This is a genomic window from Stenomitos rutilans, assembly GCF_059505485.1.
On sequence record NZ_JCACKR010000063.1, the window covers coordinates 1 to 56008 of the forward strand.

General features: G+C 51.4%; 58 protein-coding genes and 1 pseudogene (1 of these 59 cut by a window edge). 29 read left to right on the top strand and 30 right to left on the bottom strand.

Annotation, left to right across the window (positions count from 1 at the left end; all coding sequences use genetic code 11):
* Window positions 1-50: 50 nt before the first annotated feature.
* On the bottom strand, window positions 51-215 hold the full coding sequence (locus AC5JLP_RS11165) for a transposase (RefSeq protein WP_496068011.1): 165 nt from the start codon (window positions 213-215) through the stop codon (window positions 51-53).
* 288 nt (window positions 216-503) lie between these two features.
* On the opposite strand from AC5JLP_RS11165, the gene AC5JLP_RS11170 reads away from it, so the two are divergent.
* Entirely contained in the window at window positions 504-1457 is a 954-nt protein-coding gene (locus AC5JLP_RS11170) for an asparaginase (protein ID WP_496068012.1), read from the top strand.
* Here the strand turns inward: AC5JLP_RS11170 and AC5JLP_RS11175 are convergent.
* Complete coding sequence (locus tag AC5JLP_RS11175; protein ID WP_496068013.1) at window positions 1452-2105, bottom strand: Uma2 family endonuclease; 654 nt, start codon at window positions 2103-2105, stop codon at window positions 1452-1454. The two genes, AC5JLP_RS11170 and AC5JLP_RS11175, sit on opposite strands and share 6 nt — an antisense overlap.
* Before the next feature lie 297 nt (window positions 2106-2402).
* On the opposite strand from AC5JLP_RS11175, the gene AC5JLP_RS11180 reads away from it, so the two are divergent.
* The 8 genes from AC5JLP_RS11180 to AC5JLP_RS11215 all read left to right on the top strand — a co-directional run bounded on the left by AC5JLP_RS11180 (window position 2403) and on the right by AC5JLP_RS11215 (window position 7118).
* Entirely contained in the window at window positions 2403-4322 is a 1920-nt protein-coding gene (locus AC5JLP_RS11180) for an ABC transporter ATP-binding protein (protein WP_496068014.1), read from the top strand.
* Between the two features lie 45 nt (window positions 4323-4367).
* Entirely contained in the window at window positions 4368-4643 is a 276-nt protein-coding gene (locus AC5JLP_RS11185) for a BrnT family toxin (protein ID WP_496068015.1), read from the top strand.
* A complete protein-coding gene (locus tag AC5JLP_RS11190; protein ID WP_496068016.1) occupies window positions 4627-4869 on the top strand; it encodes a hypothetical protein in 243 nt (80 codons plus the stop codon). The genes AC5JLP_RS11185 and AC5JLP_RS11190 overlap by 17 nt, the downstream gene beginning before the upstream one ends.
* 51 nt (window positions 4870-4920) lie before the next feature.
* A complete protein-coding gene (locus AC5JLP_RS11195) occupies window positions 4921-5379 on the top strand; it encodes a hypothetical protein (protein ID WP_496068017.1) in 459 nt (152 codons plus the stop codon).
* Window positions 5380-5514: 135 nt separating this feature from the next.
* A complete protein-coding gene (locus AC5JLP_RS11200; RefSeq protein WP_496068018.1) occupies window positions 5515-5721 on the top strand; it encodes a hypothetical protein in 207 nt (68 codons plus the stop codon).
* 243 nt (window positions 5722-5964) lie between these two features.
* Entirely contained in the window at window positions 5965-6174 is a 210-nt protein-coding gene (locus tag AC5JLP_RS11205; RefSeq protein ID WP_496068019.1) for a hypothetical protein, read from the top strand.
* The gene (locus tag AC5JLP_RS11210) at window positions 6164-6553 is read left to right on the top strand and encodes a type II toxin-antitoxin system VapC family toxin (protein ID WP_496068020.1); all 390 of its coding nucleotides are present in this window, start codon (window positions 6164-6166) and stop codon (window positions 6551-6553) included. Before AC5JLP_RS11205 ends, AC5JLP_RS11210 begins: the two co-directional genes overlap by 11 nt.
* A 193-nt stretch (window positions 6554-6746) precedes the next feature.
* On the top strand, window positions 6747-7118 hold the full coding sequence (locus AC5JLP_RS11215) for a TSUP family transporter (RefSeq protein ID WP_496068021.1): 372 nt from the start codon (window positions 6747-6749) through the stop codon (window positions 7116-7118).
* A gap of 4 nt (window positions 7119-7122) precedes the next feature.
* Here the strand turns inward: AC5JLP_RS11215 and AC5JLP_RS11220 are convergent, their stop codons facing one another.
* From AC5JLP_RS11220 to def, 3 genes are all read right to left on the bottom strand, one after another.
* Window positions 7123-7293 carry a hypothetical protein gene (locus AC5JLP_RS11220; RefSeq protein ID WP_496068022.1) on the bottom strand — a complete coding sequence of 57 codons (171 nt, stop codon included), beginning with the start codon at window positions 7291-7293 and terminating at the stop codon, window positions 7123-7125.
* Window positions 7294-7371: 78 nt separating this feature from the next.
* Window positions 7372-7563 carry a hypothetical protein gene (locus AC5JLP_RS11225; protein WP_496068023.1) on the bottom strand — a complete coding sequence of 64 codons (192 nt, stop codon included), beginning with the start codon at window positions 7561-7563 and terminating at the stop codon, window positions 7372-7374.
* A gap of 20 nt (window positions 7564-7583) precedes the next feature.
* Window positions 7584-8201, bottom strand: a complete 618-nt coding sequence (gene def, locus AC5JLP_RS11230; protein ID WP_496068024.1) for a peptide deformylase — start codon at window positions 8199-8201, stop codon at window positions 7584-7586.
* 631 nt (window positions 8202-8832) lie between these two features.
* Between def and AC5JLP_RS11235 the strand changes: the two are divergent.
* Window positions 8833-8937 (top strand): annotated as a pseudogene (locus AC5JLP_RS11235) (transposase); the annotation flags it as partial.
* Window positions 8938-9017: 80 nt separating this feature from the next.
* Window positions 9018-9968 (top strand): branched-chain amino acid ABC transporter permease, encoded by a 951-nt coding sequence (locus AC5JLP_RS11240; RefSeq protein WP_496068025.1) that lies wholly within the window; start codon window positions 9018-9020, stop codon window positions 9966-9968.
* A 309-nt stretch (window positions 9969-10277) separates the two neighbouring features.
* On the opposite strand, the gene AC5JLP_RS11245 is transcribed toward AC5JLP_RS11240, so the two are convergent.
* A complete protein-coding gene (locus AC5JLP_RS11245; RefSeq protein ID WP_496068026.1) occupies window positions 10278-10754 on the bottom strand; it encodes a hypothetical protein in 477 nt (158 codons plus the stop codon).
* A 189-nt stretch (window positions 10755-10943) separates the two neighbouring features.
* Between AC5JLP_RS11245 and AC5JLP_RS11250 the strand changes: the two genes are divergently transcribed.
* Entirely contained in the window at window positions 10944-13775 is a 2832-nt protein-coding gene (locus tag AC5JLP_RS11250) for a COR domain-containing protein (protein ID WP_496068027.1), read from the top strand.
* Window positions 13744-13893 carry a hypothetical protein gene (locus AC5JLP_RS11255; RefSeq protein WP_496068028.1) on the top strand — a complete coding sequence of 50 codons (150 nt, stop codon included), beginning with the start codon at window positions 13744-13746 and terminating at the stop codon, window positions 13891-13893. Before AC5JLP_RS11250 ends, AC5JLP_RS11255 begins: the two co-directional genes overlap by 32 nt.
* A gap of 21 nt (window positions 13894-13914) precedes the next feature.
* Here AC5JLP_RS11255 and AC5JLP_RS11260 read toward each other — a convergent pair whose 3' ends face one another.
* Window positions 13915-14133, bottom strand: coding sequence for a type II toxin-antitoxin system HicB family antitoxin (locus AC5JLP_RS11260; protein WP_496068029.1), 219 nt, complete (start codon window positions 14131-14133; stop codon window positions 13915-13917).
* Window positions 14134-14555: 422 nt separating this feature from the next.
* Between AC5JLP_RS11260 and serS the strand changes: the two genes are divergently transcribed.
* Window positions 14556-15836: a serine--tRNA ligase gene (serS, locus tag AC5JLP_RS11265; RefSeq protein ID WP_496068030.1), complete on the top strand. Its 1281-nt coding sequence runs from the start codon at window positions 14556-14558 to the stop codon at window positions 15834-15836.
* Between the two features lie 425 nt (window positions 15837-16261).
* On the opposite strand, the gene AC5JLP_RS11270 is transcribed toward serS, so the two are convergent.
* On the bottom strand, window positions 16262-17731 hold the full coding sequence (locus AC5JLP_RS11270; RefSeq protein ID WP_496068031.1) for a serine hydrolase: 1470 nt from the start codon (window positions 17729-17731) through the stop codon (window positions 16262-16264).
* Window positions 17732-18062: 331 nt separating this feature from the next.
* On the opposite strand from AC5JLP_RS11270, the gene rseP reads away from it, so the two are divergent.
* The 3 genes from rseP (at window position 18063) to rpsN (ending at window position 20502) form a co-directional block, all read left to right on the top strand.
* Entirely contained in the window at window positions 18063-19148 is a 1086-nt protein-coding gene (gene rseP / locus AC5JLP_RS11275) for an RIP metalloprotease RseP (RefSeq protein ID WP_496068032.1), read from the top strand.
* A gap of 230 nt (window positions 19149-19378) precedes the next feature.
* Complete coding sequence (gene nth / locus AC5JLP_RS11280; protein ID WP_496068033.1) at window positions 19379-20137, top strand: endonuclease III; 759 nt, start codon at window positions 19379-19381, stop codon at window positions 20135-20137.
* A gap of 62 nt (window positions 20138-20199) precedes the next feature.
* Window positions 20200-20502: a 30S ribosomal protein S14 gene (rpsN, locus tag AC5JLP_RS11285; protein ID WP_496068034.1), complete on the top strand. Its 303-nt coding sequence runs from the start codon at window positions 20200-20202 to the stop codon at window positions 20500-20502.
* A 209-nt stretch (window positions 20503-20711) separates the two neighbouring features.
* Here rpsN and AC5JLP_RS11290 read toward each other — a convergent pair whose 3' ends face one another.
* The 6 genes from AC5JLP_RS11290 to purM form a co-directional block, all read right to left on the bottom strand.
* The gene (locus tag AC5JLP_RS11290) at window positions 20712-21113 is read right to left on the bottom strand and encodes a DUF8822 family protein (protein WP_496068035.1); all 402 of its coding nucleotides are present in this window, start codon (window positions 21111-21113) and stop codon (window positions 20712-20714) included.
* Window positions 21114-21189: 76 nt separating this feature from the next.
* Complete coding sequence (ada, locus tag AC5JLP_RS11295; protein ID WP_496068036.1) at window positions 21190-22305, bottom strand: bifunctional DNA-binding transcriptional regulator/O6-methylguanine-DNA methyltransferase Ada; 1116 nt, start codon at window positions 22303-22305, stop codon at window positions 21190-21192.
* 242 nt (window positions 22306-22547) lie between these two features.
* Window positions 22548-22892 carry a DUF3082 domain-containing protein gene (locus tag AC5JLP_RS11300; protein ID WP_496068037.1) on the bottom strand — a complete coding sequence of 115 codons (345 nt, stop codon included), beginning with the start codon at window positions 22890-22892 and terminating at the stop codon, window positions 22548-22550.
* A 75-nt stretch (window positions 22893-22967) separates the two neighbouring features.
* Complete coding sequence (gene ispE, locus AC5JLP_RS11305) at window positions 22968-23936, bottom strand: 4-(cytidine 5'-diphospho)-2-C-methyl-D-erythritol kinase (protein ID WP_496068038.1); 969 nt, start codon at window positions 23934-23936, stop codon at window positions 22968-22970.
* Between the two features lie 460 nt (window positions 23937-24396).
* Window positions 24397-25215 (bottom strand): 16S rRNA (adenine(1518)-N(6)/adenine(1519)-N(6))-dimethyltransferase RsmA, encoded by an 819-nt coding sequence (gene rsmA / locus AC5JLP_RS11310; protein ID WP_496068039.1) that lies wholly within the window; start codon window positions 25213-25215, stop codon window positions 24397-24399.
* A gap of 4 nt (window positions 25216-25219) precedes the next feature.
* Window positions 25220-26248 (bottom strand): phosphoribosylformylglycinamidine cyclo-ligase, encoded by a 1029-nt coding sequence (gene purM / locus AC5JLP_RS11315; RefSeq protein ID WP_496068040.1) that lies wholly within the window; start codon window positions 26246-26248, stop codon window positions 25220-25222.
* 246 nt (window positions 26249-26494) lie between these two features.
* Between purM and AC5JLP_RS11320 the strand changes: the two genes are divergently transcribed.
* A complete protein-coding gene (locus AC5JLP_RS11320; protein ID WP_496068041.1) occupies window positions 26495-28012 on the top strand; it encodes a glycosyltransferase family protein in 1518 nt (505 codons plus the stop codon).
* A gap of 139 nt (window positions 28013-28151) precedes the next feature.
* Here AC5JLP_RS11320 and csaB read toward each other — a convergent pair whose 3' ends face one another.
* Window positions 28152-29198, bottom strand: a complete 1047-nt coding sequence (gene csaB / locus AC5JLP_RS11325; RefSeq protein WP_496068042.1) for a polysaccharide pyruvyl transferase CsaB — start codon at window positions 29196-29198, stop codon at window positions 28152-28154.
* Between the two features lie 297 nt (window positions 29199-29495).
* On the opposite strand from csaB, the gene AC5JLP_RS11330 reads away from it, so the two are divergent.
* Window positions 29496-30437 carry a hypothetical protein gene (locus AC5JLP_RS11330; RefSeq protein ID WP_496068043.1) on the top strand — a complete coding sequence of 314 codons (942 nt, stop codon included), beginning with the start codon at window positions 29496-29498 and terminating at the stop codon, window positions 30435-30437.
* A 100-nt stretch (window positions 30438-30537) separates the two neighbouring features.
* On the opposite strand, the gene AC5JLP_RS11335 is transcribed toward AC5JLP_RS11330, so the two are convergent.
* The 3 genes from AC5JLP_RS11335 to AC5JLP_RS11345 form a co-directional block, all read right to left on the bottom strand.
* A complete protein-coding gene (locus AC5JLP_RS11335; protein WP_496068044.1) occupies window positions 30538-31887 on the bottom strand; it encodes an ABC transporter substrate-binding protein in 1350 nt (449 codons plus the stop codon).
* 220 nt (window positions 31888-32107) lie between these two features.
* Window positions 32108-33883, bottom strand: a complete 1776-nt coding sequence (locus AC5JLP_RS11340; protein ID WP_496068045.1) for an MBL fold metallo-hydrolase — start codon at window positions 33881-33883, stop codon at window positions 32108-32110.
* Window positions 33884-34240: 357 nt separating this feature from the next.
* Window positions 34241-34363 carry a DUF8629 family protein gene (locus tag AC5JLP_RS11345; protein WP_496068046.1) on the bottom strand — a complete coding sequence of 41 codons (123 nt, stop codon included), beginning with the start codon at window positions 34361-34363 and terminating at the stop codon, window positions 34241-34243.
* Window positions 34364-34424: 61 nt separating this feature from the next.
* Here AC5JLP_RS11345 and AC5JLP_RS11350 point away from each other — a divergent pair, with 61 nt between their 5' ends.
* The gene (locus AC5JLP_RS11350) at window positions 34425-35099 is read left to right on the top strand and encodes a DNA-3-methyladenine glycosylase (RefSeq protein ID WP_496068047.1); all 675 of its coding nucleotides are present in this window, start codon (window positions 34425-34427) and stop codon (window positions 35097-35099) included.
* 179 nt (window positions 35100-35278) lie between these two features.
* On the opposite strand, the gene AC5JLP_RS11355 is transcribed toward AC5JLP_RS11350, so the two are convergent.
* On the bottom strand, window positions 35279-35863 hold the full coding sequence (locus AC5JLP_RS11355; protein ID WP_496068048.1) for a hypothetical protein: 585 nt from the start codon (window positions 35861-35863) through the stop codon (window positions 35279-35281).
* Between the two features lie 221 nt (window positions 35864-36084).
* Between AC5JLP_RS11355 and mgtE the strand changes: the two genes are divergently transcribed.
* Window positions 36085-37434: a magnesium transporter gene (gene mgtE, locus AC5JLP_RS11360; protein WP_496068049.1), complete on the top strand. Its 1350-nt coding sequence runs from the start codon at window positions 36085-36087 to the stop codon at window positions 37432-37434.
* A gap of 10 nt (window positions 37435-37444) precedes the next feature.
* Here the strand turns inward: mgtE and AC5JLP_RS11365 are convergent, their stop codons facing one another.
* Window positions 37445-37999, bottom strand: coding sequence for an isochorismate lyase (locus AC5JLP_RS11365; protein WP_496068050.1), 555 nt, complete (start codon window positions 37997-37999; stop codon window positions 37445-37447).
* Here AC5JLP_RS11365 and AC5JLP_RS11370 point away from each other — a divergent pair.
* A complete protein-coding gene (locus tag AC5JLP_RS11370) occupies window positions 37998-39080 on the top strand; it encodes an aspartate carbamoyltransferase catalytic subunit (protein ID WP_496068051.1) in 1083 nt (360 codons plus the stop codon). The two genes, AC5JLP_RS11365 and AC5JLP_RS11370, sit on opposite strands and share 2 nt — an antisense overlap.
* Window positions 39081-39236: 156 nt before the next feature.
* Here AC5JLP_RS11370 and AC5JLP_RS11375 read toward each other — a convergent pair whose 3' ends face one another.
* From AC5JLP_RS11375 to AC5JLP_RS11390, 4 genes are all read right to left on the bottom strand, one after another.
* Window positions 39237-39446: a HepT-like ribonuclease domain-containing protein gene (locus AC5JLP_RS11375; protein ID WP_496068052.1), complete on the bottom strand. Its 210-nt coding sequence runs from the start codon at window positions 39444-39446 to the stop codon at window positions 39237-39239.
* A 120-nt stretch (window positions 39447-39566) separates the two neighbouring features.
* Entirely contained in the window at window positions 39567-39866 is a 300-nt protein-coding gene (locus AC5JLP_RS11380) for a nucleotidyltransferase family protein (RefSeq protein WP_496068093.1), read from the bottom strand.
* A gap of 80 nt (window positions 39867-39946) precedes the next feature.
* Complete coding sequence (locus AC5JLP_RS11385) at window positions 39947-40786, bottom strand: YdcF family protein (RefSeq protein WP_496068053.1); 840 nt, start codon at window positions 40784-40786, stop codon at window positions 39947-39949.
* Between the two features lie 308 nt (window positions 40787-41094).
* Window positions 41095-41862: a YdcF family protein gene (locus tag AC5JLP_RS11390; protein WP_496068054.1), complete on the bottom strand. Its 768-nt coding sequence runs from the start codon at window positions 41860-41862 to the stop codon at window positions 41095-41097.
* A 41-nt stretch (window positions 41863-41903) separates the two neighbouring features.
* Between AC5JLP_RS11390 and AC5JLP_RS11395 the strand changes: the two genes are divergently transcribed.
* Both AC5JLP_RS11395 and AC5JLP_RS11400 read left to right on the top strand, forming a co-directional pair.
* Window positions 41904-42062, top strand: a complete 159-nt coding sequence (locus AC5JLP_RS11395; protein ID WP_496068055.1) for a hypothetical protein — start codon at window positions 41904-41906, stop codon at window positions 42060-42062.
* Between the two features lie 340 nt (window positions 42063-42402).
* Window positions 42403-42891, top strand: coding sequence for a molybdenum cofactor biosynthesis protein MoaE (locus AC5JLP_RS11400; RefSeq protein ID WP_496068056.1), 489 nt, complete (start codon window positions 42403-42405; stop codon window positions 42889-42891).
* Window positions 42892-42957: 66 nt separating this feature from the next.
* Here the strand turns inward: AC5JLP_RS11400 and AC5JLP_RS11405 are convergent, their stop codons facing one another.
* Window positions 42958-44445: an ATP-binding protein gene (locus tag AC5JLP_RS11405; RefSeq protein ID WP_496068057.1), complete on the bottom strand. Its 1488-nt coding sequence runs from the start codon at window positions 44443-44445 to the stop codon at window positions 42958-42960.
* Entirely contained in the window at window positions 44442-45122 is a 681-nt protein-coding gene (locus tag AC5JLP_RS11410; RefSeq protein ID WP_496068058.1) for a response regulator transcription factor, read from the bottom strand. The genes AC5JLP_RS11405 and AC5JLP_RS11410 overlap by 4 nt, the downstream gene beginning before the upstream one ends.
* A 248-nt stretch (window positions 45123-45370) precedes the next feature.
* Here AC5JLP_RS11410 and AC5JLP_RS11415 point away from each other — a divergent pair, with 248 nt between their 5' ends.
* The 5 genes from AC5JLP_RS11415 to AC5JLP_RS11435 all read left to right on the top strand — a co-directional run bounded on the left by AC5JLP_RS11415 (window position 45371) and on the right by AC5JLP_RS11435 (window position 51616).
* A complete protein-coding gene (locus tag AC5JLP_RS11415) occupies window positions 45371-46003 on the top strand; it encodes a hypothetical protein (protein WP_496068059.1) in 633 nt (210 codons plus the stop codon).
* Window positions 46004-46112: 109 nt separating this feature from the next.
* On the top strand, window positions 46113-46454 hold the full coding sequence (locus tag AC5JLP_RS11420; RefSeq protein ID WP_496068060.1) for a hypothetical protein: 342 nt from the start codon (window positions 46113-46115) through the stop codon (window positions 46452-46454).
* A 640-nt stretch (window positions 46455-47094) separates the two neighbouring features.
* Entirely contained in the window at window positions 47095-48495 is a 1401-nt protein-coding gene (locus tag AC5JLP_RS11425) for an efflux RND transporter periplasmic adaptor subunit (RefSeq protein WP_496068061.1), read from the top strand.
* A 449-nt stretch (window positions 48496-48944) separates the two neighbouring features.
* Complete coding sequence (locus AC5JLP_RS11430; protein WP_496068062.1) at window positions 48945-50249, top strand: ABC transporter permease; 1305 nt, start codon at window positions 48945-48947, stop codon at window positions 50247-50249.
* 677 nt (window positions 50250-50926) lie between these two features.
* Window positions 50927-51616 carry an ABC transporter ATP-binding protein gene (locus AC5JLP_RS11435; protein ID WP_496068063.1) on the top strand — a complete coding sequence of 230 codons (690 nt, stop codon included), beginning with the start codon at window positions 50927-50929 and terminating at the stop codon, window positions 51614-51616.
* A gap of 48 nt (window positions 51617-51664) precedes the next feature.
* On the opposite strand, the gene AC5JLP_RS11440 is transcribed toward AC5JLP_RS11435, so the two are convergent.
* The 4 genes from AC5JLP_RS11440 to AC5JLP_RS11455 all read right to left on the bottom strand — a co-directional run.
* A complete protein-coding gene (locus tag AC5JLP_RS11440; RefSeq protein WP_496068064.1) occupies window positions 51665-52069 on the bottom strand; it encodes an NIL domain-containing protein in 405 nt (134 codons plus the stop codon).
* Window positions 52070-52319: 250 nt separating this feature from the next.
* Complete coding sequence (locus tag AC5JLP_RS11445; protein ID WP_496068065.1) at window positions 52320-53870, bottom strand: carotenoid oxygenase family protein; 1551 nt, start codon at window positions 53868-53870, stop codon at window positions 52320-52322.
* Between the two features lie 134 nt (window positions 53871-54004).
* Window positions 54005-55462 (bottom strand): folate/biopterin family MFS transporter, encoded by a 1458-nt coding sequence (locus AC5JLP_RS11450; RefSeq protein ID WP_496068066.1) that lies wholly within the window; start codon window positions 55460-55462, stop codon window positions 54005-54007.
* A gap of 275 nt (window positions 55463-55737) precedes the next feature.
* A protein-coding gene (locus AC5JLP_RS11455; protein WP_496068067.1) for a nucleotidyltransferase family protein crosses the window boundary here: on the bottom strand, window positions 55738-56008 show its 3' portion. Its footprint extends 293 nt past the window's final position; 271 of the gene's 564 nt are visible here — the last part of the coding sequence; the start codon falls outside the window, past its right edge — the gene reads right to left on this strand; it ends in the stop codon at window positions 55738-55740.

Below are 56008 nucleotides of genomic sequence, written 5' to 3' on the forward strand. Positions count from 1 at the left end.
AGAACTTGAAAGGTCATGTTGGCTAACTTCGTTCTTATTTCCCGACAGCTCTATTGATACCGTTGACGCTCACGTTGAGTTTCATCCTTGCCCCGCTTGATTACACTAGGGCTGGTACACTTGGGGCAGTAAACACCCGCTCTCCAGCGCATCTGGCGCACTGTTTCGTAGCATTTAGCATCGTCTATCAGATGGGTTAAGTTCAAGTTGAGCATGAGCGTAGATGAGTCGTTTCCCTGCTGATAGGATACCAATCTGTGCCTCTCGCTTCACCTCCCCGTAACACCTATTGAGCCAGGCAAAAGGTAAAAGTGAGAGTGGGGAGTAGGGAAAAGGCTAAAGGCTAAAGGCTAAGAAGCTGATTGCTGATAGCTGTCTTAACTCAAAACTCTCACCTGCCTCCCCCTCTCCCCCTGCTTCCCCTGCTGCCTCCCCCTTCCTCCTTTCTCAAAATCTCAAAACTTTTCCTCCCCTCGTCCCCTTCCAATGCTAGAGTCTTACGCATGACAAGGGGAAGACGCACACAAGCCGCAGAACTGGAAGTCCGGTTACTGCGCGAAGGTATTATCGAATCCAAACATTATGTCCAGGCGGTTATTTGCGATACCCGTGGGCGTAATTTGTTGGTGGCTGGCAGTGCAGAGACGGCAACGTTCGTGCGTTCTGCATTGAAGCCGTTTCAAGCCCTGGCCGTGACAACGACAGGGACGTTAGAGCGCTATGGCTTGAGCGATCGCGATCTAGCGATTATCTGTAGCTCCCATCGAGGCACGATCGAGCAGGTGCGTCAGGCATTCAACATTCTTTGGCGGGCAGATGTTGACCCTACAGTGCTTCAATGTCCGGTGCCATTCGGTAGGCGGAGTCGGTTGGAATACAACTGCTCTGGCAAACATGCGGGGATGCTTGCTGTCTGCCAGCAACGTAATTTCCCCCTCAGCAGCTACCTCCAACGTAGCCATCCTGTGCAGCAATTGATTTTGCAAAAGGTTGCCGAACTGCTTCGCATGCCTGCCGAAGAGTTCATTAGCGCGCGGGATGACTGCGGTGCGCCCACATATTTTATGCAGCTAGGGCAAATTGCGTCACTCTATGCCCGTCTAGCCTCTGGCGACAGTTTAGATATGGAACGGATCGTCCGGGCGATGACCCATCATCCCACGATGGTGGCGGGTGAGGGCGAGTTTGATACTGAACTGATGCGCTTAACGGAAGGTGAGTTGGTCAGCAAAGCAGGTGCAGAAGGCATTCAGTGCGTTGGGCGACTGGGTGAAGGGATGGGCTTAGCCATCAAAGTGATGGATGGGGCAAAACGGGCCAAATATGCTGTCGCGATTCACCTTCTCAAACAAATGGGTTGGATTAGCCCCTCAGTGTCTGAAACGCTGTCAGAAAGCTTTATGACGATGAGCAATGTCACGCGGCTCGAAGTTGCAGGTGAACTGTCCATGCTATGAGCCTTGTGCTTGAAAGGCGGATAGCAACCAGGCAACGACCTGGCTATCGTCTTGCTCTCTTCGCATAGTCATCGCTTCACACAAGACGGCTAGGTCGAGTCCCGGCAAAACCTGAGAGTGGTCAATGCGTCTGCTGCCATTGTTGTTCGCAATCTGAAACGCTATAATTTGCGCCTTTTCAACGTCCACCACCCAGTATTCAGCGATCGCCATGTCTTCGTAAAGCAACCGTTTTTTGCCCAAATCCGCATCCAGCGATGAATCCGCTACTTCGATCGCCAAATCAGGAGCAGGCGTGTCATCCAGGTTTGTAATGCTGCTTCCTTGGGGGGCAAGTGTGGTGCGATCGCCCACGTAGTAGGACACATCTGGCTGCGCTTCACGAACCTCCGTTTTGCGATAGCTACAGTTAATGAATCCTTTAATTGGAACGCCTTTGAGAGCGCAGAACAGCGTAATGGCGATATGAACGATGCTGTTATCGCTAGCGTGATCCGGCCCTACTCCCATTGTTTCAATCCTCATTCGTCCATTGAAGTAGTACCCTTTTGCTTTGGCGTAAGCAGGATCGTCAATGAGCCGCAGGTACTCATCCCAGGTGGCCGTAACCCAAGTATCAGTGAGCAATTTAGGCTGGAGTTGAACCATAATCGTGTGCGATCGCGACTGTCTCAACAATAGCGGCTTCCAACGCTGGTTGCTCAGTGATCAATCAGAAGTAACTGTCTGTTTGTCTATAACGAACCTATTTGATTTGTGAAGATGATTCTGGTTTAGCAATCAGCTTTCAGCGGTCAGCGATTAGCTTTTACTTTTACCCTAACCCCCACTCCCCCTTTTACCCTCTACCGATCGCATCGAAACAATGTGAGCTGAGACACGATCCAACCAGGGAGGCTGTTAAGATTCAGTACATAAGATTCAGAAAAGCTCTCCCGGTATCCCATGAACGACACAGTCCTGCAAGTCAACAACCTTGAAGTTCAGTTTCAACCGGATGGGCGGCTGATCAAAGCAGTGGATGGCATCTCGTTTGAAGTGAAACGGGGGCAAACGCTGGGCATTGTGGGCGAATCGGGTTCAGGCAAATCGGTGACATCGCTAGCAGTGATGGGGTTGGTGCCGTCTCCGGGCAAGGTGACGAATGGCGAAATTCTCTTTTGGGGGGCTGAAAAGGGAGCACAGGCGATCGACCTCACAAAAATTCCCAAACGTCAGCTTGAAGACTATCGGGGCGGCGAGATTTCGATGATCTTTCAGGAGCCGATGAGTTCGCTCAATCCGGTTTATACGATCGGCTTTCAGTTGGTAGAAGCGATCCGTCTGCACAAGCGAGTGACGCAAAAAGAAGCGGGACGAGAGGCGATCGCTCGTCTTCAAGAAGTGCGCTTACTGCCAGATGATGAGACGATCAAACGACGCTATCTAGAGGATCTTCAACGCAGCAGTCCTGATGGCCCGTTGCCACCCGCTTCAGAGCTAGAACACCAGGTGTTTCGGCAGAAGATAGCCTTTCTCAATCGGTATCCGCATGAATTGTCCGGCGGACAGATGCAACGTGTGATGATTGCAATGGCGATCGCCTGTGACCCTGCTCTCTTGATAGCAGACGAACCGACAACAGCGCTAGATGTCACCGTTCAAGCAACCATTCTGGATCTCCTGCGAGACTTGCGCGATCGCCGGGGCATGTCCATGATGTTCATCACCCATGACTTGGGCTTGATTGCTGAAATTGCCGACACCGTTGCCGTCATGTATCAAGGCAAAATTGTCGAAGCAGGTCCCGTGCTGGACATTTACGCCAATCCCCAACATCCCTATACCAAAGGGCTGTTGACCTGCCGACCCCGACCCGATCGTCGCCTGCATCTACTGCCCACCGTATCGGACTTTATGCAGGTCAGCACCTCTCCATCGGGCGAACTGCTGATTGAAGAACGCGAAACCAATGTTGATCGTACCCTCGAACTTGCCCGCGAAGTCAGCCCAGAAGAACTGGAGCAGCGCTTGGCAACCCTGCATCAGGCAGCGCCCTTACTCTCCGTGCAAAACCTGCGTGTCACCTTTCCCGTTCGCGGCATGTTTGGACAAACCAAACGCTACTTTATGGCAGTCAACGATGTATCGTTCGAGGTCTATCCGGGTGAAACGCTGGGACTGGTAGGCGAGTCTGGCTGTGGCAAATCCACGTTGGCACGCACCATTTTGCAACTGATCAAACCCGCCAGTGGTTCTGTACGCTTCGAAAATCAAGAAGTCACCACGCTCTTACCCAACGAGATGCGACGGTTGCGGCGCGAGATGCAAATCATTTTCCAAAATCCCTTTGGCTCGCTGGATTCGCGCATGACGGTGGGCAAAGCCGTGATGGAACCCATGCAAATCCACGCCAAGCCCAGAGAACGGCAGGAACAGCGGCAACGCGCCGTCTACTTATTAGAACGAGTGGGCTTGAGTGCCGATGCCATGAACCGCTATCCTCACGAGTTTTCCGGCGGACAACGCCAGCGGATCTGCATTGCCCGATCGCTCGCCCTCAACCCCAAATTTATCATCTGCGACGAATCCGTTTCAGCACTGGATGTCTCGGTGCAAGCGCAAGTCCTCAACCTGCTCAAAGAACTCCAAAGCGAATTTAACCTCACCTACATCTTCATCTCCCACGATCTGAGCGTCGTGAAGTTCATGAGCGATCGCATTATGGTGATGAACAAAGGCGCGATCGAAGAAATCGGTCCCTCCGAAAGCATCTACCGCGCACCGCAAACAGCATACACGCGCCAACTCATTTCAGCCATTCCTGTCAGCAGTTTGGAGAGAATTCGCGATCGTCAAGCCGATCGTGGTCTCTCAGTCGGATAAGTAATCCTTCGCACTCAAGGCATTTGATGTAATCAGTGCTTTCCTATGAAATTCGAGTGGAACCCATATAAAGCAGAATCAAACGCTAAAAAGCATGGGGTTAAATTTGAAGAAGCATCTACGGTATTCAACGATTCGTTATCTGTCACCTTTCCCGATCCAGATCATTCAGTGGGAGAGAATCGCTACGTTATCATCGGTGTATCAAGGTTCGGACAGCTTCTAATCGTTGCCCATACCGATCGAGGCGAAAAAGTACGAATCACTAGCGCTCGCAAAGCCAATCGTCAGGAGAGAAGGTTTTATGAACGGAGAAATTAATGCCGAAATGGACGATGAATTGCGTCCTGAATATGACTTTTCTCAGATGGAAGGCGGAGTCAGAGGCAAGTACGTTGAGCGTTACCGGGCAGGTACAAACCTGGTGCTTCTCGATCATGATGTTGCTCAAGCGTTTCCAACTGAGGACGCTGTAAACGAAGCATTGCGGTTGCTAATGCAAATTGCCCAACGGCAGACAGCCAATAATCCGGTTGGAGTGGAATGAAGAAAGTCTATCTATTTCATTGTCTCTTGCTGCTTGAGGGCAGTAACCCTAATGAAAAATAAGGATAAATTAGAACAAGACTTTTTAGAATTAAGTGTCGATGGAGCAGATATTGCAATTGACCTGTTGACTGAAAGTGAGCTTCTTAGAGATATACCAGTTGCAGGCTTAATTTATAAGCTTGGCAAAACTTTAAGCTCAATCCCAGATGTGATTTTCTTGCATAAAGTTGGGGAATTCATCAAAACAATTAATGAGAAAACAACAGAGAATCAGAGAGTCGCTTTTACTGAAGAACTTAAAAAAGATAAGGAAAAAAGAGATAAGCTCTATAATACTATCTTCCTAAAAATTGACAAATTTGATGACCTGTATAAATCTAATTTGTTTGCAAAAATATTTTCCTGCTTCATCACAAACAAAATAAGAAAAGAAGAATTCAGCGCTCTTTCATCTGCTCTTAACTCGGCACCTATTGAAGAGCTGAAGACCTTCTCTACGTCCTACTGAAAGGACAGAAATCGTTTCATTAGAAATACATACGGATCATCCAATAAAAATTATGGAAGCCTTTTATCAACTTGCTTGGTTGCCATTGATCTTAATAGTAGGAATCAAAGCCTGAATCGAGGCCTGAGAAGCCTGATGCTTTATGATTTAGATTTTATGATTACAGAATTAGGCTGTTTGTATGCTTATGTTGCGGAAGATTTTGAAGCTTACTTCTCTCTTGTAAAAGAACTAGAAGGAGTTGATCAAAGAAACAAGAATAAAATGTATGTGTTTGAAAAGCCTTCTTCTTGCGAAAAGCTTAGGTTAGAGGTTCAGCAAAAATTTCCGCCAAACAAATAGCTGTATACTGCACGCTCTAAATAATTCTTTAAAGCGAACTACTTAAAGTCACTGCTGGAGGGACAAAAGTTATTGACAATCGTTAGCTAGGAACATTAGTACGATCGCTCCTCTTCAAAATCCAATCAAGCACCACGAAACTCGACAGAGGCTCTGAAATGAGCGACTGTCCTTCAGCTAAAATCAAAGGATGAAATCATAACGAGTTCAAGCAAACGGACGTTGCTAGAGGATAAGAGGCACATGGAAAATCGTGAGCAACTAATTCAAGAAATCGAACAGGCTCCTGATGATTTAGTACAACCAGTGCTGGATTTTTTACATCGGCTGAAAGCTGTACGCCAAAATCATCCGCTTGCAAAGTTTGCAGGCATTTTGAGTGACGCAGAGGCGGAAGAGCTACAGCGAACCATTGCAACCGACTGCCGACAGGTCGATGTGAATGAGTGGTGAAATTGCACTGGATACGTCTGCCGCCGTTCGTTTCTTGAATGGAGATATAGCTATCGCCGCAAGAGTTCTGGCTTTGCCGGAAATAATACTACCGATAGTCGTTGTCGGAGAATTGCTGTTTGGAGCCGAAAACTCGACACGTCCGCTGCAGAATTTGCCACGCTATCTAGAGTTTTTAGAAGCTTGTGTTGCAGTGCCTTTAGGGAAGGAAACAGCAGTCGCTTATGCTCAAACTCGGTTGATGTTGAAGCGCAAAGGGCGACCCATCCCAATGAACGATGTATGGATTGCTGCTCAGTGCCTAGAACATCGCTGGGTGCTGGTCACAGATGATACAGACTTTGATTATGTGGATGGACTGGTTTTGGAGCACTGGTAGCACGATCGCCCCTCTCCCAAATTTTCTAGAGCATCGCAAAACCCAACACATGCTCTGAAGTGGGCGATCGACCACCGTATCTCTTGTTGCCCTAATCAATAGCCTTCGTACACGCCGTGACGAAATTAGTCGTAAAGTGCTGCTATAAGTAGGGTCATTGCATACTTAACAGCGTCGATCGAAATTAAGCTCTATGTCTACCTTGATGGTTCAACTGTTGCTCATTGGTTTGGCTGCTGGCATTGCTGGTGGCATGTTTGGCATCGGGGGTGGCGCGATTATGGTGCCTGCAATGGTGCTGCTGTTGGGAATGGATCAGAAGTTTGCGACCGGAACCTCGATCGCGGCTCAAATTCTGCCGATCGGTCTTCTCGGTGCTGTTGTGTACTACAAAGAAGGCAACCTCAGCATTCGAGATGCCCTTTTCATTGCCGCAGGTCTGTTTGTCGGCTTTTTGTTTGGCGCGATCTTTGCCAATCAACCGTTTATCACCAGCACTTTAATGAAAAAGCTCTACGGCATTTTTCTGTTCGTCATTGGCGCGCGGTATCTCTTTTTTCGATAAGAAATCAGTCCAAAATGGATGTAACTTGGTGCCCAAACGCTTCTATGAGTGCTTGCATACATCCTGTGCCGCCGTAAGGTGAACTGTAGGAGCTAAACTCCAAACGTGCTATCTGGTGCGAAAGGCGGCGGCGACCCAGTAACTCGTACTCGCCATTCTCAAACGCCTCAATCATAGAACCAAAATCCCACGGCGTTTTAAGCGCTAAATCGTTCCATCGTTGCTCAACAGGTGTCGCAAACCATCGTTGCGCTCAATCCTGCTGTTCCGCTTCAGTTGGGTGCCAGAAATGAGATTGTGCTTCTGCGTCAAAGAATGCCAGCCAGTAATCATCAGGCGGAAACGTATTTGTACGCTTTGCTTCACATAAGGCTAAAATCACTGCTTCGAGCTGTCTAAACTGCGCCTCGTTCCCGATCGCAAATTCAACAAAAAAGCTGTTCATTGCTTTTAGACGTTGAAGAACTAGCCTGTGACAATCCGCTGGTATTCGCGTTCGGTGATCATGTCCTGGGTGCTTTCCAGGCGATCGACGAAGACGATGCCATTCAGATGGTCGAGTTCATGCTGGAAAATACGCGCTACAAAGTCAGTCAGTTCTTGTTTGTGCCGTCTGCCGTTGCGGTCTGTGTATGCAACTTCGATCGCCTGGTAACGAGGGACGTGGCCCCGAATGCCCGGAATGCTGAGGCACCCTTCCCAGCCTTTGACAGTTTCATCAGAGTGAGCCAGAATGCTTGGATTAATCATCGCAGTCGGCTCCATCGTTGGCGCGTTGGGATAGCGTAAATTAGGACGCGATGCCACGATAAAGAGGCGATCGGACTGGGCCACTTGCGGTGCGGCAATGCCAACCCCATTTGCCTCTTTAACCGTTACCAGTAAATTGTCAATCAGGGTTTGAATGCGATCGGACTGCACATCCTCTACGAACTGCGCCGTCTGGCGCAAGATGAGATTCCCTAACTCAATCACTTCAAGCAATTCAGGCATATAAGGACACGCTAAATAGACATCTTTAATATAGGCGTGCAACAGGCGGTAGAGCAATTTTTCCCCGCCTGTCCCTACCTGTACTGGCACGAGAGGTTGTTCCCCTCAATTGGTTAAGGTGGAGAGGCGCAAGCCTCCCGTAAGGCCATAAAATTGCGCGTTAACGCCGCTCTAACGGTTAGGCAGCGCCGAGAAATTCAAAGCCGCTACAATCAAGACCACACCCCAAGGCTCAGCTAGACCGAGAGATTCATCCCAGTTGCCAAACGATTCGCAACTGGGTGCATCGTGAGCGCGCGCGTGATCGGATCAGTGCGCCTCAGCCCCCATCGGGTAGTCAGTGCTACCTCTAAGCCAGCCGTCGTGCATTACCACCAGCGGCCTCCCGACCAGAACCCGCTGTGGATGGCTTCTGCACTCAAGCCCCAGTCTTCTCAAGCCAACCGAGACATGGTGCTCCGGCTGCTCCAATACGCAAAGTTGACGAGTGCGTCCACAACGAGTGGCAGAAGACAAAGCCTATACAGGGCGACGGATTCGCCGCTACTTGCAGCGACGAGGCATTGGAGCCGTCATTCCCCGTTTGATACCGATTTAAAGAATGACGGCTACAGATCAATCGGTGGGTAGGGGCAAGGCATTGCCTTGCCCCTACAGGATGTGTCGCATTTTCAATTCAAATCGATATGAGCAATGAACCGCGTCGAGGTACACGCGCTTTGACAGTCAAGCTTATCAGCAGCGCAACCGCATTGAACGCACCTTCAATTGGTTGAAGCAGTTTCGTCGCATTGCCACTCGCGATGAGAAACGAGGCGAGAATTAGCTTGCCATGCTCACCCTTGCTGCCATACTTCTTTGGCTTTAGGTTTTAAAGCACACCCTAACCCCTAACCCCTTCTCCCCATGTCCTTCACTCTTTTCCTTCAAAACATCCTCAACGGCCTGTCGATCGGCAGTGTCTACGCCATCTTCGCCCTGGGCTACACGCTCGTCTTCTCCATCCTGGGGATTATCAACTTTGCTCATGGGGCCATCTTTACGCTGGGTGCCTATTTCACCTACGTGTTGATCGGCGGCGCGTTTGGGTTTAATGGCTTGCTAGCTAATGCGATGTTGCCGATGAAGATGCCGTTTTGGGCAGCGATCGTCCTTAGTGGTATCCTCTCCGGCCTTGTCAGCGTACTGGTGGAACGGCTGGCCTTTCGACCGTTGCGACAGAGAAGAGCCGATCCATTGCTAACTGTGGTATCTAGCCTGGGGGTGGCATTTGTGATTGTCAACCTGATTCAGTATCTCGTCGGTGCCGAAAGCTATACCTTTCCCGCTGATACCTATGGCACCTTACCGCCTGCGATTAACTTCGGTACCGCAGACAACCCGATTCCCATTCGCAGTGTGCAGATTGTGATCTTTGCCGTCTCAGCCGTCATTTTGACGCTTCTCACGTACCTGATTAATGCCACTAAGTACGGCAAGGCGATGCGAGCTGTGGCAGAAGACGCGACTACTGCGAGCCTGTTGGGGATTGATACCGATCGCTTCATCGTCCTGACCTTCTTTGTCAGCGGCTTTCTGGGCAGTCTGGCAGGCACCCTCGTTGGCTCCAGCGTCAGCATTGCTGGCCCTTACTTTGGCATTGGCTTTGGGTTAAAAGGGTTGGCAGTGATCGTGCTGGGTGGGCTGGGCAGCATTCCCGGTGCAGTGGTGGGAGGGCTGGTCATTGGACTCATCGAAGCGTTTGTGCCAGGAGAATTTTCTGCTTATAAAGATGCCGTTGCCTTTGGGCTGTTGTTCATCATGCTCATGGTGCGCCCACAGGGCTTACTGGGACGATCGTTCGTGCAAAAGGTTTAGGATGTGCAGAGCATTGAGGTTGCGTCTCTGAAACTTGCTGAAGAGCGATCGAGACTCGTCAGTGAGAAGCCAAGACTCGTCCGAGAGTCGTCAACACTTGTGGGTGAGTATCAAAGACTCGTCCGAGAGTGATCAACACTTGTGAGTGAGTAGTAAAGACTCGTGGGAGAGCGATCAACACTCGTTAGCGAGTAGTAAAGACTCGTCGGAGAGCAGTAAAGACTCGTCAGTGAGTATCGAAGACTCAAGCCGATCGTGGTTTTGATTGCGGCTGCAACGCGATCGCTCACCAGCGAAACTTAATACACCTCAAGCAGCAGTTGTTTCCTTTGGCGCTTTTGTCCGCATCGCTTTGAAGCGTTCACCCAACTGCTCTGCGATCACTTTCAGTCCGGGAGTCTTTTTTGCTGCCGTCTTCACGTAGTCATACACCGTCAGGCTGCTGCTCATTGCCTCACTGCTGACAGCGATCAGCGTATCGTCTACCTTTTCAGTCAACTGCTGCAACCCCAAATGGATATCGCTCAGGGTCGCCGCAAGCTGATAGTCACTCGCAAACTCATCCACATCAAAACTGGCAGGCAGAATGCCACGATTAGACTGAGCAGCGGTGAGGCTATTGCTGACGAAGGCAAGACTTTTGTTGCCCATCTTGAACAGTTTGCGACGCTCTTCGACGGTGAGGTTCACTAGAAAAGGGAGCTTGGCTTCAATGGTGGCAAGGGCATCTTTGATGTCCTGCACATCAGTTTCAGTGAGCTTCGCAGAAATGTTTTGGTACGGCATAGGGTCGATACTCCTGTCGTTAAGTAAGGGTCATTGCTCTAGAAGAAGAATTCCCTTGAATGGGGGCGATCGCGCATCTCTCTTATCTTTTCATTGATTTAGTCTTCTTGGCATCAACTCCTCTAGCATTTCCGTGCTATATCTCTTTCCCTTCGGCTACAGTATGAAACAACCTACTAGATGCCAGCGATGACAGACGAAGAACTGCTTCAATTAATCAAACAAACTGCAGAGCAAGGGGTTGCTAATTTTGATCTCTCCTTCAAAAGGCTAACATCACTGCCGATGGAGATTGGCTGTTTACAGAATCTAGCTAAGCTGTCGATCAACCGCAACAAATTGAGTGCGTTACCGCCAGAAATCGGTCAATTGCGAAATCTAGCTACACTTGATCTTCAAGTCAACCTACTCAATGTCCTAATACCAGAAATTGGTGAATTACAAAATCTAACTACGCTTCGCCTTAATAACAATCTACTAAACGAATTGCCGTCAGAAATTAGACAGTTGAGAAATTTGATATTTTTTGATCTTAGTCGTAACTCACTAAACACTCTACCACCAGCTATTGGGCAGTTAGAGAGTCTCACTATACTTGATCTACATAACAATCAATTAAACAAACTACCTTTTCAAATTGGACAGTTAAAGAACCTGGCAACGTTTGATCTTAGTCGCAATTTACTAAATACGCTGCCATCAACGATTGGACAGTTAGAGAATCTCACGTCACTTGACCTCAGTAATAATCAAATAAGCTTCCTTCCAGCAGAAATTGGGCAGTTGAAGAATCTCACGTCACTTGACCTCAGTAATAATCAAATAAGCTTCCTTCCAGCAGAAATTGGGCAGTTGAAGAACTTGGTAACACTCAATCTTACCAATAATTTGTTGAATATTCTTCCACCAGAGATCGAGCGTCTACAGAACCTGCAAAGCCTTAGCATTAGCTACAACCAATTGCATGCACTGCCACCAGAAATCGGACAGTTGCGTAATCTGACTACATTGAATTTTAATGAAAACCCTTTAGAATCACCTCCACCAGAAATTTTAAAGAAAGATATTCGAGCGATTAAAAGATATCTTAAGCAACTGAAGGTAGAAGGAAAAGATTTTCTCTACGAAGCTAAAATGCTCATACTTGGTGAACCAGGTGCTGGAAAGACTTCTTTAGCTAAGAAAATTGAACATCCAGATTATTTGTTACAGGAAAATGAACGTTCCACCGAAGGTATCGAAGTTATTCAGTGGTGTTTTCTTCTGATGAATGGCAAAGAGTTTCGGGTTAATATATGGGACTTTGGTGGTCAAGAGATCTACCATGCAACTCACCAATTTTTTCTCACTAAGCGCTCTCTCTATACCTTAGTAGCTGATACTCGAAAAGAAGATACTGATTTTTACTACTGGCTTAATATAGTGGAATTATTGAGTGATAATAGTCCATTATTGATCATTAAAAATGAGAAGCAGGATCGTAAACGAGAGATCAATGAGCGTCAACTACGTCAGTTCACAAACTTGAAAGAAACCCTAGCAACTAATCTCAAGACAAATCGTGGAATACCTGAAATTCTCAACAAAATTCAGCATCACATTAGTACATTGCCGCATGTTGGTGCAGAGCTACCCAAAACGTGGGTCAAAGTACGAAAAACTTTGGAGCGCAAACGTCGCAACTACATCTCTTTAAAGGAGTATCTCGCAATTTGTCGTAAAAATAGTTTCATAGCAGAGGATGCTCTCCAACTTTGCGGATACCTACACGATTTAGGCGTTTGCCTCCATTTCCAAGCAGACGAACTGTTAAGACGAATCGTAATTCTCAAACCAGCTTGGGGTACTGCTGCTGCCTACAAGGTACTAGACAATCCCCAGGTAGTTCAAAACCTGGGCAGATTTACCCGTACCGACTTAGCCCATATCTGGCACGAAGACCAGTATGCCGACATGCGAGCAGAGTTGTTGAAGCTCATGATGAACTTCAAGCTGTGCTACGAAATTCCTGGCGCTCCCGGCACCTACATTGCGCCTCAACTCCTCACCGAGAACCAGCCCGACTATACCTGGGATGCCTCCAACAACCTGATGTTGCGCTATGAATACGAGTTCATGCCCAAAGGGATTCTCACTCGCTTCATTGTGGAGACCCATTCGCTCATTGATTCCCAGTCCTATGTTTGGCGCAGCGGTGTCGTGCTCAAACAAGACCAGGCAAGAGCAGAAGTCATTGAACACTATCGCTATCACAAAGGCGAAATCTGGGTGCGGGTATCGGGCAAACGCAAGAAAGAGTTAATGGCTATTGTCCGGCACGAACTGAAGCAAATTCATGCTTCCTACGGCGATCGTCTTAGAAAAAGCGAACTTGTACCCTGCAATTGCTCCACCTGCAAAGATAGCCAAACGCCTCACTTCTACCGCCTTGAAGATCTCAACCGTCGCCTCGATAACAAGCGATACCAGGTTGAATGCGAGCAAAGCTACAAGTCTGTTGAAGTCCGCAGTCTAATTGATGAAGTGATTACCAGAAATTCTGACGACAACAAACCACTGTCCATGCCACAACCCACTGTCCGCGATCAAGTTTTCATTAGCTATAGCCATAAAGATCAACAATGGCTGGAAGCACTACAGATTCACCTCAGGCCCATGATCCGCAATCAAACGCTCAAACCCTGGGATGATACCCAAATCAAGCCCGGTGCCGAATGGCGCAAAGAAATTACCGCTGCACTCGCCGCTGCCAAAGTTGCAGTCTTGCTCGTCAGCCCTGACTTTCTCGCATCCGATTTCATTGACAAGAATGAACTACCACCCCTGCTTGATGCGGCAGAAAATGAAGGGCTAACAATTATCTGGATACCTATCAGAGCCAGCGCTTATAAAGTTACCGCGATCGAAAAGTACCAGTCTGCTCATCCTCCCAACCAGCCTTTAGCAAGATTGAACAATGACGATCGTGATCAAGCCTGGGTAGACATTTGTGAGAAAATTCAAGCTGCTGCTAACTCCTAACAATGGAACGATCGCCCTTGAGCCAATCATGCAGGGGCGATCGTTAATAGCCGTTAAGGGCGATCGTCATACTGTGAAAGGGCGATCGCTATTCCATTTTGGTGGCGGCGATTGTTGAGGCGCGATCGCTTTATGTAATCTAAGCCGCACTACAGACTGTTGGCTCAGGCAAGGGATCACCAACCGCTTCGTAGGCAATCGTCAAAGATTCTAATGCCTCAATGCCATTGGTGACGGCTGCCTCATACGTATCTCCATGCGTCCGCCACTGCTGCCCAGGAAAATCAGGAAAGCCAACCAGAAAGCAATCGTCTTCGTCAGACCACTGAATTACCATTTGATATTTGAGTTTAGTCATCTTGCTCCCTCTCCTTGACTGCCTCAATGGCTGCTTGCACTTCCTTCTCCTGGTAACGTTTTGCGTCCGCTCCATCCCTACCAGAAACCGTGGATTTTCCCAGCATACAAAGAATGTACCCAGTTCGTATGACTTCCTTTGCCTGGACGTTCGCTAAAACCAGCTTGTCGCAGCAGTTGCTTTAGCTCTCGAATCTTTTTGGGCATTGCTAAAGTCTAGCGCTTCTCTAATAGCGAGAGAAGTCTAGCATCCGCAGGGACGATCGATCTTGCGCTCCAATCATGCAGGGGCGATCGTGCATGCAAAAGGTTTAGGCTAAAACTATTTGCAAGGTTACGGATAGGGCAATGGTGCGGATCGGCGATCGTCGGCTCCAGCAGTGTATCCTGGGATGAGCAACCCGCTTAGAATGAGAACGATCTGTGCTTGACCTGAAGCTAATCCGCGAAAAGCCCGACTTGGTGCGCGAGAAACTCAACGCTCGCAATGGTATCTATGACCTTCAGCCGCTGTTGCAGTTAGACGAACAACGCCGATCGCTGGAGCAGGAGCGATCGCAGCTTCAGGCGCGGGGCAACGAAATCGGCAAACAGGTCGGGCAACAGATGAAAGCGGGCGTAAAGCCGGATGATCCAGCCCTACAGTTGCTCAAGGACGAAGGCAACCAGGTTAAAGCCAAATTGAGCGATCTGGAACCCCAGGAAAAAGACCTGAAAGCGCAGATCGAAGCACTGTTGCTGACATTTCCAAATTTGCCTGGTGACACCACGCCGATCGGCAAAAACGAAACCGAAAATGTGGAAGTGCGTCGCTGGGGCGATGAATATAAACCGCAGCAGGAAGGTATCTTGCCTCATTGGGAAATTGCCGAAAAACTTGGCATTCTTAACACCGAACGGGCAACGAAACTGGCTCAAACCCGGTTTGTCGCGCTACTGGGTGCAGGTGCAGCCCTAGAGCGATCGCTGATTAGCTTTATGCTCGATCGCCAAACCGCCGCAGGCTACCTCGAAGTGCTGCCACCGCTTCTGGTCAATACTCAATCGCTGACGGCCACCGGGCAGTTACCCAAGTTTGCCGAAGAAAGCTTTCAGTGTAAAGATGATGACCTCTGGCTAATTCCTACAGCCGAAGTGCCCGTTACCAACCTTTACCGGGACGAAATTCTCACAGCCGATGATCTTCCCATTCATCACTGTGCCTATACTCCGTGCTTTCGTCGTGAGGCTGGCAGCTATGGGCGCGATACGCGTGGACTTATTCGGCTACACCAATTCAACAAAGTGGAATTGGTCAAACTTGTGCGCCCCGAAACCTCTGAGCAAGAGCATCAAACCCTGGTACAAAACGCAGAGGCTATTCTGCAAGCCCTAAAGTTGCCGTATCGCGTGGTTGAACTTTGCACAGGCGATTTAGGCTTTGGTGCGGCCAAATGCTACGACCTGGAAGTGTGGCTTCCTGCTGCCGGAACCTACCGCGAAATCTCAAGCTGCTCCAACTTTGGTGACTTCCAGGCGCGACGCGGCAACATTCGCTTTAAAGAAGCAGGCAAAAAGGGCACAGAGTTTGTCCATACGCTAAACGGCTCTGGTTTAGCCGTCGGTCGCACAATGGCAGCCCTTTTAGAGAACTATCAGCAGCCAGATGGCACTGTTAGCATTCCAGAGGTTTTGCAGCCGTTTTTGGGGCGATCGGTGCTGTAGAGAAGGCCGAGGGCAGGAGGCAGAAGGTAATCCTCTCAACTCGACTCTTTGACGTGTAAGCTTGACCGTTCAACCGTTCAACTTGGCTCTCCGAGTTCAAACCTCAATGCTTCGAGTTCAGTCCTCACGCTTTCAACCTCCAGACTCAACTTTCCGAGTTCCAAGCTCCATCTTTCGACCTCCAAGCTCGACCTTTCGAGTTCAGAGCTTCGTCTTCCGAGTTTTAAGCTCCATCTTTCAAGCTCCAAGCTCTACTTTCCGAGTTCAGAGCCTCACGCTCCGAGTTCAGAACGCCATCTTTCGCCCTCCGAACTTGACTGTTCAACCTCTGCACCCCATCTTTCAAGCTCTAAGCTCGACACCTCGATCGCCAAACTAGACACTCCAAAGTTAAAGCCTGCTTCCCGAACTCAAAGCTTCATCCCTCACCCATCCGTTCCCTTCGTCACGTTTGCATGAGCACTACGCTCGACCATCTGGGTATAGACCGCTTTAGAAATAGCAGGCAGAATCTCGGAGTTCTGGCTGTAGGTGGGATCGGTGCCAAACACGGCAAGGATGTAAGCCACGCTGCCGTCTTTTGATTCGATGAAGGCGACTTCGTGGCGGACTTTGGTGGTCATGCCCACTTTGGAGGCAAAGCGCACATCAGCAGGGAGGGGTTCGCCCAAAAAGCCCGCGATCGCATTATCTGCCTGCTTCTTCCACGATTCTGGATTCAGGTCTCGCGTGAGCAAGCCCATCATTTCCTGGCTGCGGCTGGCGGATACGGCTTTGCCCGCATAGATTTCGCTCATCAGCCGTGCGGCCTGATCGCTGGTGACCAGGCTCCGAATGGGCTGTTGCTGCTCGTCGAGCATCTGGAGTTCGCGTCCGTTGGGACCATCGAGCTTGAGTGAGTAGATGGGGTAGTTTTTCTGGCTGATGCTGAGTCCTTCGTAGCCTGCTGCGCGAAAGAACTGGTTGATCCGCAAACGGTTTTTGAGCCAGGTCTCGTACTCTGTACCGCCAAGTGAATTGCCAGAAGTTGTTTGGGTAATGCGATCGAAAATGCGGCTGGCTGCATCGTTATCAGAATGAACGATCATCGCGATTAAATCGGCATTCAGATTAGCATCGGGCTGCAAAATGCCTTGGTCTAGCTGCGCTTCGCAAACAGCGAGCCAAAAGAGCTTCACCACACTGGCAGGATAACGGGGTGTGTCTTGCTGATAGCCTGCGATCGTGTTGCCCTTAAGATCGATCAGCGTGATAGATAGTGGCTGCGTATCCAGGGATTTACTTGCTGCCAGCGCTACAGCACCATCCACGATCGCCTGTAGCTCCTCACTGCGCGGCATAGGGGCCTCGGGCTGAACATTGTAAGCTAACGTCTCAAACGTCTGCTTTTGCTCGGTCGAAGGGGGATGAATGACTGCCGCTGCCGATGAAGGTTGCAGATTAGGTGAAGAGGATGGCGTTTGAGAAACCTCAGGCTGCGGACGTAACCGTTGCACACCCCAAAAACCTGCCCCAGCCAAACCAAGCATGGCACTTGCCAAAAGGGCAATCCGCGTTAAGCGCAGCAGACGTGGTGGTAATCGTCGTGAGGCTGCTTTGCCACGCGATCGCCTCGCCTGCGGGGATTGAGCGCGTTTGAGGCCTGTCTTGCTGCTATCTACGCTCGGTCGCTCAACGGTTGAACCAATTGCAAATGATCGGGGTTCCCCATGCGATCGCTGAGCCGTTGTGGGTGGCCCTGCTAAGTGCCGTTTCAAGTGTGCCACTTGAGCGCGGAGAGAGGCCGTTTCAGCCTCCAATCTGCCAATGATGCGATCGGCTCTGGCAAGTTTTGCCTTAAGCTGGGCATTCTGCTGCTGAAACGACTCCGGTTTGTTTTTAAGTAAGAGGGGCACGGGAGCTTGGGGTTAGTTGACAGGATCTGGATACTGGTATACCGCAAGTCTTGGCTTCTGGTGCAACTATTTTGCGTCTACACCTTAAGGACTAGTACAGCGCATCAAAAGTTCTGCAACGTCGGTTGAAAGATTACTGAGGACTGAGGACTGAGTAGCGCTCAAGCATGTTGCATCATTACCTGTTTCAAAACGCTAGCAGCAATCACGGCAGGGATTTTGTGCCAAACACCATTTACTGAGTGGTAGCTTCTAGAATAGGGATTACGCATGTTGCACAGGTGCCTTGCTCTTGCTGTAACTGCAAACCGCCGTTTTATGGGACTTTGGTATGTCAGTTTTGGCTGCGATCGCCGTTTTGGCAATCCTCATTGTGGTTCACGAACTGGGGCACTTTACGGCTGCTCGTGCCCAGGGCATTTATGCCAACCGCTTCTCCATTGGGTTTGGGCCGATTTTGTGGAAGTACCAGGGGTCGCAGACCGAGTATGCCCTGCGTGCGTTTCCCCTCGGTGGCTTTGTCGGGTTTCCTGATGATGATCCAGACAGCACCATTCCGCCAAACGACCCAAACTTATTGAAGAATCGTCCCGTCCTGGATCGGGCGATCGTCATCAGTGCGGGAGTCATTGCCAATCTGGTGTTTGCCTACTTCTTGCTCGTCACGCAGATCGGCATCGCAGGCACCCAGGACGTGAATTTTCAGCCTGGAGTTTTGGTGCCAGACGTAAAGACGGAGGTTAGTTCGGCAGCCGCGAAGGCAGGCGTGAAGCCGGGAGACATTGTTCTAGCCGCCGATGGCAAAGAGCTAGGAGCTTCCAAAGATGCCATCAAAACGCTGATGACAACGATCCAGAATCGGCCCAATCAACCGATCGCGCTCACCATTCAGCGCGACGGCAAGGTGCTGCCTAATCCGCTTGTGGTTACTCCCGATGCCAATGCCAAGATCGGCGTGCAGCTTTCGCCCAACGTGAAGATCGAACGTCGTCGTGTGGGCAACCCAATCGAGATTTTGACGATCGCAGCCAGCGAGTTCCAGCGCATTACTGTTCTAACGGTTCAAGGATTCGGTCAACTCATCACTAACTTTGGTCAAGTTGCCGATCAAATTTCGGGGCCTGTGCGGATTGTGGATGAAGGAGCCAAACTCGCGCGATCGGATGCCTTCAATCTCTTTACCTTTGGCGCACTCATCAGCATTAACCTGGCAATCATCAACATCCTGCCGCTACCTGCGTTGGATGGTGGTCATCTCGCCTTCCTGCTCGTGGAAGGTTTACGTGGCAAACCCCTCCCCTCCAAAATTCAAGACGGCGTGATGCAGACGGGCTTAATGCTGCTTTTGGGATTGGGCATTTTTCTCATCGTGCGCGATACCAGCCAGTTGGAGTCGGTGCAGAAGTTGTTCCGGTAGAGGTTAAAGATGAGGGATGAGGGATGAAATTTTGAATGAACTTAGCGGTCAGCGCTCAGCTATCAGCTTTACTTTATGATCCTTGTTCTACTGCCTGTCTCTTTCATCCTTTCTCACCCCGTTCTCTGCTTGCCATCACTTACTTTTTCATCCCTCATCCCTTCAGTTTCATCCCTCCCCTCTCATCCCTCATTCCTCCCCTCTTATCCTTCATCCTTTAGCCTTTCCCCATGTGTGCAGCACGTAAATTGCCAGCAACGCAAAAGCGGGCGATCGAACTCCTATTGCGACTCAAGCACCTCTACCCAGACGCAACCTGTTCGCTGGACTACGAAACCCCGATGCAGCTTTTGGTGGCGACCATTCTGTCTGCTCAATGTACTGATGTGCGGGTCAATATGGTCACGCCCGCACTCTTCCAGCGGTTTCCCGATGCTGCGGCGATGGCAGGTGCAGACTTGTCAGAGATTGAGGCACTGGTCAAATCCACTGGCTTCTACCGCAACAAGGCGAAAAATATTCAGGCAGCCTGCCGCATGATCATGACGGAGTATGGCGGCAACGTGTCCCAGGTGATGGAAGAGTTGCTGAAGCTGCCAGGAGTCGCGCGGAAGACGGCTAACGTGGTGCTAGCAAATGCCTTTGGCATCAATATGGGCGTGACGGTGGATACGCACGTCAAGCGTTTGAGCTATCGACTGGGCTTGACGAAACATACCGATCCAATCCGCATTGAGCGCGATTTGATGAAGCTGTTGCCCCAGCCCGATTGGGAAAACTGGTCAATTCGGGTGATCTATCACGGACGCGCGGTTTGCATGGCACGAAAGCCCCAGTGCGATCGCTGTGACCTTGCCGACCTCTGCCCTTCTGCTACCCTCTCAGAGAAACCGTTGGCAACGCCAGAACCGGATGATTTAGCCATTACCCCTGAACATCCCACGCCTGCGATCGATCCCTTGACGACTTCAAATTTAGTTGGCAAATAGCTCGTTGGATTTGGTAACATAGTAAGCTGTGTCTTAAACATCAAAGAGCATCGGAATGACTCATGGCTAAAAAGAGCATGATTGAGCGCGAGAACAAGCGCAAGAAGCTGGTGGCAAAGTATGCCGAGAAGCGTGCAGACTTGCTGGAGCAGTTTGCAACGGCGACATCACAACAGCAAAAGCTAACCATTCACCGCCAAATTCAGCAGCTTCCTCGCAACAGCGCTCCCACCCGCGTTCGCAATCGTTGCTGGGTAACGGGTCGTTCTAGAGGCTACTACCGCGATTTTGGGTTGTCTCGCCACGTTTTGCGCGAAATGGCGCACCAGGGGCTTTTGCCCGGTGTGGTGAAGTCTAGCTGGTAGTGCGGAAAAGAGTTTTGAGTATTGAGTTCGGTTTTTGCAAAGTTCACTTTGCATCAAGTATTTTTTTAATTTTCTAGGACTTACGCATTTGCCCCAAACCCCCAATTCTGGGAGCTTTAATTGGCTCGTTTCCCCTAGAATCGGGGGCTAAGGGGGCGAAAGATTGACCGCTTTTGCGTAAGTCCTAAATTCAAAACTCAAAACTTCTGTCACTGTCCACAACAGCGATCGATGCCCAGGCTGTCCAGCAGTAAGTCGCTGACGGCGTTGGCAACGGCAAATTCGCCAAAAAAGCTGTTTGAAAAATCAAAGGATTCCATCTCGGTGACGATCGCCATTACCAGCGAACCGAGATCATTCTCTCCCTCCATGCGCTGCCGGACAAAGATCTGAGCAGCGCGTTTTGCGATGTGCTGGTTAGCGTCTTCAGGAATGAATTCTTGATTGAGCCAGCCCAATAGCGCAATTTTTAGCCATTCCCCTTCTTGCACAGGGTTTTGGGCAGGCGGTAAGGTAATCGGTGGAATTGGTTCAACCATCGGCGCGATCGCATCTCTCACACGGTTGCTGTTCCTAGTGTACGACTGGTGGGGACGTGTTTGGGCAGTCAAAGGGAGGAGGGGGTAGGGAACCGGGGGCCGGGGAAGCGGCGAGAGCGGGGCGAGGAAAGTAGGGAAAATTCAAAACTCAAAACTCTTGAGAGCGGCTGGCTTTTTCTCTGGTCAGAAGCGCCTGTTTGCGATCGCGGCCCCACCGATAGCCTCTCAGGTTGCCGTCACTGCCCACGACTCGATGGCAGGGAATCACAACTGCAATCTGATTGTTGGCACAGGCGTTTGCGACAGCTCGGACGGCTTTGGGTTTGCCGATGCGCTTTGCCAGGTCGCTGTAACTGATCGTTGTCCCCAGCGCGATCGCTTGTAGCGCCTGCCATACCTGCTGCTGAAAGGCGGTTCCTTGAATATCTAGTGGGAGATCAATGGCTTGCTGGGGTGTTTCAATCAAATGCAGCACCTGTTCGACCCAGCCTGCAAACGCCCGATCACCTTCGCACAATTGAGCGTTGGGAAAGGTTGTCTCAAGGTGCGCGCTTAGCGCTTCAGGGGTATCACCCAGGGCGATCGCGCAGATACCTTTTGCGGTCGCTGCGACGAGAACCCAGCCTAGCCAGCAGGGTTGCACCGTGTAATGAATGGCAACACCCTTTGCCCCTTGCTGATATTGAGAAGGAGACATGCCTAGCAGCGTTGCTGATTGGTCGTAAAAATTGCTGCTGGTTTCAAAGCCAGCGTCGTACATTGCTTGTGTCACAGTGGGATGCTCCTGCAGATGTTGGCGAAGGCGTTGAGCGCGATGGGCAGAGGCGTATTGCTTGGGGGTAACGCCCACAACGGCTTTGAAAACCCGATGGAAATGGTAAACACTGAGTCCTGCCCTTTGCGCCATTGCCTCTAATGACGGTGGTGTCTCTGCGGCTTCAATCTGCTGACAGATAGCGGCGATCGTCTCTGCCTGTTGTTGTTGCGGAGAGGCCGATCGCGGACGACACCGCTTGCAAGGGCGAAAGCCAGCCGCTTCAGCCTCGTCACAACTGACGAAAAAGCGCACATTTTCTCGCTTGGGTTGCCGCGAAGCGCAGGTAGGGCGGCAATAAACCCCCGTTGTTTGCACGGCGTAGAGAAAAGATCCTTCGGTGCTGGGATCACGGTGAACGATCGCGGCCCAGCACTCTGCTTCAGTCAGACCAGCGCTCAATGCTTCAGTGAGACCAGTGCTCATGTCCATTGCCATCAGCTTCATCATGGCGTTACCTGGAAAGTGCTACAGGTCTATTCTCGAAAAATTGCAGGGCAAGCACTATCGGTTTCTTGCGGTGTCATTCGGGAGCAGTATCTTGTACCAGTTATCAGTTTTGAGTTGGAAGAGAGGTGGGAGGTGTAAGAGCTTTGAATTTTCCCTACTCCCCACGCTCCATTCCCGCCGCTTCTCCTGCCCCCTCTGCCTCCCCTGCGCCTTGCCCCTGCACCCCAAACCTTGCCCTCGGTTCACGAATTTTCGGGAGGTGCGGCGTCCTTGGAGCGTTGAATGAGCAGTTGAATGCCTAACGCAAAGAGACCGAAGGCTGCCAGGGCAAAAATGCCAGTGCCCAGTGAACTTAGCCCAATAATTAACGTCCGAACGGCGGCAGAGATGCGTTGAGTGGTGAAATTGTCCGTTTGCAAAGGCTTGGATGCGAAGGCGATCGCGATGGAGGTGGTCAAGCGGTAGAGGACGATCGCAATGCCACCTGCTACCAGCGAACCACCCACACATCGTAGCGGGCTGGGTGCGGGTGCCCCTTCTTTAGAGACTTGAACAGCCGGATCAGTAAGGTTGGTGGGTTCACTCATGGGAGTAGAAGGTAGAGGTCAGGAGGCGAAGTGAAAAGCAGGCTGCACGCGACAGGCTTGAACACGTCCATGCTTCTACTCTACTATTTGAATGCCAGACGGATTAAATTTTGCCAGCCAAAATTCCAGATCGGTGTTGGCGATCGCTTGCTGTACTCCATCCTGTAAGGCTTCTGCCTGAGCCTGAGATTCTGCCAGCGCAAACACAGTGGGGCCAGAACCCGACATCATCGTGCCGATCGGGTTGAGCCGCTGAAAGGCTTCTCGTAACTGCAACACCTGGGAATGTGCTGGCAACACCACTTTTTCTAAATCATTTCGCAACCGTTGACCAATTTTGGCGCTGTCTCGTTGGGCGATCGCGGCCATCATAGGGCTGGCGTGCACCTGCTGTCGGCGTTGCTCCAGGTCACCCCCACGACGTAAATAAGAGTCGCCAAACCATTGGCGGTAGGTAGTGTATGCCCACGCCGTCGAAACCGACAGACTGCGATACTTTGCCAGCACTACGTATAGGTCAGTCAACGCAGTTAACGCATCCAACTGTTCACCGCGTCCAGTCGCAAGGGCTGTGCCGCCCGCAATGCAAAACGGCACATCAGAGCCGAGCACTGCACCCAACTCCTGCAACTCGTCACGGGTAAGACCCAGCTCCCACAGCAAATCTACCCCCACCAGCACCGCAGCAGCATTGCTCGACCCTCCCGCCAGCCCAGCCCCCACTGGAATCTGCTTTTTGATCGTGATATCAACCCCACCGTAACGCGCAAAACAAGCGGGAAATTGCTTGCTCATCAAAGCTGCCGCTCGATAGGCCAAATTGGTCGCATCATTCGGCACCTGGGGATGAGCGCAATGAACCCGAATGGCGTCCGTCCCGCTTGCCCGCACCTGAATGCGATCGGTCAAACTTACGCTTTGCAGCACCATCACCATCTCGTGAAACCCAGAAGGCCGCGAATCGTCGCCCCCCGTCATGTGATCACCGAGGATTTCCAGATACAGGTTAATTTTGGCCGGAGCAAGAAGGGAGTAGGAGCGCATGGGGAAGGGAGTGGGGAGTAGGGAGAGCAGTTTTGAGTTTTGAGTTTGAGAGGCCAGGGTTTGAACTCGAAGTGTCTAGTTTGAAGGTCGTGGTATCGAGTTTGGAACGCGGAAGATGGAGCCTGGAGGTCGAAAGGTCGAGCTTGAAGGTCGGAAGGTGAAGCTCTGAGCTCGCAAGATGAAGCTTGGAACGCGGAAGATGGAGCTTGGAGGTCGGAAGATGGAGCTTGGAGGTCGGAAGGTGAAGCTCTGAACGCGGAAGATGGAGCCTGGAACTCAAAAGACGGAGCTTGGAGGTCGAAAGGTCGAGCTTGGAAGTCAAAAAGTCGAGTTTGAAGGATTCTTCTGCTCTCTACCCTCTGCTTTCTGCTTCATTTTTGAGCGATCAGCCGTCAGCGGCCAGCGATTAGCTTTTAATTTTTACCCTACTCCCCACTCCCGCCCTTCTGCCTTCTACCTCCTACCCACTCCCCTGCAACTCATTGCTCAACGCAACCCATTGCTCGACGCTCAGGTCTTCGGCGCGGACTTGTGGGTTTACGTTTAATTGTTCCAGTAAGTGGGTGAGCCGATCGCCCTCGACGAGACTTTTCAAGTTGTTTCGCAACATTTTGCGCTTGCTGGCAAACCCAGCTTTGACGATCGTCTCCAGATGACGTGGGTTGTGGGCAGGGGTTGTGATAGGACGTGGATGGAGACGAATGACGGCAGAATCAACTTTGGGCGGTGGCTGAAAGGCTTTGGCTGGGACATCGCAAATAAACTGGCACTCTGCGAGATACTGCACCCGCACGGATAGCGCACCAAAATGGGTGGAACCGGGCTTGCTGCACAGGCGCAGGGCGACTTCTTTTTGCACGAGCAAGACGATCGCATCAAAGGGGTGGGGATTGGGGGCCGCGATCGTCCCCAATAGCTTCTCGATGATCGGGCCTGTAATGTTGTAGGGAATGTTGGCAACGACTTTATTAGGGTTTTGGAAGGCTGGAAACGGCACGAGTAGGGTATCAAGATCGAGTGTTAGGAAATCGCCCTGCAACAGCAGAAAGTGCTCGGTTTGACCCAGCTTTTGGGCGAGACGATCGCACAGATCGCGGTCAATTTCCACAGCTACTACGGCTTGGGCTAGCGGCAGCAATTGGCGGGTCAAAATGCCAGTACCGGGGCCAATTTCCAGGACACGATCGTGCTCGTTCAACGTGGCGGCGTTCACGATACTATTGAGGGCTTTTTCGCTGCGAAGCCAATGTTGGGCAAACTTTTTACGCGGTTGGGGCACAGGGTTACTCCGGTAAACCCACAACGCCGCCGTTCCCAGCAATCACCTCGCCGATCGCAAAAGCAGCGATATTCTGATCGGCAAAGTACTGCATCGTGGTCGTGACCTGAACGGCTGGCACCAATACCACAAAGCCAATGCCCATGTTGAAGGTGTGGAACATCGATCGGGGAGAAACATTCCCCTCAGCCGCTAACCACTGAAAAACGGGCTGTACGTTCCAGGCAGACGATTCGACGGCGATTGATTGGCCTGCACCTAAACAGCGTGGCAGATTTTCTGGCAGTCCGCCTCCCGTGATATGCGCCATGCCGTGAATGGGAATGCCTTGCTTGAGCGCACCCAGAATTGGCTTTACGTAGATTTGCGTGGGTGTGAGCAATACGTCACCCAGGGTTTTGCCATCGAAGATCGCAGGACGATCGCCCCAGTCGTAGCCACGATCGCCCACAATCTTTCGCACCAAACTGAAGCCATTGCTGTGAACGCCTTGACTGGCAAGCCCGATCGCCACATCGCCCACTTGCACCTGCGATCCATCCAGAAGGGCGCTTTTCTCCCCAATGCCAACGCAGAATCCGGCTAAATCGTATTCACCCGACTGGTAGAACCCAGGCATTTCTGCTGTTTCGCCCCCCAGCAGCGCACAGCCTGCCTGCTTACAGCCATCTGTAATGCCCGTTACTACCTGCGCCAGTTGCTCTGAGTTGAGTTTACCTGTGGCTAAATAATCCAAAAAAAACAGCGGCTCTGCGCCACAGGTCAACACATCGTTTACACACATAGCGACGAGATCAATGCCAACGGTGTCGTGGCGATCGAGGGTGTGGGCTAACTTAAGCTTTGTTCCCACTCCATCGGTACCGGACACCAATACAGGCTCCCGATACCCCACCGGAAGCTGAAACAGTCCACTAAAGCCACCAACGTTGCCCAAAACTTCTGGTCGCGTAGTGCTGTCTACCATGCTGCGGATACGTTGCACAAACGCCCGTCCTGCTTCTACGTCTACACCCGCTTCTCGATAATCCATGTCAACTGCCCTTGGGCGATCGTCGCAGGTTGTATTTTACTTGGCTTGGTGGCGAAAAGCGAGAGAGAGCGATGCTCAATGGTTCCGTTTAGCCAACGACAGCAGGAGAGACTGATTCTGTCTTTCGAGCGCGTGGGAAACTCCGAACTCGTTTGGAGCGTACACTCGTCTAGGACGTACAATTTAGACGCAATCCGGTCAATTGCCCCGTTTAGGGATGCTTTGATCCAATCGCTTTAGTACCGTGTGAACCATCATTCTGAAAAACAACCCTGGTGGCCTTATATCCATGCTGTTGCTGCGATCGGGTTATTTTTGCGCCTGGTACTGGTCTTCTTCTCGGATCGGGGGTATCACCCAGATGAAATTTTTCAGTATTTAGAACAGGCCCATCGCATGGTCTTTGGGTACGGCTATATTCCCTGGGAATATCGCTTTGGTATCCGTAACCTGATCATTCCTATCACGTTATCTATACCTCTAAGGCTACTGAAAGCACTTCAGCTAGATAGTCCTGATATTTATATTCCATTCATCAAAGCAATTCTCTGTTTGCTTTCGCTTTCATTAATTTATGGGCTGTATGCTTTGGGCCGAACCGTTGTTTCTGAGCCTGTGGGACGCATTGCGGCGCTGATTGCCTGTTTTTGGTATGAATTGATGGTGTTTGCCCCCAAATCAACACCCGAATGTCTCGCTGCCTATCTGATGGTCGGGGCGCTAGTGTGTCTGGTTAGCTACCCTCGCTGGCAAACGGCACTGGGGCTGGGCGTGATGGGTGCAGGCACGATCGCCCTACGGTTACAATATGCGCCTGCAATCCTGGTTTTGAGCGTTGCCATGATCGTGCTTTGGCGATCGCATCTCAGCCAAATGGCGATCGCGACAGCCGCGTTTATCGTCACTGTGGGCTTGGTGGGCTACATCGACTATTTGACCTGGGGATTATGGTTTGGCAGTTACTACCACAACTACTTGTATAACCAGGTCTATGGTGTCAGCAATCTTTTTGGCAGAGATCCTCTTTTCTACTATTTTGAGCGGCTGACACTCTCTTCAGCAGGGATTTTCCCGCTGAGCATTGTCGTAGCAGTCAGAAAACGAGTCCCTCTACTGGCGTTATGGCTCAGCCTTTTAGCGAGTATTCTGGTCACCCATTCATTGATTGCTCATAAAGAATATCGCTTTGTGTTTGCGGCTGTACCGCTTTGCCTGTTGCTGACCGCGATCGCCTATTGGTATCTCCAGCAGTTCTGCCAGAGATATCCTCGGACGTATGCCCGCATTCCTCAAGCTTTAGCCGTGCTTTTGGTCGCTTATGCCTGCTTCAGCATTTTAGACACCACCGTTTTGACTAGCAGGAACCCATTACTGGAGGGGTATCTTTATCTCTCCAGGCAACCAAATGTGAGTGCCGTCCTGAACCTGAAATCTGAATGGTATGAAACCGGGGGCTATTATTACCTGCACCATCCTGTTCCCATTTACTTTTCCAGGGATGTGAACGCGATCGGCCCAGAAGGCTACGGTCAGTACGTCAGTGATATTCTTTGCCAGCATCACCAGGCCACAATTCCTGGCTTTGGCACGGTACGAACCTTTAAAGAGATTGATATTCGCCACAACAACCATCCCCCAAGTCACTATGCTCAACTGTCAGGAGATTTCTACCAGCCTCAGCAAGGCGGTGTCGATGGGGTCTTTCCCCAGCCAGTCTTTCACCCTCCTGTGCAGATTTTTCCGCCGCAAGGACACCAGCTTTGACCACTCGCCAATGCTGATGTTTCATATTCTTATCTCTAATACCGTTTCCCTTCCATTGAGCTACAGATGATGCACTCTAATCAGCGATGCCATGTAGGTTCGGGCACTCAAAACTCAAAACTCAAAACTGAGAATTAGTTTAAGCCCGGATCGCCTTTCGCAACACCTCACGATGGATCAACGCCCGATCGACCTGAAACTGGATTTGATCGGTAGAGAGGGCTTCACCGTTGGCGTAGAGTTGCAGCCAGATTTGGCTAATGGTGTTGGGGTCAGTGGGGATGTCTGCGAGTGCCCAGCCTGGAAGTTCCAGGGCTTGCATCAGGTTGCTGACTTTGGGGTCATAGCTGAGGGCAAAGCAACGACAGCCTTCAGCCGCTGCCATAATCAGGCCGTGAAAGCGCATGGCGATCGTCATTTCAACGCCACGAAACACGCCTTTTAATTGCTGTGGGTCTTCCAGACGCAAAAGATGGCTGACGCTGGGAAGCTGGGACTGGATGGCTTCGGCGATCGCCAGATCTTGAGCAGCTTGAAAGGGCACCAGCAGAAGACAGGTCTGGGTGGCTTTTTGGAAGGCAATCAGCGCTTGAGTCAGGCTTTCTAGCCGTGCGGGCGTGAGTTGCGGATGGGAGCGTAAGTTGACCGCAACACGAGGGGCTGGCAGATCCCACAAGCCTTCTACGGGCAATGATTCAAGCGCCCAAACAGGATCAGGAGCCAGCGTGAAGGGCAGTCCCCACTCCGCCAGCATGGCAGCCGAACCGTGATCGCGCACACTGATAGCATTGCACCCTGCAAAGGTTTGTCTCGCCATCCCTTGCGTGAGCGATCGCTGGAGCGGCCCAATGCCTTGTGCCCAGGCGATCGTGGTTAAGCCCATCTTTTGCGCGAGGGTCATCAGACCCGCATAGTAAACCGGACTCAGCGCACTGGTGGCATCCTGCATTAAACTACCGCCACCCCAAATGAAGACTTGGGACTTGCGGAGCGCTTGTAAGACGGCAACCAGGCTCTTGCGATCGACCGCTTCCACCTGGTAGCGATCACGGGTTTGGGCAGGATTCCCCGACAGCACGATCGGCGTAACCTGCGCGGGCAGCATTTGCAGCAATGAGGCCAGCAAGGCTTCATCGCCACCATTGCCCTGACCGTAATACCCACACAAAACTGCCCGGATGCCCATGTTGAAGTTTCAGCGTTGAATGTCTGCGTTTGGGTTGAATGGCGACCCATCGATTCGCTCTCCAATCATCCCTGATTTTGACACCCGGTCCGGTAAGAAAATCTACAGCAGCATCCGAGCTATGCCTACCGTAGGAGAGATTCGCTACCGCCACGCACGGCATTAAATAAGCCTAGAAACAACCTGCCATCGGGGGAATGCTTTGATACCGTCTGCTGTGGTCTGGTCAAGCTACAACAGCCGTTGCAGAAATTGGGTGGACGGTGTAGACATCGTTCAACTAGATACCATTCAACCATGCGCCAGTTGTGGCTAATTAACCCGCTATATGAGTGTGGAGATGTGGCTGTGAAAATTAATGGTGTGATCGAACGTCTATGTTTATCCTTAAGTCTTGCTGTTTCGGCGATCGTGTGTGGTCAGTTAGCCGTTCGCGCTGAAGCGACCAACCCAGTTTCCGATCTCCCAATGCTACAGATCGCTGATACGACTCAACTAGCCAGTCATCCAGTCTTGCCAGAGGCTGCTTCTTTTAACAGTCGTGCTGTGACACCCCAGGCGACAACTGCTGTCTTAGCCGCCGCACTAGAGCCAGCCACTCCGTCAGCCGTTCTGCCAACCCAAACAGCAGATCCCTCTCAGGCAGATGTATCAGCTAGCCCGATCGCGTCCACTGCTACAGCCTTAGCGGTTCCGTTGCCTGGTACCGTACCCACATCAGCCGCTGCGCTTGATCTCCAGGCATCTGCTCCAGCCATTGCCGAGCCACAGACTGCCGCCGAACCCTTGACAACCACTGTGGCCCAAATTCCATCGATCGAACCCGGTCGGGCCACTCGCTCCGGTTCTAGCTATGTGGGTGTGGGCGCAAATATTGGCTCGATCGGCAGAACGCCTCTCGGTAGCTTTAGCGGCGCGATCCTGAGCAAAATTGGCTTAACCAGAACTATTTCTGTGCGTCCTGCCGTGCTAATTAATGGTGACGCAACCTTCCTCTTCCCCATCACACTTGACTTTCCCGTTGAGCGTGCGGGAAGTGTAAGCTTTGCACCGTATGTAGGGCTTGGCGCATCGTTTTCGACGGGCGATCGCAAAAATGCGGATCTCATCGTCTCTGGCGGTGTTGATATTCCCCTTTCCTCTCAGTTCACCATCACCGCAGGCGCAAATGCAGGCTTAATTAACGGGATTGAGCTGGGTGTGCTCGTTGGAATTGGTTATAACTTCGCGGGTTTTTAGAGAGGGGAGAGGAGAGGAGGCAGAAGTCAGGAGCCAGAATTTTCCTTGCTTCCCTGCTCCCCTTGCTCCCCCTCTACCCCAACTCCCGACTCCTGACTCCCTAGTTAATCACCGGACTCACCTTACTCACCGTCTTCAACTTGCCATCTGCTTCGACTTCCCATACGTCGTAGACTCCAGAGACATCGCCGCTATCATCAATATCGACATTGCCGCTAGCGCCCTGGTAGTTGATCTTTTCACCCTTGCTTAACAGCTTTAGCCCTTCGCAGACATCGCTGACATCTTTACCAGGGCCATCTGCCACTTCCCGGATTGTGCTCTTGATGGCATCGCCTGTATTGGCTTTAGCCGCTTGAGCTGCAAGCACTACTAATGCTGCTGCATCCCAGGCTTGAGGAGCATAGGCAGCAGGGGCCTGGTTGTACTTTGCTTGCCAGAGTTTGGTGAGTGCATCCAGCGCTTTACCGTCCGCGCCAGGAATAGTGCCAACCGCGCCTTGCAGAATAAATTTGCCATCGCTCGTTTTGCCCACCTGCGACGCAAACTGATCCGATTTAGACCCATCGGTTAGTAGAATCTGCACGCCTTTGCTCAAGCCCTGCTGGTAAGCTGTTTTAAGCAACAGTGCGCCTGTTTCGGCGTAGGCAACCGCTGCGACCCCTTGAGGTTTACCGCCAAACGCTGCTTGCACTTCGGTTTCAAAGGTAGTAGCTTTGGGGTCATAACGAGCGGGCTTTGCCTCGTTGGTGACGGTACCGCCAAGCTTTTTGAAGGCTTGCACAAATTCTTTCTCAAAGCCTCTGCCGTAATCATTGTTGATGACGATCGTCGCTGCCCGTCGAATCCCTCTTTCATAGGCTAACCTTGCCAAGGCGCGTGCCTGATAGGTATCTGGTGGAGCGGTGCGTGCCCAGTAACCTTGAAATTCACCCTTTTTGCCCCGCTCTGTAAAGACGGGACTGGTACTGCCAGGCGATACCAGCATGACCTTGTTGCGAATGGCGATCGGAATGGCGGCGGCCGAAACACTACTGCCAAACGACCCAATGACACCAGCCACTTTATCGACTTCAGCCAGCTTGGTCATACCATCGGCCCCGGCTGTGGGATCGGTTTGGTCATCGGTGTTGGGTAAAAGGTTGACGGGAGCACCATTCACGCCACCGCACTTGTTAACAGTTTCGACCAGCAAAGGCACGGCTGCCAGCATAGGTTGCCCGACAGAAGCCAAGTCACCCGTCGCGGGAAGCAACGTCCCGATTTTGAGACCGTTTCCACCACCACTGGCTGAAACGCTGGGGGATGAAGCGCCTGCCGATGGGGTATTAGCAGGGGGTGCTGAGGCTTCTTGACAGGAAGCCGCGAGAAAGCCGATCGCCAGCGTAGCGAGTGCTAGCGAGACAGCTTTAGCAGGTTTAAGTTGATTCACGGAAGTGAGTGGTTTCATCGGTAAAGTTAAACTCCTCAACGTTTCCTAATAGTTTAGGGGCTATGGACGATCGGTGTAAGTCAGAAGGTAGAAGGTAGGGGGCAGGGAGGGGGAAATAGGGAAAATTCAAAACTCTTACACCTCTCACCTCTCACCTCTCTCTTCCAACTCAAAACTCTCTAGCTTGTCGGCGCAAAGCGCTACTCAAAACTCAAAACTTCTACGCTGACTGCTGCGTCTACGTTCGTTCTTCTGGCGTTTGGATGGGTTCAAATACCGGGCAGAAGCCATCTGGGGTCACTTTAAATTCAAATAGTGGTGAGAGTTGATTCCAGCAGCGCTGACTGCGATAGTGGCGACAGTTACCACAGCAGTTACGTAACGGCGAGTTCGCATCCATCCAGTCCAGCAGGCGATCGTTTGGTCGCAGCAGTTCTCGCTGGGGCAACCCGCGTAACACCAGTTCATCGCCTTGCCAGCGAGCTTCTATCAAGCCGGTATCAGCCAGTTGCTGCCAGCGTGGATCGACGGTAATCGCATCCGGCAGCGTAATCGTCACGCTCATATTTAGCTCGGTCAGTTCGCCCTCATAGCTGGCTTCAGGAGCCGCTGCATGCAAAAACGTTTCCCCGATCGGCAGCTCGACCAGACTGTTAGCTGCTGGGGTATGCAGGTGGTAGCGGTTGTGCAGTTCTTCCAACCCAGTCAAATCTGCCAGATAGGTTGGCGAACCGTGCACAAACACAACGTGCTGTGGTCGCAAGTTATGAATCAATTGCGTTGTCCCAGGGCCATCGCAGTGTTGCGCAAGCAAGTACGTTTCAGTATGGGGTAGGGGATGTAGAAAAATCGAGCTAGGCTGCGTTGTCGCTGGAATGTTACGTCCGCGATCGCGTGATTCGGTATCTGTAGACGTTGGCCTCGCTGGCTTCTCCCCTGCCCCCTGTCCTCCATCCCTTGCTTGATCCCTCCCATAGTGCGGTTCCTGCGGCTGTAACACCAGCCAGGCACCTGGATTATCTGCATAATATTGGCTCAGGTCAGCCGTAACATCCGTTAGTACGATCGACGGACGTTGGGCCAGTAAAACCTGCCGACTGGCGTTGAGATGACGTACACGGGGACGCACGCGTTCATCCCAAAAGAGAGCCTGATGACGGGCAAAGTTTTGTACCGAGGTCGGCAAGTGAGGCAGAATTTCCAAATAAGCATCACAGCCTGCTGCCACAGAGCCATCGACCCAGATGTCGATATCCCGACCTGTAAAGTGGTGGTGGCTGCGCAGTAGCATCAATAGCTCTTGCCCTAACCCCAGCGCTGGAGCGGGAAGAAGAATGGACTGCTTGTCTGCGATCGCGCGCGCGATCCGTTCTGCCAACTGGTTTTCTTGCTGCCGACGGTGGGGATGTCGTGCCGTGCCATAGCTGCCCTCCACGATTAAAACATCTGGCTCAAGGCCACGTAACTCTTCTAGCGGCATTCCCTCCACCAGGCGGGCATTCGATAAAAAGAAATCACCCGTATATAGAACGGTGTAAGCACGAGGGGAGCGATCGTCCTCTGGTAGGGGTGTATAGGTGAGCAAAAACGAAGTCGCTCCAGGTAAATGCCCTGAAGGATAAAGTTCAACATTCAGCCCGTCAAAGAACTCGATTGAAGTGCGCCAAGGCAGTGCATGACATAGAGAGATGCTATGGCCGGGGTCAGCCTTCTCATAAGAACCGTTAGGGTTAACAGTAGGCCAGTTCAGCGGCAAAAACTGAGTGGTGACTTCACTCGCATAGATCGGTAGCTGAGGAAACGCCTGATGCAGTGCCAATAGCCCTCTTGCATGATCGGCATGCGCGTGGCTGCATAGCACCAAATCGGCTGGTGGCGACGCTTTTGTAGCTAAGAGTGTGGAAAGATCGGTCAAACCGCAGTCCAGCAAAACCCGATAACGCCCAAGCTTAAGCAGAAGACAAACCCCTTCATCTGCCCCAACACCATACGCTAAGCATTCCAGTTCACTCACGATCGCGTCGCTTTCCCGCCCTGGGATTCACACAGCATCTACGCCCAACAGCCTCATGCCTCTGTTGGCAAAGTATTGTGTTAGTCATCGCTCTCTAACCAGACTACGCTATAGAGTAACCACTCTGGCGATGCTCGACGGTACTTGCAGGAAGCATCTGATTCTTATCCATCGATGCAAGCAGGAGCTTTTGCGCGTCGATCGCGCAGCCTGAAGCCTCCGTTTGAAAGAGCGTCAGCTAGCAAGGTATAGTTCTGCGGTTGCTAGGCTACATCCAGCGGGTGCATTCGGAGTGCTGCGTCCAGCATGTTGCATTCAGCAAAGCGGTTGCTCTGAAATCACACATCCACCTCAAAATTAATGAGCAGAGCCATTGCCGTGGTAATTATCAGTGTCGTAAAAGCCGTTTTTGGTGCCAAAAAACAAGCATGCCACTGTAAACACAGCCGTCAAAACCACTAGAACTAATTTGACATCCATTTTGAAGGGCCTCCAGGGCTACTATGAAAGTTATTGACATCAGTTGTGCTAGAGGGCGATCGTGCCAGACTCTCAACCTCCGAAGATTGTAAAACGATCTTTTGCGAATCCTAGCGATCCACAGAATTTTGCAACAAGTTTGGTGCTGACACCCGGCTGGTTTGCTCGTCCCTCTACTGCCGTTGCCCCTGACCTTATCGGTTGCACCCTTGTCCGTCGTCTACCGGATGGCACAATTTGGCGCGGTCTCCTTGTGGAAACAGAAGCCTACATGCCGGATGATCCCGCCTGCCATGCCTATCGCCGCCGTACCGAGCGCAACGCAGTCATGTTTGGTGCGGCTGGAATGACCTACGTATACCTCATCTACGGCATGTACCACTGTTTAAACGTCGTGACCGATTTGGATGGGGTGCCCAGTGCTGTTCTCATACGGGCACTCCAACTAGAGACCATTCCGCCCTGGATTGACCCGCAAAAAGAGCCAAAGCCTCATCGCATTGCGGCTGGTCCCGGCAAACTCTGCCGCGCACTCAAAATTGACCTCAGCCTGACGGCTCACCCTCTACAGCTTGGGCAACCCCTGTGGCTAGAACAGCGCAGTCCCAAATTTCAGCACATTCTAGAGCAGCAAGCGATCGCCCTCGTTCAAACCACCCGCATTGGCTTAACTCAAGGTGCTGATTTCCCCTGGCGCTGGTATCTGGCAAATTGCCCCGCTGTGTCGAAGAAATAGTTGTTGGTAAAAGGCAGAGGGCAGAAGGCAGAAGGCAGAGGGAGCAAGGGGTAGAGGAGGAAAGGGTTTTGAGCAGTTAGCGGTCAGCTATCAGTGGTCAACGGTTAGCGATTAGCTTTCAATCTTTAACCTACTCCCTACTCCCAATTTAGCCTTTAGCCTTCATCCTTTATCCTTTCCTACAGCACAATCTCCTCTCCTTTCTCTGTGAACTGCACCGATTTGATTCGCCACTGGACATTATCAATGAGCGTTTTGCGGATGCCGCCGAAGAGGGCGAGCTGTTCGCAGCTTGAGAGCGATCGAAACTGGCGTTTGGCATTGGCAGGAAGACGAAGATCGATGATCGCCCGGTTCCCTTCGCGGCTGATCCGATAGCCTGCAATGGTAAAGTCGCCGCTGTCGGTTTCTTCTAGCACCTTGGCGATCGCGCCTTCAAGCGATTGGTTTGCCGCGATCGTCACTTTTTCAGGGGTTAGCGCAGCACAACGATTATCCACCTTGTAGAGATTGATTGTCGTCATTTTGACAGAAGGTGTCGGTTTGATGGGCCCTAGAGATTGGGCGATCGCCGAGGGTGTTGTTGTAGGACTACTACCTGCAGAAGGGACACTCGCAGAAGGGACACTCGCAGAAGGGACACTCGCAGAAGGGACACTCGCAGAAGGGGTGCTTTCCGGGGGTGGCGCAACGCCACAACTGGTCAAACTAAGTAGGAGCAGGCCTACCATGCCTGTGATGAGGGAAGAAAGGGAGGCATTCATAACTCAGGAGTAATCCTATAGATCGATCTTTTAAAGAAGTGTCCTTCTTTACATTGTGTACTGGACTAAGAAGGGTTAGCATAAGCTCAGCGGTACTTATAGCTAGTACCGATGTCGCATTTTGTGGATTTCATGGACTCTAGTCCATCACCTTACAGTAATACCCTCCTCTAACCTGGTGAGCCTCCATCTCCCAGCGCGGGGGAGATTTAGGAGACGCTATGCTAACCCAGGAAGGTCGTACTTCACTGTCGGATATTGCCGACTTGAATCGTTTAAAGCTAGAGCTAAACCAGCTCCAGCCCGTTGATATCGGGGATTACATTGAAGATCTGCCACCCGAACGGCGTGCGATCACCTTCCGTTTGCTCAACAAAGGTCAGGCAACTGAAGTTTTTGAATATCTTGACCAGGATGTCCGCGAGGAACTCATTGGCTATTTGCACGATGCTCAGGTGTGTCAGCTTGTAGAGGGGATGCGCCCGGACGATCGTGCTGAATTGTTCGATGAATTGCCCGCTGGCGTAGTTAGACGCTTGATCCAGCAGCTTAGTCCGGGTGAACGGCAAGCTACAGCAACCATTCTGGGCTATCCAGAAGGGACGGCTGGACGGGTGATGACCACCGAATATGTGCGGTTGCGGCAGGGCTTAACCGTTGCTCAAGCGCTGAGCAAGATTCGCTTGAATGACCAGGATAAGGAAACGGTCTACTACGCCTACGTCACTGATGACAACCGCAAGCTAGTACAGGTGGTATCGCTGCGACAATTAGTCTTTTCGCTTCCAGAAGCGCTGATTGGTGACATTGCCAGCGATCGCGTGCTCAAGGTCTACACCGACACGCTTCAAGAAGAAGTGGCGCAATTGATGAAACGCTACGACTTGCTAGCGCTGCCTGTGGTCGATCACGAAGATCGCTTAGTGGGCATCATCACCATTGATGATGTGATCGACATTCTAGAAGAAGAGGCCACTGAGGACATTCAGCGGTTAGCGGGTGTGGGCAACGGGGACGAATCCTCTCTGTCTCACCCATTGATCAAGCTGCGCAATCGGTTGCCTTGGCTGCTGGGTATTATGGCGCTATATATCGGAGCCTCAAGCGCGATCGCGCCCTTCCAAAAAACGATCGCGATGGTGCCTGTCTTGGCCGTGATCATGCCCCTGTTCTCAAATACGGGCGGTACTGTTGGTATTCAGGCGCTCACCGTGACAATTCGATCGCTTGGGGTGGGTGAAGTGACTCCCCATGACACGCTCAAAATTCTCCGGAAGGAACTGGTGGCAGGAGTCGGAGCCGCGATCACCCTTGGCTTAACCATGATTATGCTAGCGCTGATCTGGACTCCGCCAAACGAGCGCTGGGTTGCACTGGTGGCAGGCTTTGTGATGGCAGCTAATACGCTCGTTGCCGTCACGTTGGGCACGCTATTGCCAATGGGCTTGAAGCGGCTCAAGCTCGATCCAGCGTTGGTTAGTGGGCCACTGGTCACAACGATGCTAGACACAATCGGGTTTATTCTGTTCCTAACGCTGATCACGATCGTGCTGCGGTTCGTTTCACCATAGTCTGGGCAATTCACGCTATCCCCTGGGACGGTTCCGCCCCACAGGTGTTTTGCTTCCAGTGCTTCATCTCTTCATCAGTAAAGTGATTCACCAAATCCTGGTACATTTTTTCAATGGCATCAGCGTTTAAGCCTTCCGCTTCCGCCCAAAGGCGACGTTGTTTGAGCATCGCTTGCAAGCGATCGGGCGCTCTGACCGTTGTTTCACTGGTCTTAAATTTAGAAGCAGCTTTGACGTAGGCGAAACGCTGACCTAGCAAGGCAATCAATTGACGGTCTAGCCGATCGATTTCAGCTCGAATCTCCGCCATATTTGCGCACTCATCTGGTACCTTCATAAGCCTGCACAGTTTGGTGGGTGGGGTTAGCTTGCGTCTGTTAACGAAGCGCCATAGCAAGAGTTTACCCTGATGGCACTTGTCAAGTGAGAAGTCTAAAGGATGTACCTTAGTGTGGGTGCGTTTGCACTCGATCGCCATGTATGTCCCCCAAATACGGGTGCAGGGCTTTGACATTCCTGCTGCATCAGCAGACTCGTCGCCATCACTCTCTTCTTCTTTTCTCATGAGCGTTACCTGGAATCGGCATCACATCCTATCCTTGGCGGACTTCACCCCCGATGAGTACGACACGGTTCTGCAAACAGCCAACAGCTTTCGTGAGGTGTTGTCACGTCGCACCAAGAAAGTACCGACCTTGCAGGGACAAGTGGTGGCGAATCTGTTTTTTGAGTCATCAACCCGCACTCGTAGCAGCTTTGAGTTGGCAGCCAAGCGCCTCTCTGCCGATACGCTCAACTTTGCGCCGGGAACATCATCGTTGAGTAAAGGCGAAACCATCCTTGATACCGCCAAAACATACCTGGCAATGGGCACTGACATGATGGTGATTCGCCACCGCGAAGCAGGCGTACCGCAAGCGATCGCCAACGAAATGGATCGTCTTGGCGTGAGAGTCGGAGTCCTCAATGCTGGCGATGGTCAGCACGAACATCCCTCCCAAGCGTTGCTGGATCTATTCACCATCACCACCCTGCTTGACCCTGACCATCCCAGGCTGGAGGTCTTGAAAGACAAAAAAATTGCGATCGTTGGTGACATCCTCCACTCCCGCGTGGCTCGTTCTAACCTGTGGAGCCTCACTGCCAGCGGAGCCGAAGTGCATCTGGCGGGGCCACCGACGTTGTTGCCGCAGTTGTTTGCTGATTTTGTGAGGGAAGATAAGGCTAAAGGATTAGAGCTAAAGGATAAAAGTGAGCAGCCAAATTCATCCTTCATCCCACCGCAAAGCGGAAGCAAGCTACATCCTTCATCCTTTCCCCGAAAGCTCTTCCTCCACTGGTCACTGGAACCCGCCCTCCGCGATGCCGATTTTGTGATGACGTTGCGGTTGCAGAAAGAGCGCATGACTAGTCATTTGCTACCCAGCTTGCGGGAGTACCACCAGCAGTTTGGCCTGACGTGCGATCGCCTCAAACTGTGTAAACCCGATGTCAAAGTCCTCCATCCAGGGCCAGTGAATCGTGGGGTCGAAATTAGCTCGGAGCTGATGGATGATCCCCAGTGCAGCCTGATTTCGCAACAGGTAACGAGCGGGGTCGCAGTCCGCATGGCGCTACTCTACCTCATGGGCAGCAGCAAACTTTAAAGGAGGTCTAAAGATTGCTCAAAAAGTCAAAATCTGCGTTCTTTTGCCACGGCATCACGTTAGGATTACCTACACTTTTTAAGTGGATGAAGGTTGAGAGGCTGCAATAACAAGCTCGCTGAATGATTTTGGCAAAAGGGCAGATTGATTAAATAATTAGCCTTCTTCAGTTGATACCAATGGTTCAATATAGTTAAGCAAATGCGGTAAATCTTCATTAATCACTGCCCAAACTTCGTCGAGATCAACTTCATCGTAGTCATGGGTAAGAACATCTCGCATACCTGCAATCTGCTTCCAGGAAATATCTGGATGTTGTGCTTTGAAACCTGGCGATAGCCTTTTAGTTGCTTCGCCAATGATCATGATATGGCGAAGAATTGCATTTTGCTTTTCAATATTGCCCTCTAAAACGTCTGGTTAACTCCTTCAACATACTGAAAGATCAATTTGATGGCTTGTACGATATCGAGCAGAGCTTCTGGATCACGCAACATAAATCACTTTTGCTGCATTCAGAATATTGCTGCGTCGAATCCAGTTACGGCTTTGCTCGATCGCGTTTTTGCTCACCAAATCGACCTTGCGATGTAAGAGTATTTGTAATTCTTCTTGCATCGTCATTTTTTCAACCAAACCTCGTTTTGAGGCTGGTTGGTAAGCCACTAACACATCTATATCGCTATCAGGGCGAAAGTCATCCCGAAGGATAGAACCAAAGAGCGCCAGTTCAGCAACCTGCCATCGTTCGCAAAACTCAACCAGCTGAGCTTGTGATACGCCCAGACGATCGTAGAGTTATCTCCACACTAATGATAAGTCACAGCCCTGCCATTGAGCGCAATGGTCTCCAGCATCTGCGTTGCTTATTGAGTTGATGATGAAATTGGGTTCCAACTTTCTCCTTGCCTTCTATCCGTCGATTCCCGTTCGCCAAAACGCCCCCGGATCACGTAACTGAGTAGGCCACCGTATTCTCTCACTGCAACTCCCAGTCGTTCGCGATAGCCCATCCCAAGTGGCAGGGCATTGGGGTGAGAAATGACCTCAAACCCATAACTTTGAAACGTGAGCCGCGATCGCAACATGTGGGGATAATCCGTAACCAAAATAATCTGCTTGACACTTTGCGGTAACAGCAGGTTTGCCGTAAAGCGGGCGTTTTCTTCTGTGGTCAGGGAGCAGTTTTCACCCTCGATCGCAGTATCAGGAATGCCTTTTGCCAGCAACTGACGCACGATCGGCTTGGAATCTCCCCGTCCGCTTACAAAGATGCGCGAGGCCCGGTTTGCTTGCCAGAGTGCGGCTGTGGCATCAATGCGATCGTACATGAACCGCGAACCACGGCCGAGCACCACGATCGCGTCTGCCTTTGCGCCTGAATCGGGTGGAATTTGACTGGTTAACGCCTTTGTTACGAGCGCAAGGCCTGATGGCGAAGTCAACAGGAGACAGATCAGCGTTAATACCACAACACTCTGAGTCCGTCGGCGATTCCAGCGCCAATGCCGAAGCTGTCGCTGAAGCCATCGCCGTTGAGGTGGTTGCCACAGCATCCAGGCCGCCAAAGCCAGCAGCACCAGGAAGAAGGCTAGCAGCGTCAAACGAATGGATAAACTTAGAGGCTGAGTCAATCGGCCCGAAATCAACCAGGTCAGGCTGACCCAGCGGCTGTGTGACCGAGGACATGAAACAGAATCTAGCATTTACGGGTTCGTTGAGAAGGGCTGATCATGGCAAAAGACAGGGTGGATCGATCACAACCTGCTGTTCTTAACGCCAAGATAGGTGCAAAGCATCTAGGGTTGCTTAGCTAGCGCTATTCTAATTTGCCTGCCCTTGCGAACCTTGTCGCTCATGTGAAAATTACGGATAGCGACTGTGAACTTTTCATGGATAACGAGCTGATTCTCTTCCTCAGCAGCGTGGGGTTGCTGATTCTTTATCTGGTGTGGTCTGCCAAAACAGAAATGGGCACCAAAAACCCCTGGAAGAAGTAGCGATCGCCCTGCTACTAACTTGCAAGCACTGAAGCAATCGGTGCATCAGGCGGCATTACCTTCTGAGTAGGCGCGATCGCGGTGGGACTCACATCTGCGGCAGACGGCTCACGGGGCAGAAAGCGTCCCCGCAACCCATAACCAACGAGTCCCAAATACTCTCGGAACACTAGAAAAGCCTTCTTCTTCGTATCTAAGCGCTGCGGTAGCGGGTTGATATGCGGTACGACCTCAAACCCAAGGCTCCGAAAGGTCAGAAGCGATCGCAACATATGGGGTGGATCGGTCACCAACAGAATGCGATGAATCTTTTGGGGCTGCAAAATAGCTGCCGTGAAACGGGCGTTTTCTTCTGTCGTGCGAGAACACGGTTCACCAGCGATCGCCGTACTCGGAATCCCCTTTTGTTCCAACAGGTCGGCAATTTGCTGCGCGTCACCCCAACCACTCGCAAAGATTAGGGGTGCGCGATGAGCCTCCCATAGACGAGCAGACACATCCACACGTTCCGATCGCATCGCCGTCCCCCGCCCCAGCACCACGATCGCGTCTGCGGTTGTGCCGGGATCGGACGGAAGAAAACTAACCAAAACACGATTCCCGATCTTGATCATGGCAGGCGAGAGGGTCAGCAAGTACACGCATAACAGCGTCGCTCCTAGCGCACTGATGCGCCGCCGCCAGCGCAACCGTCGCAAGACCATCGGCAGCAACGTTAAAAGCACTAAGGGCGGGATGATCAATGCAGGCGTTGTCAGCCAGCTAAAAATCTGCCAGGACAACGAAGTCCAGGAAGTTGTAAGAGTTTTTTGTAGGCACAGGGATGGGTCTAGCATTGCGTTACCTGATCAATCTCATTCTGTATGCAACGATGGTCGTCGGCAGTGCACCCAATGCGATCGTTACTACCTTAACCTCTTCAGTATTAACAAATGTTTATGCAGGAAGTCGCCCCTTGATCACAGACATTGATCAACAGTGATCACAGACAGCGCTCTAGCTCATTAACCGCTACACTGATCACTATTAAAGCCACACTCATCCAACGTTGATGTATCGCTGAGACAACAGATTTACAGCCGTTTTCGTTTGGCTTCACCACATCTGCGACCCGTTCTCCTGCACCCGTCCTTAATAAGACCGTAGTTGAATGACACTGACAGAATAATCCGAACCGCTCCCAACTCCCAAATCTGGGGGAGCCGAACCATAAAGTCCTTTGGGCGCACAAGAAAAGGGGCCTAGTTTCTGCTTATTTCAGTGCCATTCGACTGTAGTTTCCTTGATTGAGAACTGCTGTAAGCTGCCCTTGAAGTGTTTTTATGCAAACCAAACTTCCCATCGTCTCCACCCCGCAACACAGCCGCGATAGTTTGGTCATCACCTTTGCGCCGCTGTCGCTCACAGAGGCATATGCGCTGGCAGAAGATGATGCCAATGGCGCGATCGTGGTGATGAGTGGCACCGTCAGACATCAGACGGATGGTAAGCCAGTGGTCGCGCTGGAGTATCAGGCGTATGAGCCAATGGCACTGCAAATCTTCCGTCAAATTGCCCATGAAATCCGGCAGCGCTGGTCGGATGCCAATCGCGTTGTCATTCACCATCGCACGGGTCGGCTTGAAATTGGCGAAATCAGCGTGCTAGTGGCTGTCGGTTGTCCCCATCGGGCAGAAGCATTCGAGGCATGCCAGTACGCGATCGACACCCTCAAACACAACGCCCCCATTTGGAAGAAAGAGCACTGGGCAGACGGCTCCAGCAGTTGGGTCAGTATTGGTGCTTGTGAACAGCCGGGAGCAGTTTGCTAATGATTCACCTGCCTGATGCCAGTGCGTGTCTGGCCGTTCGCTCAATCCATCAGCATCAGTAGGAGCTTAGCGTTTCACTGCTGTGGGTAAGGTCAGCCTGAAGGCAGTGTGGTCAGCGATCGCCAGGTCAAGGGTTAGTGAACCACCGTGAGCGCGGACAATTTCGCGTGCCAGGCTCAGCCCCAGCCCAATGCCTTCGACTTTGCGGGTACGGGCAGGATCACCGCGATGGAAGCGATCGAAGATACGATCGCGATCGCTCACGGGGATGGGTTTAGAGGCATTGCCAATGGTTATGGTCACGGTCTTGTCCGTTTGGTGTGCGTCAAGCGTAATCCAACCATCGGGAAGATTGTATTTAATCGCATTGCTGAACAGGTTTTGCAGGACTTGCATCAGGAGATCGCGATCGCCCTCCACCCACAACCCTTTGGGAATGACAGTTTGCACCTTCAGATGGGGAGCCAGCAGTTCTAGATCTTCCAGCATTTCCTCCAACAAAATGGAAATTTCCACCGAAACTGTGTGCAAACTCATGTGTCCTGCGTCGGCTAGGGACAGCAGCAAAAGTTTCCGCATAATGCTACTCAGGCGACGTACCTCATCTAGCAGGTTGCTCAAGCGTTGCTGCACTTCAGAACCAGACGGTACTTGTTGAAGCGATCGCTCCAGTTCACCTTGCAGAATTGTTAGCGGCGTTTTAAGTTCATGGGCTGCGTCGGCGCTAAAGCGAGAAGCCTGGGTAAAGCTGCGCTCTAGACGTTCTAGCATCTGGTTAAACACCTGAATCAGTTCGATAAATTCACTGTCTGTTGTCCCCGTAGGAATGCGTTGGTCGAGTCCTTTAACGGTTACTTGTTGAATCACATCGGTTAATTGATGAATTGGACGTAACGCGCTGCCAGCAACCAACCAGGCACCACCCGCGACCAATAAAAGCACACCGGGAATGGAAATCAGGAAGATACTGCGAATGGTACCCATCTCCTGATTGATGGTTTGGAGGTTGACGGCGATCGCAACGCTTAGTTCAGGAAAGTTTGCGGCCCCAATGCGCCAGTCTCCGGTGGTTGTTCGTTCAGTGACAAACTGCGGGCGAGGGGGTGATAGACGCGACGCTGGACGTGATGGATTGTTTGGTGAGTCCGATCGAGGGGGCAATGGTGGTGGTTGCCCCCTTAGCGGCGCTGGTGGTGCAAGTTTCAACTGTCGAATAAGCAATGAGTTCACACTCTGGTCAGCAGGCAGAGCGTTTGTTTGATATAGCGTGTTACCGTTCCCATCCAGCACCAGTAGCGCGATCGGTGTTTTGGTATTGGCTCCAAACGCATAGGCTAAGGTGCTGCCGTAGAAATCCCAGCGTTCTGGCTCTCGCAAACGTGGTGCACGCAGCAATTGATTCACCAGTTCAGCATCCAGACGGCTAATCTTCGCGGTATAAATTTGAAACCAGGAGACTGCCGCAAACCCAATAAGGGCAGTACCTGCCAACATCGCGGACAGCAGCGCCACTCGTAACCGAAACGATTGCCATTGGAAGGAATGCCATTTCATACTAGGTCAGGCTTGCGAAACCGATAGCCAACCCCACGAATGCTTTCAATCCAGCCAGTGTCGTCAATGGGATCAATTTTCTTGCGAATCCGTTGGATGCAAACATCGACCACATTGGTATTGGGGTTGAAGTCGTATCCCCAAACGTGTTCCAAAATTTGGGTGCGCGTGAACACCCGTCCCGGCGATCGCATCAGGTATTCCAGCAAATTAAATTCCCGGCTGGTGAGTTCAATGGCCCGTTGCTGGCAGGTCACTTCGCGGGTGATGCGATCGAGCTTAAGCGAACCAACTGTGAGCAAATTTTGGCGTTCACCGATGCTACGACGCACCACTGCATGGATGCGAGCGGCTAACTCTTCCACAAAGAACGGTTTGGCAATGTAATCATCAGCGCCCAGATTCAACCCTTGCAGGCGATCGTCCAGTTCATTGCGGGCAGTCAACAAAATCACGGGCGCATTCCGACCTTCGCGCCGAAGCTGTTTCAAAATCGCCAAGCCATCTTTGCCGGGCACCATGATATCCAGCACGATCGCGTCGTAGTCGTGATCTAACGCTCTCAGATACCCATCGTCACCATTGTCGCAATAGTCTACGACAAAGCCCTGCTCCTTCAACCCCGCACGGACAAAGTCAGCTATTTTTGCTTCATCTTCGACAAACAGGACGTTCACAAGTCACTTACTGCTTACCAACTGCTCCATTGTAGGGTCACCCTTCCTCAACTTAAATGACAAAACTGTAATTCACACGCAGTGTTAGCTGTCATTTTGGGCAGGCTAGATGGAATTAACTACGGACTACACAACCATTTGGGCAGTGCCTTTGTAGTAGGTCATTGGTGACTGGTGAACCGACTGTTCTTCTATTATCCTGACCGCAGCACCGCTTCAGCTCTACTATCAACATCTAAAGGATTACTATGAACGTGCGTCGAATCTTAATCGCAACAGCTATTCCCGTACTCATGGGTTCGTTTGGGTTAGCCGCTTCCAACCAAGTCAATGCCGCTAATTTAAAGACTCAAGTTGCTCAAGCATCGCAACCATCCAATCAACCGCCCGAAGGTCAACGCAGACCGCCCCGTATCGACTTTGCCGCTGCTGCTGCCAAGCTCGGCGTGACGGAACAGCAGTTAAAAGATGCTTTGGGTGTGCCATCGCAGCCACCGAGCGATCGCAGTCAGCGTCCTCCTCGTCCTGATTTTGCTGCCGCTGCCGCGAAACTAGGCACAACCGAAGCCAAACTCAAGCAAGCGTTAGGAGTGCCTGCTAAGTCGCCTGGTCAACAGGGCCGCACGGGCGATCGCAGCCAACGTCCCCCTGGCCCTGATTTTGCTGCCGCTGCGGCCAAGCTCGGCGTTACAGAGCAACAGCTAAAGGACGCTCTAGGTGTACCCGCTCAACCACCCAGCGATCCTAGTCAACGCCCCCCTCGCCCTGATTTTGCTGCCGCTGCGGCCAAGCTGGGTGTAACGGAACAACAGCTAAAGGATGCTCTGGGTGTACCTGCTCAACCACCCAGCGAGAACGGCGCACCACCTCCTAACTCCTAATCAGTAGGGAGCGCATTTCTCTGCCTTAAGGGTGAGATGTTGGCATAAATTAAACCTCCACATGCGCATAGATGTCTTAATTGAGTTCATATTGCAAGGATGTTTGGTGATGAATCATAAAATCGCAGTCACGCTACTTGCTTTGCCGATCGGTGCCTTATCGATCGGTGCATCTACCCTTCTATCTCAGTCCGCTACTGCCGCAGAAATTACACCTCTGGCAGTGCGTCAGACTCCTGTGATCGTTGCCCAGCGCTACGATGATAATCGTAGCGATCGCGACCGAGACAACGATCAACGTGACGCCATTCGACGCGAAGAAGCTCGACGGGAAGCCCTTCGCCGTGATGCAAATCGCCGCGAACGAAGAGTCTGGATACCCGGTCATTGGGAATCTGGTTTCCTGGGCATTGGTCGCAAATGGGTAGAAGGCCACTGGGAAACACGCTAACGCGACGTGGGTGTATCTGCCGTTGAGCATTAAGCGATTCATTTAAAGCAAGATAACGGGCGATTGGCGATCGTCCGTTTTTTTAATGCAACGCTACTTGCAACAACGCTCTGCAATGAATTGCAGGTTAACAGAACAAAGCCTGTTGAAACGGACTGACGTGGGCTTCTCCTACTAGGCAGTGTTTTAAAACTTCAATCGTTTCATTGCTGATAGCTTCTGCCCCCTTTTCTTGTATGCCCAAAGGGCTTTAAGCCCCCAATGCTGAGGGACTTTGAAGCTGGTTTGTAAGCCCCCAAATTTGGGGGCTTCCGAGGGCTTTAAAGCACGCCCTAGCCCGTTCCCATCGCGTTGCCGAGGGCACTACGTTTAGTTTTGAATAGAGCAATGCCATCGTCGAAAGGACTGAAAGATACCCTCTTGGAAATGCTGCAGGATTTGGATTTAACGCACTAATAGACCAACTATACTCGCCTCCCCTGCCTCCCCCGCTTCCCCTTGCCTCCTCTACCCTCTGCCTTTCCCATAAATGACAAAACTGTAATTCAAGGTGATGGGAAACGGTCATATTAGGCTGCCGTAATGGAACTATCGAACAGCATCACTATGATTCGTTGTTGTTTCCAACAAATGCAGCGTTATGACACTTGATTCCCCCCAAGCTATTCCATTCAATCCGTTGCCCAACCGTATCATGAGACAGCGGTGGACTAAATGGTTGATGGGCCTACTGCTCCTCAGCTCCCTGTCAGGTGGTGGCTATTTGGTTTATCGCCAAACCATTGCTTCCACCAGTCAGGCAGCAAGGGGCAAACAAATCACGGTTCCTGTCTCGCGTGAAACGATTCCCATCACGATCGCCGCCAATGGTACGGTAGAAGCCAAACAATCCACCAACGTCAGCCCCAAAAGTTCTGGACGGCTCAAAAGTTTGATCGTCGATGAAGGCGACGTAGTGCAAGCAGGGCGACCCCTGGCCTACATGGATGACTCAGACCTGCAAGGGCAACTGATTCAAGCACAGGGTTCGCTGGCATCGGCTCAAGCAAACTTGCAGAAGCTCGAAGCTGGCAACCGCCCTGAAGATATTGCTCAGGCAGAGTCTACCGTGAGAAGCGCTCAAGTTACATTGAGTCAGTCACAGGCAGATCTTCAACGGTATGAGCAACTGTATCAGTCAGGAGCCATTTCTGCCCAATCGGTGAGCCAATACCGCACCACGCGAGACACCAATCAGGCAGCAGTAGACAAAGCGCAACAGGCACTCAAGCTATTGCAAGTTGGCAATCGCACAGAAGATATTGCCCAGGCACGCGCTCAGGTGACGCAAGCAGAAGGCAGTTTGAAAACCATCCAAACGCAGATTGAAGATGCCGTTATCCGTGCTCCCTTTAGCGGTATTGTGACGGCAAAATATGCTGACCCCGGTGATTTCGTCACCCCCACCACCTCTGGAAGTTCGGTTTCATCTGCCACTTCGTCGTCTATTTTGTCGCTGGCCTCCACCTATCAAGTTTCCGCAGATGTAGCTGAAACCGATATTGGCAAGATTAAGCTGGGGCAAACTGTCACCATCACCGCCGATGCCTATCCCGATCAAACCTTTCAGGGCAAAGTGTCTCAGGTGGCGGCAGAGGCAACCGTCACCTCGAACGTCACGAGCTTTAAGGTGAAAGTGGCGCTTACCGATCCTAAAAAGCTGTTGCATCCCGGTATGAATGTGGATGCCAAATTTGATGCAGGTAAGTTGGATAACGTTCTGACCGTACCGACCGTCGCGATCGCCCGTCAGCAAAACGGCACCGCTGTCCGCGTACTCACCCCAGACGGGAAAGCCAAATTTATACCCGTTACCACTGGAGCCACCATCAACAACAAGACCGAAGTCCGCTCTGGTTTGCAAGGCAATGAAAAAGTCTTAGTCAGCGCACCAGCCGGAGCTTCGGGGACAGGCGCTTCTAATCGAAGCGGTAATGCCAGTGGAAGGAGCGGGGCAGGGGGAATGAGCGGTGCTGGGATGGGAGGACCGCCGCCGTTTTAGATGAAGACAGAGGCGGGGAGGCAGAGGAAGCGGGGGAGGCAGAAGGCAGAAGGTTAAGTTGACGCTCTAAGCTGCATCTTTCGACCCCTAGACTTGCCACTCCGAGTTCAAAGCTCCACTCTCCGGGTTCAAAGCTCCATCTTTCGACCTTTAAGCTCTACCTTCCAAGTTCAAAGCTCCATAGTCCAAGTTCAAAGCTCCACTCTCCGAGTTCAAAGCTCCACTCTCCGAGTTCAAAGCTCGACGTTTTGACTCTTAAACTTAATCATCCGAGTTCAAAGCTTGATCTTTCAAGCTCAAAGCCTCATCTTTCGAGTTCAGAGCTAAATCTTTTAAGTTCAGATCTCAACTTTTAACCTTAAAGGTTCAACATTTTAACCTTAAAGCTCCATCTTCCAACCTCACTCCTCATTCCTCATCCCTCATCCCTTCTCCACCGAGGTTTCGGCATGAAAACACACGATCGCAAACCACCCCTCAAACAAGCATCCATTCTGATGCAGCGGAGTACATCAATCTCGTTCGGCGAAATTCTGACGATGGCGATCGAGGCACTCTGGAGCAACAAACTTCGCACGGTGCTCACCATGCTGGGCATTGTTATTGGCATTACGGCGGTCATTGCGGTGACGGCGATCGGTCAGGGTACGCAGAAATCGACGGAGCAACGCTTGCAATCCCTTGGTACTGACATTTTGCAAGTGCAATCGGGTGCAGCCAGAAGTGGATCGGTGCAGCAGGGTGCGGGAAGTGCCACCACCCTAACGTTGGAAGATGCTCAGGCGATCGGGCAGCAGGTGATTGGCGTTGATCGTGTCTCGGCGTTCTTGCAGCAAAACGCGCAGGTGGTTTACGACCAAAACAACAACTCCATGACCATCATCGGCACGGATGTAAATTATCCCGATGTGCGAAATACACACCCACAAACGGGCCGATTTTTCACGCAAGAAGAAGTGGATGCTGCCTCGCCTGTAGCAGTTCTGGGGCCTACTGCTCGTGATGAGTTGTTGGGGACAGGCAGCACGGCTGAAGGTGCCCAAATCCGCATTCAAGGGCAAACCTATGATGTCATCGGCGTGATGGAAACGAAAGGTTCACAAGGCCCCCAAAGCCCAGATGAACAAATTTATCTGCCACTCACCAATATGTCTGCTCGCCTGGTGGGAAACAATGCGGTGAAAGGCATTGCCATTCGGGGCGTTTACGTCAAAGTCAAAAGTCAGGATCAGCTCGATGCAGCACAGTATCAAATTACAAATCTTCTGCGGGTACGGCACGGCATTTTTCCAGAGAAAGGCAATAAAGATGATTTTCGGATTATCAATTCAGCCGATGTGATTGAAACGTTGACCAGCACCTCGAAGCTGCTTACGGTGATGGTTGTGGCGATCGCGGGTATATCCCTCATCGTTGGCGGCATTGGCATCGCGAATATCATGCTGGTGTCTGTGGTGGAACGCACGCGAGAGATTGGAGTTCGTAAAGCGATCGGTGCCACCAGCATCGCCGTTCTGAGCCAGTTCCTAGCCGAAGCGGTCGTGATTGCCGCATTGGGTGGCGTGATTGGCATTGGTCTGGGTGTGGCGATCGCCTTTGCTGCTGCCAATCTCTTCAGCTTCCCATTCGTCTTATCAATCTGGGCAATCCTCCTTGGTTTTGGCTTAACCTTCGCGATCGGGCTGGTGGCAGGCGTGATTCCTGCACGGAATGCGGCGCAGTTAGACCCGATTACGGCGTTGAGGAGCGATTGAGCTAGGGAGTAGGGAGTAGGGAAGCAGAGGGGGCAGGGGAAGCAGGGGAGGCGGTTGAGGAAGTGGGCTAGAGGTTTCGATATAGCGAGAGGTTTGTCGCTAGGGTTGATTGAAATTTGCATCATCGACCCATGCCGAAACTGAAAAGGTTTGTAATTCCCCTGCTGCTTGCGTCTCCCTTAGTTTTGCTTCTCACTCACTGTAGTGTTGGCAACCCACTACCAATCCTAATTGGGAAAAAGATTTGGCTCAATAGAGACGACAGTCTTTTGAGAAATGAGGTGAGCCGCATGATTCCAATCGGTAGTTCCATCATGAATGCGAAATGGCTCTTGGAATTTAATGGATTTCAATGTGACTACAAGAAGGCTTCTGATCCGACAGATGGTTATCTTTCCTGTGAGCAAACACAATCTTACCTGGTATGCGCCATAACCTATAAAACTGCTGTTATGTCCGTCAAAAATGCAGTTTCACGTATTGAGTCATCAACTGGAAACTACTGTCTCTAGCTTCCCTACAGCACAAAACCTTTTGTCCGCATAGGTTACGCTCACCTTTTCTGATGTGTCAGAACAGCTTTACCCATCCTACAACTGCTTCCCCTGCCTTCTCCGCTCCCCCTGCTTCCCCTGCTCTCCTCATGTGCAAACTACTCATTAAAAGGATTACTCAACATGGCAACCATGATTTGGATGGAAGACATTCGGAAAACCTATCGACTGGGTGAAGTAAATGTGCCTGTACTCAAGGGCATTGACCTATCCATTGAAGAAGGCGAATACGTCGCCATTATGGGCATGTCGGGTTCGGGAAAATCGACGCTGATGAACATTCTTGGCTGTCTCGATCGCCCCTCTGCTGGACATTACCTTCTCGAAAACAGAGATTTAACCACGCTCACCAATGATGAACTGGCGTACATCCGCAATCGCCGGATTGGGTTTGTGTTTCAGCAATTCAACCTGCTGCCTCGTGCCACTGCGCTCGAAAATGTGATGCTGCCAATGGTGTACGCTGGTGTGCCCAAAGCCCAGCGGCGACGACGAGCGGCGGAAGCATTGGCGCACGTTGGTTTAGTCGATCGCATGAATAACCGCCCCAATCAACTTTCGGGAGGACAACAGCAGCGAGTCGCGATCGCTCGTGCCCTGGTCAACCGTCCTGCGCTGGTGCTGGCAGATGAACCCACAGGGGCTTTGGATACACAGACTTCTCAAGAAGTGATGGATTTAATGACGGAATTGAATCAACAGGGCATCACGATCGTCATTGTGACGCACGAACTGGATGTGGCGAACCAAACCCATCGCACAATCTACGTCAAAGATGGTTTAGTCACCCGTCCCGCAGCCCTGGCACATTAACTACTGACCACTAACTAATCAATCCACTTCCATCACGTTCCCAAAGTTCTATAAATTCGTCGAAATCGCTTGCACGGGACAGGTAGGAATGCACTGCTCACACACAATGCAGCGCGATCGCGTGAAGGTGAGCTTAAACGATTCTGAGTCAAGCTTCAGGGCCTCAGTCGGGCACACACCTGTGCAAAGCCCACAATGCACACAGGTTTCTTCATCAATCATGATCTCGCGGTTAGAAAACGAAACGCCAATGTCTTGCGATCGCATCCAGTCAAGGGCTGCATCCAGTTCGTCAATATCCCCAGATAGCTCAACGACGAGCTTGCCCACCTGATTGGGCGCAACCTGAGCGCGAATGATATTCGCCGCCACATTAAAATCCTTTGCCAATCGATAGGTGACTGGCATTTGAACCGATCGCTTTGGAAAGGTGAGCGTAACTCGCTTTTTCACAGTCTCAAACGTAAAGTGACTCTATCTTATCGATTTCTACAGAAAAGCTGGGGATTATACCGATTTAAAGAATGACGGCTACAGATCAATCGGTGGGTAGGGGCAAGGCATTGCCTTGCCCCTACAAGATGTGTCGCATTTTCAATTCAAATTGGTATTAGAGCGTTGATTTTTCAGTTGTGCCACTGAACCAGAGAGGTTTGAATTCCTCCCTCTGCTTCCTCCGCTCCCCCTGCCTCCCCAGCCCTTCCTATTCAAAAACCTGCGGCGTAAAGCTGCCATGCAACCCATAAGGCACATGATGCTTGAGATGTAAACGGGCGATCGGCCCCCGATGCAAATCGCGTGCGTCTAGAATCACGACATCCGATCGCTCATGTGCCGAGTCATAAACCAGCGTGAGCAACCAGCCATCATCCTCTGCTCCAACCAGATCTGCTGACGGCAATCCATCCTTAAACGCAGCAGAGGCGCGCGGCACAAAGATGGGTTCGCTGACGTAACCGTGTGGTGCTGCACTCCAAAGCTGTCGTTTGTCTGTTTCCACATCAATCTTGGCGATCGCCTGTAGTGGTGCATTTCCTTCAGGTGCATGAGCTGCCCCCATGAAGACGTAATGGTGCGATCGACCCGCTTTCGCCGGATGCACGTAGGGAAACTCACAACAGCGGCTTTCCACCAATTCACGCTGCACTGCTTGAGTGGTCAGGTTCACGTGAAACCGCCAGAGTTGCCCTGGAGTTAAGGCTGCAAAATCTGTTTGTCTAAAATCAGCGTCAGCCTCCACAGCGGGTAACGAACCGTAGCAGACCGAATCGATTACGATTTCATCTCCTTGCTCAAACGCATTGGCATGGTGAAACACAAAGCCAGCGTGAGTCTCAAAGATTCGAGCCTTGAGTGCGTCGCGTTGAGCCGCTGATGCTGTGTGTCGTGGAATCACCACAATCCGCGTTGGTTTTTCAGGATTGAAGGTGATGCATTCGCCAGCACCGCGTTTGCCTAACAGAAACGGTAGTGGGTTAAAGCTGACGGGATTTTGAAAGAAGATGGCGTAATTGGGCGTAATGGCAAAATCGTGAATGAAGGCAAAGCCCGGTGTGGCATGGGAATGCTTTCGCAGCAATTTGCCATCAGGATGGAACTCAAACAGCGTAATGGTGGAAGATAATCCTGGCTTGATGGAAAAATTGACCAGACAAGGTGCACCGTCATCCTGATTGCAGGCAGGATCAATCCAGGGATGAGCTGCAAAGGCAGCACCAGGCTGCAACACGCCATTCAGGTGATCGAGTCCCAACGTCTCTAGTGTGGCAGGGTCAAGCCGATGCGGTTCAGCCGCTTCCCACAGTGCCAGCAGCTTTCCACCCCAGTAAAGAATGTTGGTGTTCGCAATGTTTTTGAGGCGAAAATCAAAGGCATTTGCCAGCCATCCACCCGGCTTTTGCGTCCCAAACACGCCACGATAGAGGATGCGTCCTGCGGCTTGTTCTGCAACATACCCCTCGGTGCGAACGAAGCGATTGCGAAAGTGGGCACGCCCGTTGTCGAAGGCGATCGCGCAAATCATCCCATCTCCATCAAAGGGATGATGAATCGTCTGCCCATTCACATCTAGCATCCCTGGCCCATTACGGAACAGGGTACCGTGCAGTTCAGGCGGAATTTTGCCTTCAACGTCATCGATCCAGTAGTCAAACTCTTGCTTGAGAGAACGGTAGCCCTTCTGCCATCCTTCGCGATTGTAGGAAAGCGTCGGCGGCACGGTCGATGCGCGTTCGTTGAGCTGGAAGCTTTGCATAGAAACCAGGAAAGTTTTTAGATTTTGGTTTTTGGTTGTTGGCAAGCAGGAGCGAGGAGTCAGCTTTAACCTTATGCCCTTTGCTTTTAGCTTTTAGCCTTCATCCCTCATCCCTTATCCCTTATTCCTTCCCCTTACTCTTCCCCCACAGGTTCAATCTGTCGTGACTTCGGCATAAATTCAGTCATTAAATCAGGCAAAAACGGTTGCCCTAGATGCCTGGAAGCGGAAGAGTCGGCTTCGATGACGGGGACTGAATGTAGCGTTGTCGCTAATGCCGCTTCGGTGGTCTGCTCAGCGCGAGGTAGCCAACCCAAAAACGGTAGTGGCAAGAGTGTCGAGAGGTTGGTAATGACGACCAAAAGCGCCAGATTGCTGAAGTTGTTTTCGGTGATGCCTAGCCAGTGCATCAGGAAAGCGCCCGATTCGTAAGACAGTAGCCCAGCCAGATTGACTACCGACATTAGCAGCGCAAAAAAGGTTGCTTCAACACCAGGGGGACAAAGCCTTGCAGCCAAGACCAGAATCGGCATGTAGGCAATCTGACCCATAACCGTCAAAATCAAATTGTCGCCCAGGCTAAACCAGCGATCGTCAATGCCCAGTGTCCGGTTCGCGTGCGTCACCAGCAGCAGGGTTGTCATACCTAACGCCGCCGAAATCACCGTAGACCAGCCAAAGATGACCCGAAACGGCACGGTTTTCAAAAAGCGCTGAAAAAACCAGATGCCTAACAGCGAGGCTAAACTTGTGACGAGCCGCACGCGCCCTAAGAACTCTGGTTCAAACCCTAACTCATTCGTGGTGAAGAAAAAGAACGCAGATTCAGCGGTTGGCATGGCTTGCCAGAGGAAGAGAAATGCTGTTGGCATCCAGATCGATTTCTGGCTGACGGCCTGACGAAGTTGCACAAACTGCTCACACACCAGCGACCAATTCATCCGCTCTGTCACACGCGTTTCGGTGATCAACCATGCCACCAGGGAAACAATCAGTGGAAAGGTTGCCGTAATCCCAAAAACCGTGCGAGTGCTAAAGTTTTGCAGTAAAGAGCCGCTGAAATAGGCTGTGAGAATGCCACCAAGCGCTGAGGTACCCCAGCAAAGCGACTGGAGTGAGCCAGCCTTACCAAGGGACTCGCCCCGCGCCCGTTCCACAACCAGGGAATCCACAATGACATCGCTAAAGGCAACGGAGAGCGAACCCAGCGCGATCGCCGCTGTTGCAGCCCAGGCAGAATGGACGATCGTTGACAAAGCCACCCAGGAAAGCACTCCTAGTAAGCCTGACAAAATTAAATATGGTCGTCGTCGGTAGCCAAGAATCGGTAAACCGTCCGAGATAAAGCCGAACAATGGCTTCACCATCCACGGTAGAGCCGCAATCCCAGCCAAAGCAGACACCTCAGCCGGACTCAGCCCCAGTTCATCCTTCAAAAAGAAGCTGACCGCCAAACGCGCTAACCCCAGAATGCCCTGTACAAAATACACCAGCAAAATGGCAATCAGCTCGGCGCTTGGTTCATTCCCCAAAAAGATCTTCTCGGTGAACGATGCTTTCAGTCTGGCTAAACCAGTTGTGGAAACAATCATTGATAATTTGTTACAAACGTTTATCAATTCAGCCCCTATCATAACGCTTGATTACAGGAGAGGCACTGTTTACTCTTTCAAGCTGCCCAATTTGCGTTCATGGTGATACATTTTCTTCTTGATTGCGTCAGCGTTGAGCATGCCAGCATTGACAAACATCTCTAAGAGCCTTGCCAGTAAAGCTGATTTTTGCATGACGGCTAAATTTGAAGAAGTGTGAACATCAAGAGCAACTATTACGTTATGTAAACGAAATTTGACGAATGGCTCTTCACTTACCTGTCTGAATGAACTTGCAAACAGGCACATTTTTCCAGAAATGATGCCGCCTTACGCTCTGCATCGGGATTGTGGGTATGGGCTGGAGTGGGTCGGATGATGCCGTTGAAGAGATCGTCCAAATCGTAGGGAGTGAAATAGTGCCACACCCCCTGAGCATTGCAGCGCACGCCGATCGCTGTTGCTGTATGAAGCCAGTCGGCAATGCCATCCTCAGTGCTTCTGTAGGGTCTGCGACCAGCACGCCAACGGGCAAAGCTGGCCTGG

What these genes read in the sequence shown, in the direction of transcription:
- AC5JLP_RS11165 (WP_496068011.1), bottom strand. Translation starts at nt 215, where the DNA reads ATGCTCAACTTGAACTTAACCCATCTGATAGACGATGCTAAATGCTAC.
- AC5JLP_RS11170 (WP_496068012.1), top strand. Translation starts at nt 504, where the DNA reads ATGACAAGGGGAAGACGCACACAAGCCGCAGAACTGGAAGTCCGGTTA.
- AC5JLP_RS11175 (WP_496068013.1), bottom strand. Translation starts at nt 2,105, where the DNA reads ATGGTTCAACTCCAGCCTAAATTGCTCACTGATACTTGGGTTACGGCC.
- AC5JLP_RS11180 (WP_496068014.1), top strand. Translation starts at nt 2,403, where the DNA reads ATGAACGACACAGTCCTGCAAGTCAACAACCTTGAAGTTCAGTTTCAA.
- AC5JLP_RS11185 (WP_496068015.1), top strand. Translation starts at nt 4,368, where the DNA reads ATGAAATTCGAGTGGAACCCATATAAAGCAGAATCAAACGCTAAAAAG.
- AC5JLP_RS11190 (WP_496068016.1), top strand. Translation starts at nt 4,627, where the DNA reads ATGAACGGAGAAATTAATGCCGAAATGGACGATGAATTGCGTCCTGAA.
- AC5JLP_RS11195 (WP_496068017.1), top strand. Translation starts at nt 4,921, where the DNA reads ATGAAAAATAAGGATAAATTAGAACAAGACTTTTTAGAATTAAGTGTC.
- AC5JLP_RS11200 (WP_496068018.1), top strand. Translation starts at nt 5,515, where the DNA reads ATGCTTTATGATTTAGATTTTATGATTACAGAATTAGGCTGTTTGTAT.
- AC5JLP_RS11205 (WP_496068019.1), top strand. Translation starts at nt 5,965, where the DNA reads ATGGAAAATCGTGAGCAACTAATTCAAGAAATCGAACAGGCTCCTGAT.
- AC5JLP_RS11210 (WP_496068020.1), top strand. Translation starts at nt 6,164, where the DNA reads ATGAGTGGTGAAATTGCACTGGATACGTCTGCCGCCGTTCGTTTCTTG.
- AC5JLP_RS11215 (WP_496068021.1), top strand. Translation starts at nt 6,747, where the DNA reads ATGTCTACCTTGATGGTTCAACTGTTGCTCATTGGTTTGGCTGCTGGC.
- AC5JLP_RS11220 (WP_496068022.1), bottom strand. Translation starts at nt 7,293, where the DNA reads ATGATTGAGGCGTTTGAGAATGGCGAGTACGAGTTACTGGGTCGCCGC.
- AC5JLP_RS11225 (WP_496068023.1), bottom strand. Translation starts at nt 7,563, where the DNA reads ATGAACAGCTTTTTTGTTGAATTTGCGATCGGGAACGAGGCGCAGTTT.
- AC5JLP_RS11240 (WP_496068025.1), top strand. Translation starts at nt 9,018, where the DNA reads ATGTCCTTCACTCTTTTCCTTCAAAACATCCTCAACGGCCTGTCGATC.
- AC5JLP_RS11245 (WP_496068026.1), bottom strand. Translation starts at nt 10,754, where the DNA reads ATGCCGTACCAAAACATTTCTGCGAAGCTCACTGAAACTGATGTGCAG.
- AC5JLP_RS11250 (WP_496068027.1), top strand. Translation starts at nt 10,944, where the DNA reads ATGACAGACGAAGAACTGCTTCAATTAATCAAACAAACTGCAGAGCAA.
- AC5JLP_RS11260 (WP_496068029.1), bottom strand. Translation starts at nt 14,133, where the DNA reads ATGACTAAACTCAAATATCAAATGGTAATTCAGTGGTCTGACGAAGAC.
- rseP (WP_496068032.1), top strand. Translation starts at nt 18,063, where the DNA reads ATGTCAGTTTTGGCTGCGATCGCCGTTTTGGCAATCCTCATTGTGGTT.
- nth (WP_496068033.1), top strand. Translation starts at nt 19,379, where the DNA reads ATGTGTGCAGCACGTAAATTGCCAGCAACGCAAAAGCGGGCGATCGAA.
- rpsN (WP_496068034.1), top strand. Translation starts at nt 20,200, where the DNA reads ATGGCTAAAAAGAGCATGATTGAGCGCGAGAACAAGCGCAAGAAGCTG.
- ada (WP_496068036.1), bottom strand. Translation starts at nt 22,305, where the DNA reads ATGATGAAGCTGATGGCAATGGACATGAGCACTGGTCTCACTGAAGCA.
- AC5JLP_RS11300 (WP_496068037.1), bottom strand. Translation starts at nt 22,892, where the DNA reads ATGAGTGAACCCACCAACCTTACTGATCCGGCTGTTCAAGTCTCTAAA.
- ispE (WP_496068038.1), bottom strand. Translation starts at nt 23,936, where the DNA reads ATGCGCTCCTACTCCCTTCTTGCTCCGGCCAAAATTAACCTGTATCTG.
- purM (WP_496068040.1), bottom strand. Translation starts at nt 26,248, where the DNA reads ATGGATTATCGAGAAGCGGGTGTAGACGTAGAAGCAGGACGGGCGTTT.
- csaB (WP_496068042.1), bottom strand. Translation starts at nt 29,198, where the DNA reads ATGGGCATCCGGGCAGTTTTGTGTGGGTATTACGGTCAGGGCAATGGT.
- AC5JLP_RS11330 (WP_496068043.1), top strand. Translation starts at nt 29,496, where the DNA reads ATGCGCCAGTTGTGGCTAATTAACCCGCTATATGAGTGTGGAGATGTG.
- AC5JLP_RS11335 (WP_496068044.1), bottom strand. Translation starts at nt 31,887, where the DNA reads ATGAAACCACTCACTTCCGTGAATCAACTTAAACCTGCTAAAGCTGTC.
- AC5JLP_RS11345 (WP_496068046.1), bottom strand. Translation starts at nt 34,363, where the DNA reads ATGGATGTCAAATTAGTTCTAGTGGTTTTGACGGCTGTGTTTACAGTG.
- AC5JLP_RS11355 (WP_496068048.1), bottom strand. Translation starts at nt 35,863, where the DNA reads ATGAATGCCTCCCTTTCTTCCCTCATCACAGGCATGGTAGGCCTGCTC.
- mgtE (WP_496068049.1), top strand. Translation starts at nt 36,085, where the DNA reads ATGCTAACCCAGGAAGGTCGTACTTCACTGTCGGATATTGCCGACTTG.
- AC5JLP_RS11370 (WP_496068051.1), top strand. Translation starts at nt 37,998, where the DNA reads ATGAGCGTTACCTGGAATCGGCATCACATCCTATCCTTGGCGGACTTC.
- AC5JLP_RS11365 (WP_496068050.1), bottom strand. Translation starts at nt 37,999, where the DNA reads ATGAGAAAAGAAGAAGAGAGTGATGGCGACGAGTCTGCTGATGCAGCA.
- AC5JLP_RS11375 (WP_496068052.1), bottom strand. Translation starts at nt 39,446, where the DNA reads ATGATCATTGGCGAAGCAACTAAAAGGCTATCGCCAGGTTTCAAAGCA.
- AC5JLP_RS11385 (WP_496068053.1), bottom strand. Translation starts at nt 40,786, where the DNA reads ATGCTAGATTCTGTTTCATGTCCTCGGTCACACAGCCGCTGGGTCAGC.
- AC5JLP_RS11395 (WP_496068055.1), top strand. Translation starts at nt 41,904, where the DNA reads ATGGGTCTAGCATTGCGTTACCTGATCAATCTCATTCTGTATGCAACG.
- AC5JLP_RS11400 (WP_496068056.1), top strand. Translation starts at nt 42,403, where the DNA reads ATGCAAACCAAACTTCCCATCGTCTCCACCCCGCAACACAGCCGCGAT.
- AC5JLP_RS11405 (WP_496068057.1), bottom strand. Translation starts at nt 44,445, where the DNA reads ATGAAATGGCATTCCTTCCAATGGCAATCGTTTCGGTTACGAGTGGCG.
- AC5JLP_RS11415 (WP_496068059.1), top strand. Translation starts at nt 45,371, where the DNA reads ATGAACGTGCGTCGAATCTTAATCGCAACAGCTATTCCCGTACTCATG.
- AC5JLP_RS11420 (WP_496068060.1), top strand. Translation starts at nt 46,113, where the DNA reads ATGAATCATAAAATCGCAGTCACGCTACTTGCTTTGCCGATCGGTGCC.
- AC5JLP_RS11425 (WP_496068061.1), top strand. Translation starts at nt 47,095, where the DNA reads ATGACACTTGATTCCCCCCAAGCTATTCCATTCAATCCGTTGCCCAAC.
- AC5JLP_RS11430 (WP_496068062.1), top strand. Translation starts at nt 48,945, where the DNA reads ATGAAAACACACGATCGCAAACCACCCCTCAAACAAGCATCCATTCTG.
- AC5JLP_RS11435 (WP_496068063.1), top strand. Translation starts at nt 50,927, where the DNA reads ATGGCAACCATGATTTGGATGGAAGACATTCGGAAAACCTATCGACTG.
- AC5JLP_RS11445 (WP_496068065.1), bottom strand. Translation starts at nt 53,870, where the DNA reads ATGCAAAGCTTCCAGCTCAACGAACGCGCATCGACCGTGCCGCCGACG.
- AC5JLP_RS11450 (WP_496068066.1), bottom strand. Translation starts at nt 55,462, where the DNA reads ATGATTGTTTCCACAACTGGTTTAGCCAGACTGAAAGCATCGTTCACC.